Origin of the sequence: Brevibacillus sp. NPDC003359 (assembly GCF_042878995.1) — a bacterium.
Taxonomy (GTDB): Bacteria; Bacillota; Bacilli; order Brevibacillales; family Brevibacillaceae; genus Brevibacillus.
On record NZ_JBIAOR010000002.1, the window covers coordinates 374,871 to 432,541 of the forward strand.

The window sequence follows — 57,671 nt, forward strand, 5'->3', positions numbered from 1 at the left end:
AGACCTAAATGCACGGGAACAGGGCCTTCTCGGTCTCGAACAAGAGCTTGAGACGAAAGAACAAGACCTAACAATCCTCGAACAAGGGCTTAAAGTGCGAGGGCAAGACCTTCTCTCTCAGACGCAATACCTTCAAGCGCGAGAGCAGGACCTTTACTCTCTTGAGCAAGAGTTGCAAGCGCGAGTGCAAGAACTCCTCTCACAAAATCATAACCTCCAGACGAAAGAACAGGATCTGCTCGCTTTCGAGAAAGGGCTACAGGCGCGAGATCAAGTACTTCTCTCGCAGACACGAGAGCTACAAGCACGGGAAGAAGAACTTAACGATTATGACCAAGATCTGCAGGCGCAAGGAAAAGAGCTACAGGCTCACACGCAGTCATTGCAGGTTCAAGAACAAGAGCTCAAGACCCAAGAACAGGAGCTTCGTGATTGGGAGCAAGCCAACCTCTTTCAGAAGGATGCGCTAATGGCTCAGAGCCAGGAGTTGCAGGTTCAAGAACAAGGACTTCAATCCCGAGAGCAAGCGCTACAGGTTCGCGGACAGGAGCTTCTCTCTCATGAGCAGGAAATCCACTCCCACGAGCAAGAGTTACTCACGATGAAGCAAGATATGAACGCGCGAGATCAAGAGCTACAGAACCAAGAACAGGAGCTGCAGGCTCAAGAGCATATCCTATACACTCGTGAACAGGAGTTGCTTACTCGGGAGCAAGAACTAAACACATTGGAACAGGCGCTACTCTCTCAGGAGCAAGAGATCCAGGTACAGAGCCAAGATTTGCAAGCCCGGGAGCAGGAGCTACAAGTGCAGAATCAAGATTTTTACACCCGAGAGCAAGAACTAGAAGCCACCCGCCATGAGATGTTGCAAAAAGCAACAGATCTCGATCAAAGCTGGACAGCAAAGCATGAAGAGATTTCTCACCAATTAACTGAAGCTCTTCTTGAGCTGGAAGCAGTACGGTTGACGAAAAATCAACTCATCGCTGACTATAAAAAGCTGGCCGAATCTCATTCACTGCATGAGCAAGAATTGCAGCAAAGCCTACAAAAACGCGACGAAGAAATACAACGAACACAAAGCACCGTTAAGAATCTCCAGTCGGAGTTAAAAGAAACACTACAGCAAGTAGCGAAGGAGCAGGATCGTAATAAAGCTGTTCAGCAACAGCTTAAGGAAGCCGATGAAAAGCTCGCGAACCTCTCTCTCCAAAAAAATAAATGGAACGAAGTCCTGGAGAAAACAACCCAAAAATATGACATCTTGTTAACGGAAAAAGAAAAAGCCATTGAAGAGTTTACATCCCAGGAGCAAGTGTTGAAGAAGATGATAACTGGACTCAAAAACGTGGTGAAAGAACTCCAGAACAATGAAGAAAAATACAAGCAAATCATTAAAGAATTCACTCAAAAAGAAGCTCGAACGAATAAAGCATTCAGTCAATTCCAGCAAAATCCCCACTTTCAACCAAACACACGATTCCAGCCAAACACCCACTTCCAACCAAATACCCAATTCATGCCAAGCTCCGATCCCTCCAGTCAGCAATTATCTTCCACACCAGTAAAAATGCAGATGCCCTACCCCCCAAATGTCAACGCCTTCAACCCGTTTCGCTGAAAAAGTGAAAATGTGCGAGAGCCGTTACCATGTGAATCTATCCTGAATACAACATAATACAGTCCAGAAAGGGAGGAAAAACCATGACACCTGAACAAATGCGTGCACTGTATCAACAACGTCAGCAGCATCAAGTCCATCCAGCCCAGCGTCCATCGAGAATGCCGCCATCACCATTGCCAAAATCCGGTCCGGTTCACAGAGTCCAACCGTCCGTCCAGACTAGAACAAGTGGAGGTTGCTGCGGCAGGCGTTGGCAGGGCTAATCTTATAGAAACCCCCTTTTCCATGACCCGTGCAGTCTGGGATGAAATCATCCGAGATTCCTTGGGGAAGAGGCCAAATGAAACGTGCGGATTGCTTTCCGGTAGAAATGGGAGTGCACAGACGGTTTGGCGTATGGAAAATTTATTGAAAAGCCCGGTCGCCTTTGCTATGGACCCAAAGCAGATTCAACAGGTTTTCCACAAAATGGCGTTGCGCGGGGAGCATTTGGTCGGGATCTATCACTCCCATCCTACTGCACCCCCCATTCCGTCACTTGAAGATATTGCTTACTGTCATTACCCGGAGGCCGCGTATCTCATCGTATCGCTCGCGTCTCCCCAACCAGTTCTCGGCTGTTTTCGAATCGAGGGGGCTTATGCTCGGGTGCTTCCTTATTCAGTCCGTAACGAATAGTCGAATTCACCCAAAACAAAAGAACAGTGGGAATTTACTCCCGCTGTTCTTTCTGTTTTGAGGGATAGCCATGTTCCAATGGGCTGGTCAGTAACAACTCTCTTTTCTCCCAGCTGACAAAATCATCTTCCCACTTTACCTGGAAGCGGTCCTCCTCAATATGAACAACGACTCCCTTTGCGCCATCCTTTACGTATACGACCAGATCGCCTACTTGTATCACCGCTCATCGCCGCCCATTACCCGAGTCTGAAGATGATTCCGTGTCCACCCTTCGGATACACCCATTTGATATTTTCGTACGGACAACCAATGCGGCAGCTCCCACACTCGTGACACCCTTCGTAACCGACGTGCATCCGCACTTCTTCCCATTTGTATACTTCCGCAGGACAAAAGATCGTACAGAGCTTCTCAGGGCATTGCGTCGCACAAACATCTGCGGAGAGTACATGCAGATGTGACTCCGTATCCGCTTTGAAGCGCACAAGGTACTGTTTCTCCTCGATTGACTGACCCTTCGGTAGATCCTGCATCACTTCATCACCCTCCACGCATTCATCAAGTCACGCGCCATTTTCCACTTGTCCTTCGCAGAGCCGAGATCGTTCCAGATTTTTTTCTGCTTGCTCCATTTCGAGCTGCCATCAACCGTAAACATCTGACTCGCCGCTTTGTTCATCATCGGAATATACTGTTCGAAATACTGCGGGAATTTTTCAAAATGATGCGTTGCGTCCTTATACTTTTTCAAATCTTGACCGACAAAGCTGTTCAACAGATTGATTCGGTATCCGTCGAGCATTTTTTCGGAATAGTCCCCCACCTCTTTTGCCGCGAGGATCGTTTCCGCCGCCATGACACCAGATGCCATTGCCATATTCGATCCCTCTCGATGGATCGCATTGACGAGCTGGGCAGCATCGCCTACGACTAGTACACCATTGCCGACAACTTTTGGAATGGAACGATATCCACCCTCGGGAATCAGGTGCGCCAAGTATTCCTGCTGCTCACAGCCTTGGATATACGGTCGAATCATCGGGTGATTCTTCACATAGTCCAACAACTCATACGGCTTGATCTTGTTTTTGATCAGACCCGACAGCATTGTCCCTACGCCAATATTCAAGCTGTCCTTATTCGTATACAACCAAGCCGTCCCCAAAATCCCTTTGGTCGAATCCCCGAATATTTCAATCGTACACCCGTGATCGCCCTCCAAGTTAAAGCGATCCTCGATTATTTTGCGATCCAGCTTCAGTACTTCCATGACAGCGAGCGCTACTTCATCTGGGCGAAACTCTTTGTGGAAACCTAACGATTTTGCCAGCAAGGAGTTGACGCCGTCTGCTAGAACGACAACATCTGCGTATAGATCTCCATCCGGTCGATCTGTTTTTACACCGACTACCTTTCCATTTTCCACAATGCACTGCAAAGCAACTGTCTCATTGAGCAAAAGCGCTCCCTGCTGCACGGCTTTATCTGCAAACCACTGGTCAAATTTTGCCCGCAGCACCGTGAAATTGTTATAGGGTTCCTGGGCCCACTCCATGCCCTTATAGCTGAAATTAATGGCTGATTCCTTATCGAGCATCATGAACCGCTGCTCGACTATCGGCCGTTCAACAGGCGCCTCTTTGTAAAATTCGGGGATGATGTCTTCCAACGTTTTGCGATACAAAACACCTCCCATGACATTTTTGGAACCCGGATATTCTCCGCGCTCCATCAACAGTACATTTACACCCGCTTTGGCAAGCGTATAAGCACAAGCGGTTCCAGCCGGACCTGCTCCGACAATAATCACATCAAATTTCTCAGCCATACGTTACCTCCTTGTCCGGCTCCTTTTGGAATGCTTCAATGAGCAATGGCACAATTTCAAAAGCATCACCGACAATACCGTAGTGACAAGACTGGAAGATGAGTGCATTCGGGTCTTTATTGATGGCAATGATCAATCCCGAGTTGCGCATGCCGACCAAATGCTGGATAGCTCCCGATATGCCGATAGCAAAGTAAATTTTGGGCGTGACAGTCACTCCCGTCTGTCCTACCTGATGTTCATGATCGATCCATCCTGCTTCCACCGCATCTCTGCTGGCCCCGACGGTTGCCCCTATTCGCTCTGCGAAGCGATGAATGAGCGCAAAGCCGTCCTTGTTTCCGAGTCCCTTTCCACCAGCGACGATCACATCAGCCTCATCCAGCCGCACCTTTTCCTTCGTCTCCCGGACGATTTTCAGTACTTTTGTGCGAATGTCTTCTTCACGCAGCTCCATGATTTCTTCGATGATCTCTCCTGTACGTGACTCCTCTGGCTCAAGAGCTTTCATGACTTTTGGGCGCACGGTCGCCATTTGCGGTCGATGTTTTTTGCACAAAATAGTCGCCATGATGTTGCCGCCAAACGCCGGACGGCTTGCCTCCAATAAACCTGTCTCCGCGTTCACATCGAGCATGGTAGTATCCGCGGTCAGGCCTGTCTCCAAGTCCGTCGCGACAGCGCTCGCCAAATCTTTTCCGGTTGAAGTTGCCCCGTACAAGATGATTTCGGGCTTGTGCTTTTGGACACATTCGATGACTGCCCGCATGTAGGACTCCGTTCGGTAATTATGAAAAATCTTGTGATCGTATACATACACTTGGTCCGCACCGTATGGAAACACAGCGTGGGCCAACTCCCTGACTCCATCTCCGATTAACAAGCCAGCAAGCGGCACGCCTCGCTTGTCAGCCATTTGTCTTCCCGCCCCCAGCAGCTCGAGTGATACAGGCGCGATACGGCCGTCACTCACCTCTACATACACCCAGATGCCACGAAAATCATCTAGATTCATATCTGCTCCTCCTTCACCCGAAACATTCGCTGTTTATCGTGCAAAATTTCCATCAAGCGTGCGATCTGCTCGCTGGCACTACCTTCGAGCATTTCGCCACCCTTTGGCTTCTCTGGGGGCCAAACTTTTGCGACGATGGTAGGAGAGCCCTTCAGTCCTAACTGCGTTCGATCGATATCCCTCAAGTCATCGACGGACCAGACGACGGGATTATATCTTGCAGCTCGAAGCATGTTGGGCAGCGGAGAATAGGGCACCTCGTTAATCTCCTTCTCCACGGAAAACAAACAAGGCAAGGTCGACTGTATGACTTCATAACCATCCTCCAGCTTTCGATGCACGATGGCGTAACCTTGCTCTTTGTTTATCTCCACTACTTTTTTCACACACGTAAGCGGCGGAATATCCAATCGTCTGGCGACACCCGGTCCGACTTGTCCCGTATCACCGTCGATGGTCATCTTCCCACAAATGACAAGGTCTACTGGCTGGCTTTCTGCAATCTTCTCAATGGCTTTGGTAATCGCATAGCTGGTCGCCAATGTGTCTGCTCCGGCAAATGCACGATCCGTTACCAGATAGCCGGCGTCAGCTCCGATCTCGATACATTTCCGAATGGCCTTCACCGCTGGTGGCGGTCCCATCGTAACGACCGAGACCACACCCCCATATCGATTTTTCAACCGAACGGCTTCTTCCACCGCATGTGCGTCATACGGATTGAGAATGGCTGGCGCACTGGCGCGGTCCATCGTATTTGTCTTCGGATTCATCTTGATGATTTTGGTGTCCGGCACTTGCTTAATGCAAGCGACAATATGCAGCATGATTAATCCCCCCTTGCTGCCGGGCGCGATTCCTATGCCTGTACAAAAGGTAGTCTTTCTTACGCGCAATTACCTCAGGCAGCTTGTCGTTCATTGTTATAGCCTATTGCGATTTAGCCGAGCTTAGACCACTAATCATAGAAACGAAAAAGACGCCAAACATCAGCTTGGCGCTGTGTGGCGTCTTTTGGCTTATGGATTAATCTTTGTCAATGGAGAACTCAACCGAAGCCTCCGTGAACTTTTTGTCTACTTTTTTCAGCTTGATTTGCAAGCCGATTTGCTGCAGGATTTTTCCGACTTCCGGTACTTCCGGCATCGAGTAGTCCTCACTGTCGTCAAACTCCTTAACGCCTTTTAACGGCTCGTATTGCATCGTTCCAAAAATGTAATCCAGATCCATTCCAGATGTTTTGTTAGGACTAAACGCAGCATCGTTCACCTGATAACGGGAGTCTGCAATTGCCTTTTTGTTACCCTCATCATTGTTCCAGTAACGTACTTCCTGATGGGCATCTACTACACCGAGCAAGCCGTAGCCTGGATGCTGGCTCGTATTGTTGTCACGGGTTCTTTCGAAGCGACCATCAAAGTACCAGATCACCATACCTGGATCATACGTGAAGAAGGAGTCGTTGCGGCGGAAGTACTTCAGTCCAGCGTCAATTCCTTCGTGAGAGCGCAGCTCAACCAGGTAGTACGCATCGTACATTTTACCTTTTCCATCGAAGTGGACGAAGCCATCCAATTTGAACTTCTTCTCACCCTCTGCATCATCCGCGAAGATGACTTGTCCATCTGCCTCTACTTCAAAGTTATCGAGATAGAAGCCGTCCAACACGTAAGCAGTGTCAGTCACATAGTTAAACTCGACTTGCACTTTTTTACCGACAAACTCATTCAGGCTGATTTCTTCTTTGTCCCAGCCTTTTGTTACATCATCGAATTTCTGCACTTCTTTTTTCTCACCTGTATCCGCATCGATCACATTGACGTTCAGGTAGTCATAACCTTCCTCAATGCTTCTCCACGAATCGAATTTCATCGTTGCGGAGCTAACCCCAGTCAAATCGATCACATCGGAAGTCATTTTGGTGTTCAGTTTGTTGCCTTCATCCGAGAAGTATGCGTATCCACCATCTTTTGGCTCAACCGGCGGTTTCTTTTCAACTTTCGGCATATTCAGCTTAACGACTTTTCCGCTTTTCTCGGTGCTGCTCGCATCAATGAGCGGAACTGTTCTCTTGCGTTTTTCTACATCCTTGTAGTCCAGAACAGTCGGAGCAATCCAGTTGCCGCCAAACATTTGTTGCAGAACCATTTTGGACCAAGGATCAAGGCCTGTCGGTTCCGTTTGGAAGACTTTACCTGTATGGCTACCGGACGACATGAGGGACCAAGCGCCTACTGGCGAATCTTTTCCGGCTCTTGACGTGTCATACAAGTCTGGCAAACCGAGATTGTGTCCGTATTCGTGAGTGAATACACCTGGTGCGCCATCTTCAGGTTGGATCATGTAATCAAACGCTTTGAGGCTTGTGCCTGGAATATCCACTGGTTTTTTCAAGGTCCAACGGTGAGACCAGATCGCATCTGGATCTTCCCCTGTCTCTTCTCCAATCCCTGCATGAACGAGCATGAGGTTGTCCAGATTGCCATCCGGCTCCATCAGGTCACCATCGCCATCAAAGTCATAGGGATCGCGTTGATCGTACAATTCCTCTTTCCCAGCAATGGATTCCCCAACTGCCGCAAGCGTCTCGATTACCAGATCGCGCGGATTGGAATCGTCACCGGCCTTGGAGTTTTCTCCATAATACTTGTAGCCATTCTCTGCCATTTGCCACGGCGTTACCACACCATCAACTGTCCACGATCTTCCCGATTGCAGATAGAAGTATTTCGACATTGTTGTCATGCTGATTCCTTCAGGAGTTTCGTACCCCTTCTGATCAAACAGCATCTCTTTATAATGCTTTTCGTTGAAGTCTTCCGTCCAAAGCGAGTCACTCACTTTTGGTAATTGGTTATGCTCCCGATCTGGAAACTCAATAAGAGCAACAACGATGTTATCGGTATGTAGACGTTTGGAAGAACGCAATTCATCGCCGTCCTCCATCTCAGCCACTTTTTGCACAGCCTCAGCCAAAGCTGCCTGCTGACCTCTGCTCGCTTCCTTACCGTAAGAACTGGATTCGTCAATGCCGTGCGGTACTTTTTTGTCTTCCAAGTACTCGAGCAGCGCCTCGTCAATCTCTTCCTGATCAGCGTCTTCATCAATGATTCCCTGCTCGATTAACCCTTTAATCAGTCGCTCCAGGTTAACAGTGGACAAGTCTACATGCAGATCATGCTTGTCCTCTTTTGATTTGGCCAAACCAGCTGTAGGTGCAGCCACGAAAGTACTGAGCACGAGTGAGGAGGAAAATAAAACGGATAAGAGCTTCTTGCCTTTCTTCACTACGGTTCACCCTCTTTTTCTATCTATTTGTGATGCATCGGAATAATCAAACCCCCAGTTCCGACTATTCTTAATTATTACGCGATACGTAATCTTTGCCAAATTTTTTCCTTCGACAAAAAAACCTTCCCGTTCAAAAGAAATTGCTCAATAAGGCTATCGACCTACTTGCAACAAGTGCCGAATTTTCGGCTGATCATTTATGCATAGGGTCTCTATTTGATATATGCTTGGTGTGTCTACCGTCTAAAGACCTACAAAAAATATTGCGAATTTTGTCGAAAAAACTCGATATTTTTCGGTAAATGATTCCTTTCGTCTCCTCCTCTTCCTTGCAAAACAACTCGATTATCGGTACGATCAAATAAAAATGCTCGTGTTTTCCCATGGAGGATTTTAATGCTGCAAACATTTGGTTTTTCTCTGTATGAGAGTAAAGTTTATGAAGCGTTGGCGTCTAGCGGTGAGCCTCTCGATGCGGCAATGGTCGTGAAGCATTCGGGGGTGCCGAAGGCGAAAATTTACGAAGTGTTGAATCGTCTGGTCGAGAAGGGGATGGTCCTTGACACCGTATCGGAAAAGAAAAAGCGGTATACAGCCCTTCCTCTGGACAGCCTGGTAGAAAAGCTGACCCGACAATTTCAAACGGACGTCAAAAACTTGACCAGCTCGCTTTCTCATAAAACCGTACGCGATGACAGGGTCTGGAGCTTGAAGGTTGACGAATCGATACGCGCGGAATGCAAACAATTGATCCAACGAGCAACACGGTCTATTCGCATCTCTGCCTGGTCCGATGATTTTTTGGAGTATGTACCTCTACTGGAGATGAAAGAAAAGGAAGGGGTGGAGATCGAAGCCTTGGTGATCGGGCAGATTAACACCAAGCTTTCCTGTGTTCATTCCTTTATCCCTGTGCAAGAGCATCAAGGATTGGAGCGCTATCAGCTAATCGTAGCAGATCAAGATGAAATGATTTTTGCAGGAGAGGAAGACACGGGCTGGCATGCGATCAAGACACGCGGTCAACCGTTCGTCAAATTTTTTGCCGATTCTTTTTACCATGATGTCGCGCTGACAAAAATCACCCAAAAATATGTGGATCAACTTTTTGACGATGAAGAAATCCGCAAGATGATCATCCGTCTCCGTTACTGACAATACCTGGACTTTGGCTTTTGGCCAGAGTCTTTTCTATTTATATGGAGAAATTTCTAGTTGCACACGACAAAAAAGGTTACTATTATGGTAGTAACCTTTTCACTTGAGAGGAGCTATTGTTTTGAATCCACGTGTCTTCATCCTAGCGATTGCTACCTTTGTCGTAGGTACGGTGGAATTGATTATCGGTGGTACCCTCGATCTGATTGCTCGTGATCTTCAGGTATCGATTAGCGCTGCCGGACAATTAATCACCATTTTCTCGCTTGCATTTGCTGTTGCCGCTCCTCTACTCCTGCATGTTACGCGGCGTGTTGAGCGCAAAAAGCTATACTTGTATGCCTTAGCCGCCTTTTTCTTGAGTAATGTGCTCGCAGCACTTAGTCCGAGCTACGCTGTATTAATGACGGCGCGCATCTTGAGCGCAGCAAGCAGTTCCATCCTGATTGTAATGTCGATTACCATTGCGACGAATCTTGTGGAACCTGCCTATCGCGGTCGTGCCATCGGCGTTATTTTCATGGGGATTAGCGGTTCACTCGTTCTCGGCGTCCCTGTCGGACTGGCTCTGGGCAATGCCTTCGGATGGCGTGCCCCGTTTTGGCTGATTGCGGCTCTTAGTGTCGTTGCGATGATTTTTATCTTCATGTTTTTGCCAAAAGTTCAAACTGCACCGCCGATTCCGTTGCGTGATCAAATCACTACCCTCCGTAGCGGCAAGCTATTCAGCGCATTGTTTATCGTCTTGTTAATGCTGACAGGTCACTTGACGCTGTATGCATACTTTACTCCTTATCTGCAAACGACGATGAATGTGGCCGGAACGACATTGAGCTGGATTTATCTCTTGTTCGGGATTGCTGCCGTTGCAGGCGGTGGTATTGGCGGTTGGATTTCAGACAAATGGGGAGCAACCAAGAGCATCCTGTTCATTATTCCGGTGTTTGGCTTGATCATGTGTATCTTGCCGTTTTTTACAGGTTCGCTGTATTTGTTCTTGCCCATCATGGTCATTTGGAGTGCGCTTAGCTGGGCTATCTCGCCAGCACAGCAAAACTATTTGATCTCCTGCTCACCTGCTACCGCAGACATTCAATTAAGCTTGAACACTTCTGCCCAGCATTTAGGTATCGCCCTTGGTTCTCTGGCTGGCGGTCTCGTCGTCGAACGGTCATCCGTTATCTACACGCCTTGGGTTGGAGCAGTGTTCGTCCTGCTTTCGTTCGGTTTTGCTTTCTACTCGATCTCACGTCCATTTCAAGCTCAGGATAGCCAAATCGCACAGCCAGTGCCAGGCAAAAATGCATAGCGAATTGCAAAAGCAAAAAGCCGTCAATGAATTGACGGCTTTTCTTTTCTTCCTAGAATGTTTTCGTTACTAGCCTATTTCACAGGCAACCGGACGGTAAATCTCGTGATTCCCCGCTCGGACCAAACCTCAATTTTCCCCTTGTACTTGTGAACGACTGCGTCTACGATCGTCAGACCCGTTCCGCGCGCGCCGCATTTTTTCTCTGTTTTCGTTGTAAATCCATTCTCGAAAATGCGCGCACGTTGTTCTGGCGTTATTTCCGGTCCTGTATTTTCAACGCGGAAAACAACCTGTTCTTCATCACAGCAAAAATAAATGCTGATTCGCTTTTCCCCATCCGCTAGATCAGCCGCTTCAATCGCATTATCAATAAGATTCGATAAAATTTTGATCAGATCAATGGATGGAATGCTATCGAGTGGATCAGAACATTCTTCAAATTGCATCACGATTTGTTTGGATTTAGCCTGCTCCCATTTGGTGTGAAGCAATACCATTAAGGCAGGGTTCGCAAACCTCACGGTGAGGTCCAGAAGCTTGGTTTCTTTCAGCAACGACTGCACGTAATCCCGTGCTTTTGGATAATATCCGCATTCGATCAAACCATAGAGCACTTGCATGTGATTGACGAAATCATGGCGTATGGAGCGCATCGAACAAATGACGGAGCGCAATTCATCCTGATAGGTTTCTTCCGTTTCGCCAACTGCTGCCTTGATAGCGCGTTGGTACCAGCGTTCCATGCAAAGAACCAGGAAGATCAGTACGACGACAAACAAACCTTGAATCGCAAAAACAGGAATGCTACTACGAACGACATCATTTCCAATGTCCTCGATGATGGCTACGTCCGTATCTACTCCGATGATTCCGATGATTCTTCCTTCTCTATCTCTAAGCGGCGCGCCAGCAGACATGTAGACCCCGTAATCTGGATCCCTGATAATCTCTGAGTAGTACGTTGATGATCCTTCGTAAATCATTTGAATGTGCTTAGAAGATAGAACAATAGGCATACCGATATCAAAATTTTGCTTCGCATTTGGAGGCCTTGCGACGATCATCGCGCGACCACTCTGCCTGTCTTCATTGACTTGAATCGTGTATAAATACAGCAGACCGAACTGCTCACGCGCTTGATTCAATTGCTGTTCGATTCGTTTATAGGCGGGCGTCTCTTTTACCGGATTTCGTAAAAACTCCTGATACGCGTCAACATCTAGACTGTCTGCTACTGTAGAAGCAGCTTTCATGCTTTGATTCGCAATGGAGAGTCGGACGGATTGAATCGTATTGAAATAGGAAATCGCGATGCTTACACAAGTCAAGATCAAAACAAGGATGCCAGAAATGAGCATAATGAGTAGTACTCTAGGATTTTTTGGTTGTGTTGGACTCGTCATAATCTCCTCAATCCATCTGTTCAAAAAGTAGTCTTTTGATTACGCAGTTGTACTAAAAACACGACTTTTTGAACATGTCTCTCTAATATTCTAGAGATTTCTACTGGAAATGTCTACATAATATGAATTTAGCTTCATTATAGTTCTCGAAATCATACATTGAATTATGATTCGGAATATTTTTATAATAAGACGAATACGAAATACCAATCTCTTTCCCTAGGAAAAAGGAGTGGGTTCGATGGAAGAAAAATGGTTTGCCCGACTGCAGGAGATTTATCCAGAGCTTGTTTCATTCAGACGTGATTTGCATATGTATCCCGAGCTTTCCTTTCAGGAGGAAAACACAGCGAAGAAAGTTGCGGACAAGCTGGCTTCTTTTGGTATAGAAGTACAAACCGGTGTCGGCGGCATGGGAGTTGTCGGTCTCTTGAGGGGTGGAAAGCCAGGAAAAACAGTGGCGTTGCGTGCTGACTTCGATGCCTTGCCCATTCAAGATGAAAAAGAAGTACCGTATAAGTCTCGCATTCCTGGCGTCATGCACGCGTGCGGTCACGATATACATACCTCCGGACTTTTGGGAGTCGCGCAAGTGTTGAGTGAGTTTCGCGACGAGCTCCCAGGAAATGTGGTATTCCTACATCAATTCGCGGAAGAACTGCCACCTGGTGGCGCCAAAGCCATGGTGGAGGCGGGTTGCCTCGAGGGAGTCGATGTTGTGTATGGCGCGCACGTCGCCTCAGAGCTTCCCGTAGGCACTGTCGGGATCGGTCATGGCTACATTACGGCAGCAGCAGACAGCTTCGAGATCGTTCTGTACGGAAAAGGCGGTCACGGCGCTTATCCTCATACCTCTATTGATCCAATCGTATTGGGTAGTCAGGTTGTCATGAATTTGCAGCAGATTGCCAGCCGTCAGGTAGATCCGCTGAAACAAGTTGTCCTGTCTGTTTGCTCCTTCGTGGGCGGGGGCGAAGCGTTCAACGTCATTCCTGATCTAGTGAGGCTCAAAGGGACGGTCCGCACGTATGACGAGGAAGTAAGAGTCGCTGTCGAGCAATCTCTGAACCGTATCGTGGAAGCCAGCTGCCAGGCAGTCGGCGCTACTTGCGAAATCATGTACCAACGCGGCTACCCAGCTACTTGGAACGATGAGACAGAGACTCCGCTACTTGCAGTAGAAGCCAAACGTATTTTTGGTGAGGAGCGCGTACTAAAAATCCCACCAGGCATGGGCGGAGAGGATTTTGCTTACTTTGCCCAAGAGCGCCCCGCTACCTTCTTCATGGTCGGTGGACGCAACCCGGAGATCCAGGCGACGTATCCGCATCATCATCCCAAATTCGATGTCGATGAGCGCTCTATGATTCAAACTGGTCAGTTATTCATTGCAGCATTACTTGCCTATCAGGCACGTCATCAATAAGCGATCGATGTTAAAAGGCAAGGGCCTCATGCTCCTTGCCTTTTTTTGCAGCCGCCGTACTCACACCTCGTGACCGACAATCCAGTCCAGTCTTCTACTCTGGATACGGGCAGGGATCGTTTTTAGCATGAAATGACGTGCCGCGACGGCCAGTGGATTTTCCCATTGGGTAACTGCTCCCATCAAGCGGGAACCTTTCACAATCGCATTCGCCCGCTTCTTCCGTAGCTCTTCATACATACGCAAAGCATGAGCCGAGTCCTTGTCGTTTTCTGCCAAGCATCTGGCCAGCACGAGTGCGTCTTCCATTCCCTGACCCGCCCCTTGACCTAGGTTCGGCAGCATCGGATGTGCTGCATCGCCTACTAATGTAACCCGGCCCTCACTCCATCTCTTGAGTGGTGTACGGTCGTAAATATCATGCCGCAAGATGGCTGCATCCTCTGTTGCCTCAATCACCGCACGTACTGGCTCATACCAGCCGTCCAATCGGTGCAAAGTCTCTCGCTTCCGGCCCAGCGGCCCATCTTTTTCTCCCTCAGGTGCATTGATGGCGGCAAACCAATGAATTCGATTGTTGCCGATATGGGAAAACCCGAAGCGAATCCCCCTGCCCCATGCTTCAAAGCCTCCTCCTGATTCCAGTGGATAACGAGGGTCTTGGTAAGTAGCAATCCCGCGAATCGCCGTGTACCCAGAGTATCTCATCGACTCTTCACCGAACAGCTTCTTCCGAACACGAGAGTGTATGCCGTCCGCTCCGATCAGAATCGCCCCATGTGCACTTGACCCATCTGCAAAAACGGCTTGAACCCCTTCCTCTTCTTGCGAAAAAGAAATGAGCTGCTTGCCCAAAACAAATTCCAGCGTCGAGACTTTTGCCAATAGTGCCTGCTGTAAATCCGCGCGATGAATCAAGTAGCTGTCAGCCCCGTACCGTTCTGCTTGTTCCGCAACAGGCAGCTCGACTAACAAATTGCCCTTCCAGTCGCGAATTCGTGCGGAGCGGACAGCTGCCCCAAGCTCGCGTACTTCCTGTCCAACTCCCAGCTTATCCAATGCCTTCATGGCATTGGCAGCCAAAACGATTCCAGCACCGATGCCTTTATGCTCTTTTGCCTGCTCATAAAGCGTCACTTGCCAGCCCATTTGCTTCAAGGCAAGCGCTGATGCGAGCCCGCTCAACCCAGCCCCGATGATCACCGCGTGTTTTTCGTTGCTCATCGCCTTTTCTCCTATTAGAAAAGATTCATACTCAAATACCGCTCCCCTGTATCAGGCGCAATGCAAACGACCCGCTTTCCCACTCCCAGCCTTTTTGCAATCGTGATGGCAGCAAAGACCGCGGCACCCGATGAAGGTCCGACGAGAATCCCTTCCAACGCTGCAAGCTGCCGCATGCTTTGCAGGGCGTCTTCGTCTGCGATTTGAATGATTTCATTATAGATGCTTGTATTGAGGATTTGTGGGACAAAACCAGGGCTCGTGCCTACCAGTTTATGTGGACCAGGCTTTCCGCCTGACAGAACCGGGGAGCCTTTTGGTTCGACGACAGCGATATACAGCTCCGGGAGCTTTTCGCGCAACGCTTCGCCTGTTCCGGTAATCGTCCCACCCGTCCCAGCTGTGGCGACAAACGCATCCAGTCGACCATTCGTTTGCGAATAAATTTCCTCAGCCGTCGTCGTTCGATGAATGTCCGGGTTGGCCTGATTCTCAAATTGCTGAGGAATAAAGCTGCGTGGAATCTCTTTTTGCAGCTCCTGCGCTTTGGCAATCGCCCCCGGCATCCTCAGCTCGCTCGGTGTCAAAACAACCTCTGCCCCATACGCTTTCAAAATATTGATCCGTTCCTTCGACATATTGTCAGGCATGACCAAAATCGCCCGATAGCCTTTTGCTGCGGCATTCATCGCCAAGCCGATTCCGGTATTGCCGCTCGTCGGCTCTATGATCGTATCCCCCGGTTGGATCAGTCCCGCTTGCTCAGCCGTCAAAATCAGATTGTAGGCAGCGCGGTCCTTCACACTCCCGGACGGATTGAATTTCTCCAGCTTCACAAAAACTTCTGCTGCTCCTTCAGGAACCATGCGCCTCAGTCGAACAATCGGCGTATTTCCAATCAATTCGGTAATGTTCTGGTAGACGCTCATCGTACTCCTCCTGGAAAATTTGCCTTAATGAATATTTCTTAGTAATACTATAAGAATAATATAATTTTTCCGACCTGAAAACGATAAGGGTGCTCAAATGGGAAAAAGCTCCCGAATGAGAGCCTTGTTCCTGTCTAAAAACCATACTTTGCTTTTGTCTGATTCAGTACATCCGCTGCTTGTTGATACAGACTGTTCGCCGATGCTTTCACTTTTGCTTGCCCGCTTTTGTCCACCGAGCCTTGGCGCTGTTTCGCCTGCGCGATGGAATCAGTCGCCGTCCTTACTGCCGCATTGATCGCTTTTTCCCGCTTCTCGGCATCCTGCACGCTCGCTTTGACTTCCGCCCATATCGTTTGGATATCCTTCATGTCGGTCTCCATGATAGCGATCATTTCCTGCATGTTTTTATTTTTATCCTGGATCGAGCCATCCATCGTGTTCATCCCATCGACCAACACCTTCATACTGCCCAGCGTTCCTTGCATGACCTCATATTCCATTTTGCTTAAGCCTGGCTGCTTCGAATAAGTACGAATCTCCTCCAAAAGCCTTTGCAGCTCCGCTATTTGATCGTTTGAAAACTGCGCTTCATCCGTAAATTGCAGCTCGTCCAAATACTTTGCCGTTTCAATCAGGTCAGCCTCTAGCTTCCCTGTCTGTTCGACTTTTTTGGCGAAGTCGACACGCGCTGCTTCTTTGACTCTTTGTTCTGCTACTTCTTTCTTTTTGACTTCCGCTTCCTCGTTGGTCCGCTTGGTTAATGTCGCCAATTTACTTTCATACGCGCTTTTGTTTGTGGCAACCAGACTTGTCGATCCCTTATTCTCTTCCATAAGCAGCCCGTCAAATTGGAGCTCATCACCCTTCACTGTGCCCATGATATCCTGACCAGTTGCCGGATTTTTGAGGATCAGCTGCTGACCATCCAGCGTTCCCTCTAGTAAGATCGACTCGGTTTTCAGAACAGGGATGCTGTCTTCTGCTTCGACGATGGAATCCGTCATTTCAACGTTTACTTTCTCGTTATTCACCGTGACACTCGTGTAGAGCATGCGTGTATCGTCTTCGTACAAATACCCTTCCGCCAGTGTCACAGGACCAAAGAAACGATAGCCTGCGTATCCCAGCAATGCGACGATGACCAGAGCCATGACGATCATGATGCTTTTGTTTTTTCCCTTCATGCTGCGACCCCTTTACCCACAAATTCTATTACGTTTGACCTGTTTTTCCTGCCAAAACGTGCCATAGTTTAATGATACATGAATCGCGGGGGAAAACCCTATGAGTCTAAAGGCCAAAACACTCATTAAAAGTACGTGTTCCCAAAATCGTGACTTAAATCGAGTGTTTGACCTTCTTCGATTGTAATGGTAGAGACCTGATATTTCTTATCCATTAGACTCATCGATAAAAATGCATCCCATTTTTGTATGTATGGTTTCAATTTTGTTATGGGATATTCATCCACAGGCAGGTCAATGTTGCGAGTAGTTTGTGCGGATACGACCAAGACGTGGTATTCTCCAACCGGCAAGTTACCAAGCTCGTAGTTTCCATACCCATTTGCTTTTGCTGCAAATAATCCCGAGTTTTTTGGAGCTAAACCTATTGCAAATACCCCCTCCTCTACATCGGTAATCGTATTTTTATCAAAATCTGTACGAATGAGCAGAATCTTTGCATTCACTTCTGGCTTCGTTCCAACAAAATCATTGTACTGCCACGTAATCGTCCCCTTGAGCGCTCCCTTTTGAGTCGGAAGTGCTGGTTGTCCCACTTGTCCCTCACCATTGCTTTGTTGGCCTACCGTTTCAACAGGATAAGCCGCTGGCATCGCCACGTCCGTTGCACTATTTCCCTCCGACGAAACAGGTACAGCATTCGACTGCTGATTTGTGCCCGCTTCCTGACCTGTAGACACCGGACTTACTGGTGCAGGCTGATTCGTTTCCTTTTTCGCTACGGGTCGCGCCCCTAGTAGATCATCAAGGTTTTTCCCAGATAAATAAAAAATAGCACCGCTGGCAATTCCGAGGATGATGGCAACTACCAATAAAAAAGTAAGGAGTTCTTTGAAAAATCCGGGCTTCTTCGCTGCTTTTGCTGTTTTGGCATCTGCCATGGTACCCCTCCGTCAATCTCTCTATCAAGTTATGTGAAGATTTTCCAATCAATATTTTACCAATAGATAGAATCTAGGTCTAGGCTCCTATGACTCGCACTGTACACGAAACAGGAAAAGCCGATGTCTACCAAACATCGGCTTCTAGCACTTTCATTCTTGTTATACCTCAACCATTTCACGCTCGGACGGATAATACATGCCTGCTGCACCGAGCACGCCTGCTTCCGCTCCAATCGTAGTCAACTGGATGTTCACTTGGTTTGCCATCCGAGAGATAGAGCGCTCGCGAATGACATTCTTCGCTTCGGCTAGCAGCAGCTGTCCGTTCTTCATCACACCGCCACCAATGACGATCACCTGCGGATTGAACAGATGGATCAGATTGGTCAGCCCGACCCCGAGATAATAACCAGCTTCCTTCATCAAGGTCATGCTGAGCAAATCTCCCCGAACCGCTGCCTCTCCGACCTCTCTAGCCGTTATCCTACTCAGATCATTCCCATTTTCAACGAGCAACGAGCTTGTGACGCCCTGTAGAAGCTGCTCTCTTGCTCTACTTGCCAAAGCCAGTCCAGACGTGTAATTTTCCAGGCATCCTCTATTCCCGCACACGCACAGCGGACCTTCCGGATCAATCGAAATATGCCCGAATTCCCCGGCACTATCGCCAACACCAGTAATCAGCCGTCCTCCACTAATAATGCCAGCACCAACACCCGTACTGACCGTTACATAGATCAAGTCTTTCGTGCCTCGTGCACTTCCAAACGCCCATTCTGCTACCGCTGCTGCATTGGCATCATTGATCAATTGCACGGCTACGCCGAATCGCTCCTGAAGTATCGCGCCGATCGGCACATCGCTCCAGTTTAGATTGCTCGCAAAAATTACCATTTGGCGCTGCGTATCAATAATTCCCGCAGTTGCAATCCCGATTCCGCGAATGCGAGAGAGATGGATGCCGCTATCGTCTAGGACAGTCTGCACCAAATCACCAATACGATCGATGACTGCCTGTGCTGCCTCTTCTGTTTGAGTCGCTGCGTTCGCCTGACTGAGGATGTTGCCATGCTGGTCGACGATCGCGGCTATGATCTTTGTACCACCCAAATCAATCCCGATGGCATATGGTTTGTCTTGATTCATCTTACGCTTCACATCCTTGCTGTCCATTCACGATTGAAAAATGGCGTCCAACGCTTGGGACGTATGCGCGATCAATTGCTCTGGTAACTGGCTGTAAGGCGAGATTTCCGGGATGATGTAGCCGTCGTACCCGATCTCACGTAACGCTTCCACCACACGGTTCCATGGAATATCGCCAGCGAGCAGCGGCACGAAACCTGTGATGTTTCCTGTTGACGTCTTGAAATCTTTGACGTGAATAGCTTGGATTCTCTTGCCCAAAATACGAATCCATTGCTCAGGAAAACCGAATTGCAGTACGTTGCCCACATCAAAATAAGCGCCTACCCAAGGACTGTCTACTTCATCGATCAAGCGGGCCATCTCCAGCGGACTGAGCAAAAACTTGTTCCATACGTTTTCTACCCCGATGTATACCTGATGCTGCTCCGCCTTTTTCGCCAAGCGCTGCAATGCTTCACGCGCCCGCTCATAGGCGGTATCATACGACACCTCAGCCGTTACGAGACCTGGGACGACAAGAACAGTCCGTGAGCCAAAAATGCTTGCCGCCTCTATCATTTTCTCGACAACACGAATGCCTTTCTCGCGGATCGCTTCCTCATTGTGTGTCAACGGATATTTCCACAAAAGGGCAGTAGAGACGCTTGGCAGCTCCAATCCTAGTCCGCGAGCCTCGTCCGCCAAGCCTTTCAATTCCTGCTCTGTCATCTCTAAATGAAAGGGAGCATCTCCCTCGTCCAAATTCAGTTCTACCCCTTGATAGCCATGTGCTTTCGCCTGGCGAAACATTTCTTGCACGCTCGTTTCCTTTGGGAAGCACCACGCATTGATCCCCTTTTGAAAAGCCATGTTGCTCACTCCCCTTTTCTCAAAATAGTGACAGGCTTCCCTTCTTGTGCCGATTGATTCGCTGCCAACGTTACTTCTAGCGTCTTTCTCGCTGATTCATACGGCGACAGAATCAAGCTACGATCCCCTGTTACAATCGCTGTGATAAACGCCCGATCTTGCTCCACGTACATATCCACCGTGCTCTCTGAAGTACGTGTTCCCCGTTCATCCATGATTGCTAATTGCTTTCCATCAATCATGACGCGAAAGTCTTTGCCCAAGATTTCTACATTTGTACGGTGATCCGGCTGGATGAAGCACGTATCCAGATGTCCTAGCGCTCCTGACTGAAACACCATACTGATGGAAGACACGTCTGGAATATCGATGCTTGGGATGTCACATGAGACGAGCAAGGCCATCTGCGCATAAACCTTCTCGATATCTCCCGCCAAAAAACGCATCAAGTCCAAAGTATGCGTCGCCTGCTCGACAAGCTGTCCGCCTGACTTGCCCATTTCTCTCCACCAAGGTGTCGTGACGAACTTGGTCAAATAATGGCCGCGCACGAGGGCAATCGACTTGCCTTCCAAGTATGCTTTCGCTTCCTGCACGATATCGAGATAGCGCAGGCAATAGCCAGTCGCGGTGATAATCCCTGCCTTTTCAATCGCTGTCTGCTTTTCGCTCACTTTCTGCATGTCCAACCCAATTGGCTTTTCCACAAACAGATGAATCCCTTTCGCAGCTGCCGTTTCCTCAATCTCTTCATGTGCAAAAGGAGGGACGCACACAAACAAAGCATCCAGCTTTTCTGCCTCTAATAGCTCGCGCCAAGAGGTGTAGCCATGCGCACCAATGCGCTCAGCAGTCTCTGCAGCCGCCTCTTGGTTCACGTCGCACACTGCAACGACCTGTACCCTTTCGTCCGCTAGCAAGCCTTTTAGATGATGCTGCCCGATTCCACCTACGCCGATCATGCCTACACGTACACTCATGCGTTATTCACCGTCCTAGCGTAATACAACTGGTTGCTTTTGTTCAGCGGATTGATAAGCTGCGAGTGCTACTTCCACAGCTCGCAAGCCGTCTTCACCCGTAATCGACGGCGCTTTCTTTTCACGCACGCTGGTGACGAAATCTTTGACCAATTGACTGTCCATGTCATCGCCCCAATTGACCCACTTCAAGCCTTTTTCATTGGAATAGACGTCCAGCTTCTGGGAAAAAGCGTCGAGCGAAATCGTGCCTTCTGTCCCGATAATTTCCATCGTCACGTCTCCCCAAGTTGGGAAGGCCTTGTTGCGAGACCAGCTGCAATCGAGTGTGGCAAATACACCGTTCTCAAATTCCATGGTCAAAATACCGCAATCGTCAATCGGCGTATCGGAAAACTTGCTGTCTACCTCCGCGTAAACCTCACGTACCTCGGAGTCCATGAACCAACGCATCAGATCCACAACGTGAACCGTATGATCAATCACTGCACCGCCGCCGGATTTTGCCGGATCGACGAACCAACCACCAGGATTTTGTCCACGGTTCGTGCCCCGGATCGCCATGATACGACCTACCTTGCCTTGCTCCACTAATTGCTTTGCTCGAACGACAGCCGGATGGAATCGGACAGGGAATGCCGTCTGCAAGATGACACCCTGCTCTCGGCAAATGTCGATCATCTCTTGAGCTGCCTCTGCTGTAGTTGCCAGCGGTTTTTCGCACAAGATGTGCTTGCCTGCCTTCGCTGCCGCTAATGTATGCTCCTGGTGCTTGGCGTTTTCCGAAGTGACGATAACCGCATCCAGATCGGTTGCAAGGAGCTCATGATAATCTGCGAAAAACGGAACACCAAACTTTTCAGCCGCCGTCTTTCCACGTACTTCATCCTCGTCTGCTACCCCGACCAACTGAACCCCATCTAATTTCGCAACCGCATTTGCGTAGCTGTATGCATGCATATGTGCAACACTCATGATTCCGAGTTTCATGTCCAGTCCCCTCCTACACCAAAGTTACGGGTTTGCCCGTTTCGATTGACACAAGCGCAGCACGAGCGATTTCTACCGCTTTCACGGCGTCTTCTGCCGTCACGATTGGCTCCAGATCACGGTCGATGCATTCGATGAAATGCTTCAGCTCTCTGAAATACGGGTTTTCACGCAACGGACTCTCCGGAACTGCGACTCCGCTCATGCCTGCTTGCTTTGAACGATTGACGGCCACTAGCGGTTTTTCCTTCGAGCTGTCGTATTGAATGACGCCTTCCTTGCCTGCCAACTCCATTTTCATCGCGAAGCCTTCATGTGCCCACGAGCCTTCCACATGTGCAATCATGCCGTTCTTGAAGCGAAGCGTAACCAGTGCGTAATCCATCCGGGAAAAGCCTCGACCAAGCAAGCCTTTCGCGTACACACGTTCCACATCCCCGAAGCACCAGCGCAAAAAGTCAAAATCGTGAATGATCATATCTAATACAAGGCTGCCACTGTTTTTGTAATCCGCGTACCAGTCGTTCCACGCTGTCGGGAAGATACCACCGCGGAACGTACGCGCCACACCGACATTGCCAATCGCACCATCATTGACCAACTGACGGGACTTTTCGTATTCAGGGAAAAAGCGCAGGACGTGTCCGACGAACAGCTTGACGTTCTTCTCCCGGCAATAATCGACGATAAAACGAGCTTCTTCCTTATCACGAGCCAACGGCTTTTCGCAAATGACATGCTTGCCTGCGTCCGCAGCCTTTTTCACATAGGTTTTATGCAGGTACGTAGGCAAACACACGTCTACGATGTCGACCTGCTCCAGTTTTTCCATGGCCTCTTCATAGCTCTCGAACCACGCCGTTTTTGTTTCGGCTGCCAGCTCTTTTCCACGCTCGCTGCGGATATCGACGATTCCAACCAGCTTGACACCTTCCATGGCAGCATACGATTTCGCGTGAACAGTCCCCATGGTTCCTGCTCCGATTACCAGAACATGATGCATAATGGTTTCACTCCTTTTTTCGAAAATGACTATTTGCGGTTGTTCAAAAAGCCAACTTTTGATCACGAAGTAGTCCTGAAAGTTAATTCGACTTTTTGAACTTGGACTATTTGGACCCAGTTAGGGTAATTCCCTCAACAAAATGCTTCTGCAAGAAAATAAAGACGATGATCATCGGCCAAATGGCAAGAACAGAGCCCGCCATCAAAATCGGGTAGTTCGTCAAGTTTGTGTGCTCGCCCGTCAAGTACGCCAAGCCAGCGGAGAGCGGCATTTTATCAGGCGTGCTGTTGACGATCAGCGGCCACATCAGATCGTTCCAAGACCACAACGCCACGAAAATGGCGAGTGCGATCAAGCCAGGCTTCGCCAGCGGCATCATAATTCTCCAGTAAATCTGAAAATGATTGCAGCCATCGAGCTTCGCCGCTTCTTCCAGTTCTTTTGGCAACGACATGAAAAACTGGCGCAGAAGAAATGTACCGAATGCACTGAACAATCCCGGTACAATCAATGCTGTCAAGGTATTCAGCCAGCCAAGCTCTTTCATGATCATAAATTGCGGGAGCAGAAACACCTGACCTGGAACCATCAAAACGGTCAAGAACAGGATGAACAAGGCGTTTCGCCCTGGAAACTCAATTCGCGCGAATGCGTACGCCGCAAGTGAGCAGAGGAATACTTGTCCGATTACCTTCGCCACAGTTGTGATCACGGTGTTCCAATAAAAGTCCAAGAAGGGCAGCATCTCAAAAATATGGGTGTAATTCTCCCATTGATACTTGGTGGGCAAAATGACCGGAGGCACCTGCGTCGATTCGCCCAGTGACTTGAGAGAAGTGAGAACCATCCAGACGAACGGTGCAACCATCACGAGAGCACCCACAATCAACATCAGATGAATCAGCAAATTCTTGGCCGTTTTATTCCGACTCGTATAAGCACTCATTTCATATCCCTCCCATCTGTCCAGTATCGATTAATCATAGTGAACCCATTTTTTCTGCAATTTCATTTGAATAGCAGTGACGATCAGAATCATCACCAGAAGCACGACGGCAACTGCGGCCGCATAGCCACCGTTCCCCGATTCGAATCCATTCGTAAAGAACAAGTACGCCATCGTTTGTGTCTGCTCTGTTGCCGGGTTGCCCATTTTGCTTCCGAGCATCAGATAAATCAGGTCAAATACTTGAAACGCCCCGATCAAGGAAGTGATACTGACGAAAAAGATCGAAGGGGTCAACAGTGGCAGGGTAATCTTGAAAAACATGCGAATCGGACCCGCTCCGTCAATTTCTGCTGCTTCGTAATAGCTTCTCGGGATGCCTTGGAGTCCAGCCAGAAAAATCACCATGTTGTATCCGATAGAACTCCAAACGGCTACGATAATTACCGCGTACAAAGCAATGGCGGGATCAGATATCCAGCGTGGGCCCTCAATGCCTACCAAGCCCAGTAAATAATTGATCAGACCGTAATCAGCGTTGTACAACCATCTCCACACCATCGCCACCGCTGCTGCCATCGTCACAACGGGCAGGAAGAACAGCGTGCGATAAATCGCAATGCCCTTAATTTTCTGATTAAGCAGCACAGCGATAAAAATGGAGATGGCGATACCTACTGGAACTGCGACCACTGTATAAATCAGCGTGTTTTTCAGCGCGATCCACAGGTAAGGGTCCTTGAACAACAACTCGTAATTATGTAAGCCAGCCCACTTGTACTTGCCGAATCCTCCCCATTTGGTAAAGCTCAAATATATGGTTTGTACGATCGGCCATAAGTAGAAGACACCCAACCCGATCAATGTGGGAGCAATCATGAGATAGGCCCAGAACCAATCACTTCTCTTCATGTGATTTAACGATTTTTTCGTTTTTGGCTGGACGGCGGCGTGCATTTCAGGCTGCAACTGGCTGCTCATCGCATTCATTCCCTCCTTACATCAGCTTTTCAATAAAGGATGGCCTCGTCCATGATACGAAGCCATCCATCATGGACCTTTTATTCTTGACTTAGCATTTCGTTCATTTTTTGCGCGAGCTCTTTGGAAGCATCCTCTACGCTCATTTGACCAGCCCAAGCCTTGGTCATGAGCTCTGTTTCCAGCTTGGCCCACTTCGCCGTGTCTTTCGAAATTGGATACGATTTCGCCAAAGCTGCCTGATCAATAAAAATTTTCAGATTAAAGTTCGGCATGGATTGTATCCATGTATCTTGTGTTCCGTTAAACGCCGGAATCGCAGCACCCGATTTTGCCAGGATTTCTGCCCCTTCTTTAGAGCCCAAGAATTTCACGAATTCCCATGCTTCCTTTGGATGCTTGGTATTGGCCGCAATCACGTTGCCCAGGCCGTGGATAACGCTCGTGTTCTCTTTTCCTTTTGGAAGATACGTCACGTCCACTTTGTCCTTTGTATACTCATTCTTATTAAAAGCGGATGCCATCCATGATCCGTTGTACATCATCGCGATCTTCCCTGATTCAAACAACTGTGTTGCCTCTGTTTCGGACAATTGCGCTGCGGTGGGCGATGCTTTTTCGTTGATCAGGTCTGTCCAAAACTTGAGACCTTCGATCGTTTCCGGTTTGTCATAGCCGGACGTTTTCTTGTCTTCCGAAATGATATAGCCACCATTTTGATAGATGGTGTTATAGAAGCCGTCCTGTCCATAAGGAGGTGCTGCAATTCCCCAAACGCCTTTTTTCTCATCAGTCAGTTGCTTCGCTACTTCCTTCAGCTTGTTCCAATCCCAGGTTTCGTCTGGATAAGGTACTTTTGCGTCGTCAAACAGTTTCTTGTTGTACCAAAGGCCAATGGTGTCGAAATCTTTCGGTAGCGCGTAGTTTTGTCCATCGTAGGTGTAGAGATCTATGAGAGCTTTTGGATAATTGTTCAAATCGATGCCATCTGCCTTGATTTGATCTGTAATCGGCAAAAGCATGTCATTTGCTGCGTATTTAATGATGCGCGGACCATTAATCCAAAATATGTCCGGCAAGGTGCCACCCGTTGCGGCTGCCTCCATCTTTGTCCAGTATTGCTTGTTAGGCGTTAGCTCGATCTTGATGTCCACGTTCGGGTTCTTTTCGTTAAACTTTTTCGCCATTTCCTCTATCGCAGGCACTTGGTTTTTGTCCCATAGCGCGTACGTGAGCGTTACCTTTTCGCCTGAAGCAGCAGGCTGGCCCGTCGTTCCGGAAGACTCTGTGCTTTGTCCTCCGCCCGAACATCCTGCTACTGCTACCAAGAGAGCAGCCATTGCAATCGAAACCAACTTCTTCATCAGAAATCCCTCCTCGATTTACGTTCTCCTCTTTTACCCCCAGAATATAGCCAAACGCGACACGCTTCCCTTTTCGACTCGCCCCCTTTCAACGATTTTTGATGGTTAAACTTTCTTTTTCCAGTGACCAAATAAAGTATGTAAAAAAGATGTTACAAGCTGAAGTGAAAAACATCTTGTAACAAAACAGCAGCGGCAGCCTTGACCTCGAAATCAGCCCCCAATACAGTTGGACGGAATTCCAGACCTTCTACCATCGTCCCCATCGCTTGAACCATCACTTGTTTTTGGATACGCTCAAACAACACTTGGTTGTCCCGTATCATTTCTCCACCGAGAATAATCAAGCTCGGGTTGAACAAATTCACCAGGTTCACAATGCCAATCGACAAGTAAGAAGCGATCTCGTCGACGATATCTTGGCATACTTGATCCCCTTGATGCAGGGCTTGGCGGAAGACATCAAAAGTGATTCTTGTCATATCTCCGTCAGCCAAATCCATGACGAGCGTTTCTTTTCCGCGTGTAACGGCGGACAGTAAGCCTGAGTAAATAGCTGGCCACGCCACGTAGTTTTCCAAACAACCGACGTTGCCGCAATCACAGCGCATCCCACTTCGATCGACCGTCGTATGCCCGAATTCACCTGCTCCACCACGGCTTCCTCGGAAGATGGAACCGTTTACAACTAGCCCTGAACCAACCCCTTCTCCTACAGTAACAAACAGGAGATTGTCAGCATTCAGTCCACCACCGAAGTTTTTTTCAGCCAACGCGATTGCATTGGCATCATTGTCGAGCCATGTTTTTAGCCCAAAACGCTCTTCTGCCATGTCCTTTAACGGAACATCATGCAAACGCAGCTTGGAGTTGAAGCGGATGACCCCACTCGCTGCATCGACAATCCCTGGTGCGATGATGGAAATACCTAGACAACGACCAACATAATCCATTGACTGGAGAAAGTCCTCGATCGAATCCAGCACATACTGGATGATCAGGTCGCTCACTAGACCAGCTTTCACCGGATAGATTTTCTTTTGCTTTGTAGCCGCTTCCAAATTCATTTCGGCAATCGTAATCGCTGTATTCGTAATGGAGACGCCAATCAAAAACTTCCCGTCTGGACAGAAGCGAACCATAATCGGCTTGCGGCCACCCTTTGACTCACCTGTTCCATCTTCTGCAACCATGCCGTCACGGATCAGTTCATTGACTGCCGAGGTGACCGTAGTTGGACTGATGCCCTGCTTTTTGGCAATATCACTCCGCGAGATGGGCCCAAACTGGCGAATAGTGTCGAGTATAATAAAGCGATTAAGCTCTTGGATTAGTTTCAGATCTCCAGTTCTGCGCATCGTATTCGTTCACCCTTTGTTTTTCCAATGACTTTATAAAGTGATCATACTGAAATTTTTATTTTGTGTCAATTTCGTTTTTTCTTATATTTCAATCAATTTTTTCTGATCGAGCTTACATAGAAAAAGCCGATTTCCTATACGCTAAGGAAAAATCGGCTTTTTCATTTACTTACAAGCAGGGATTACATATTTAGCAAATAAATCTAAGGATGAAAGCACTTTACGATGTTCGAATCCACCAAAATTCATCACGGCCATAAAGTTCGTTACACCTATTTCACGGTAGGACTGAACATGCTTAATGACATCCTCTGGACTTCCGATTACTGGATTAAAATTCTGTTTAAGGACTTCATAAGGGATATCTTTTCCATGTGGAGTATTCATAAATAATTGATAAGGAGCTTTTGCATTTGATTCAGCTTCTGCAAAAGTTTCACCAACATGAACATGAAACGCAACGGGGATTTCTAAATGATCTGGATTACCGTGTCCTGCTTTCTGATACGTATTTTTGTACGTATCAATCAATTTGGCTAATTCATCTCGGGATTTGCTAAATCCTAGCCCCATGAAATTGCCTCCCATACTGGCAACATGAGCAGCACCTATTTCACTAAAGGTGGCAATCCAGTGAGGGGGAAACGGAGCTTGTATCGGCTGGACGTTAAGCCTAATGTCTTTGTATTGAAAAAAGTTCCCTTGATGAGAAAATGGGTTGCCTGACCATGCTTTACGCAACACTTCTAGGGACTCGTTAAATCGTTGAGCTTTATCCTCCAAGGAAATATTATATCCTCCGAATTCCTTCTGATCATATCCACTACCTAAGCCTAAGTCTAACCTTCCATTTGATAAAAGATCGACAACTGCATAATCCTCAGCAATTCGCAATGGATTATGTAACGGAAGTACAGAAACACCAACACCAAGACGAATTCTTTGTGTCCTTTGAGATATTGCAGCGAGCATCACAGCCGGAGAGGGACTAATACCAAAATCCGTGAAATGGTGCTCGGTAAGCCATACCCCGTCAAAATTCATTTCTTCAGCCCAAACCGCTTGTTCCAATACCTCGTTGTAGAATTGTCTAGGTGTTCGGGTTGATTGATTTGGGTAATGGTCAAAAATCGTCAATGTACTAAATTTCAATTCATCTCAACTCCAAGTCATTTATTTATCTTTTTCTGAATCAATCCACCGATGACTTGCTTCTAAACCATCATTCATATCGTAAACCTCTCGAATCGCTTTTATCTTTTCAAGACTCTCCTGATTAAACACAGGTTGATTCTCAAAAGCACGCAGAACAATTCTCTCAAGAAGATCGCCTAGTGAAATATCATGATACTCTGCCATTGCTTTCAAAACTTTCACCATGCGTTTCTCCATCCTAACGCCTGTCTGCACACGCTCAACTTTTATTTTTTGCGCTTCTCCACTCGTTTTATCGTTTTGTTGTTCCATCATTACCACCCTTTTTTCACTATACATTATCCATATAGATATATACCTGTGTACCAAGGTAACAATATAACACATAGTGTTGTTTAAGTAATCTTTTTTTTTTCTGGTTATCGACAAAGACTATCAAGGAGGGATTTTATGGAAACATTATCCATCTGGTTCTGGATACTTTTCCTTTGCAGCATTGCTACTTTCTATCATCACTCCTGTTTCGAGCTTATTGTTCTCGATTGGTAGACCCTCTGGCAACGAGTTCGCCTTTATGTTTCAGCAAGCTTTTTCGGGTAGTACCTGGGCTCTCTTATACTGGCTGGTCATCTAGTCATGATTCTATGGTGGATTAAGAAGCTATTTACACGATGATACGAATACATGAGTCAAGTTAAGCTCCTATCCAACTGGGCTTTTCTTTTTGTTGATACTGCCCTAATTAGCGATGGAACTTACGCCCTACTGGCTTCAAGTATGCGAAAATGGATTGTGGATAGTCTGGTGAAAGTGACAATCCAGGATAAAGTTACCGGCTGCACTTATATCGCTATAGGTGTATTCGCTGCCTTTGCGAGTTCATCACAGAAATGATGTGGAGCTGATGCTCCCCCTTTGCTTTTCATCTAACTCCCAAGCTGAGCCTTATGGCTTGGCTTTATTCTTATGTATGTTAAAATTTACAAAAAAGGGAAATGGGGCGTTAGTATGAGTGAGCAGCCCTTTTGGTTTAAAGCGACTGCAACTGTTGTTGTTGTCATTGGAATTTTAGCACTACTGACAAGTGTCGCTTTCTTTCAGCTATTAGCATTAGTAGGCCTTGTCGTTATTTGTGCCTCGAAAGGCGTACTAGAATGGAAAAAGAACAGAGACTGGGCTGTTATTATTTTTGTACTGGTTGCATTACAAATCGTTATTTTTTTCAAGGCACTCTATCACTTTTTTACATAAGCCACTTTGTCAATGCGACATATGTGGAAAATATTTCTTGATTACTATTATGAACATTAATATAATAATAGTGAATTTGGAATTTTAAGGAGGGGCTTCTATGAATACTGCAATTGCGATTCTTACTTTTATTGGAGATCTCATTCCATTAGTCCTCCAACTGTTAAAAGCTTTTGCTTAATTTCCAAACGAACAAATAGGGGCTGTTCCTCCGTCATTTTCATGACTGGAGGGACAGCCCCTTCCCTACTTATTGGGTATCTGCATTTCCTTCTGTTTCTGGTGTTTGTTCTGTTTCTTCAGTACCTTCAGCACCTTCTGTTCCTTCTGTTTCCTCCACAACTGGCTCATCTACATAACCCTCGACGCCTTCAACTGCTGCTTGCTGCTGAGCTTGCCAGAGAGTCGCTACGTTTGTTGGCTCCCATCCCACGAGGGAAGTGTGTGGTTGCAAACATTTGTATACCTTGCCTTGATAGCTGACTAGGTCACCAGGCACGTAGCTTACATTTGGTGCCCATGCTGGAGTTCCCGGATTTGAAGCATCTGTCACGCCTACGACCTCGACGCTCTTCTGTGAAGAATTACCTGCTGCATCCTTCGCTACCACAGAGAAGGTATAAGAAGTGTTAGGCGTGAGTCCTGTGACAGTTGCAGTTGTAGTCGCTACATCCGCAGCTAATGCTGTCCCGTTGTAAACCTCGTAATTCGTCACCGCGATATTGTCCGTAGAAGCAACCCAGCTCAGACTGATACTCGTGCCTGTTTTCCCTGTTACAACTAGATTGGTAGGTGTGCTTGGAGGTTGATTATCTGGCTGAATCGTATCCGTCGTAACCGTCACCTCGTTGCTTGCTACTGAGGAATTACCTGTTGCATCCTTCGCCTTCACAGTGAATTGGTACGTAGTTCCTGCTGTAAGCCCGCTAATCGTCGTATTGGTACCGGTTACCGTTTTTGCAAGCTGAGTGCCATTGTATACCTCATAGCCAGTAACCCCTACATTATCGGTAGCAGCTCCCCAACTCAGGCTAACGCTTGTAGCTGTTTTTGCAGTCGATTGGAGCGTGGCTGGTGCTGTCGGCGGTACGTTGTCGACTGGAGCTGTCCCGCCCAGAAGATCACCATATACTTTATCTAGCAGTGCTTTGTTACGGTCTCCGCTAAATTCCCAGAACATCGCGCCTGCCAGACCTTTGGATGTAATATAAGAAGTTTTGTGTCCTGTTGAAGTCACGTCGTCATAGCTAATATATGTTTTCGAAGCCGGGTTGAAGAGATAGGGTACTTTTGCAGCGTCGTTCCAGTGGCGTATGAAGCCATTTTTGTTCAAGTAATTATTTTGGATATCCGTGAAGTCAAGCATACCAGGTTCCCATGTTCCTGTTGAAGGCCCTGTGCAATTTTGATATTCCCCATTGTTAGCCGTTGCGCAACCCGACCAGCCTCTCCCGTAAAACGGAAGCCCGAGCACGAGCTTGCTGGCAGGAACACCATCACGAAGATGACCCTCTACTGCCGTTTGAACATTATAGGTTTGAGCATTTGGCAAACCAGCTGCTCCTGCTGCCGGATCATAGGCCAACGGGGCGTTATGGCCAGTCTGATTTTGGAAGGCGCCATAGAAATCATAGGTCATAATATTGATCCAATCCACAACCTGGGCAATATTTCCAAGCTCTGTATTAGCAGCATAGCTAGGGCTGGCACCAGAGGCAATCGTCAAAAAGTACTCTTTGCCATCTGTTACCTCAGCCGCATCGAGTTTATCTCTGACTGCCTGTAGCAACAACGTATAATTTTGTTTATCTTCTGGACGTTTGCTATTTCCAGGCAATCCTCCACTAACCGGGTACTCCCAATCGAGATCGACTCCATCCATCTGATACTTCCGGATAAAATCTACCGAGGACTGTGCAAATGCTTGGCGTGCAGCCGGATCCGCAGCTACATCCGAGAAACGATTCGACCACGTCCAGCCCCCGATCGATATTAATGTCTTCAATTGAGGGTTTTTTTGCTTTAATTTTGCCAATTGATTCAGATTTCCGCGGATTGGCTGATCCCATTTATCTCCTGGAAAGGATTTTTGCACATCAATCCATGGATCTCCGAGAACGACTGTACCATTCGGAGCGTTAATATTGCCTACTTCATCCTGGCAAGCCCAAGTTTGTGGATTGGGTCCCGTCGGATCTGGGTTGCCGTGTCTGCCATTCCAGCAAATATCAGCAAAAGCGTAGTTAATATGGGTTACTTTATTTGGATCGATATCCATTACATTGTAGTTTCGTCCATAAGCTGCCCATGAGGGATAGTAGCCAATAATTTTGTAATTGGATACCGCTGCCGCCTCCGTTTGATTTTCCTCTGCTTGCGCCGCCTGTGCCGCCATGGGCAGTACAGAAGTAACAAGCAGAGCACCTACCATAAGCACATTCCTAACACATTTCGTAAATTTCATAGTATCCCTCTCGATCTTCATGGATTATCTTACAAATCCATCTTATTGCGACTTATATCACGATATGCTAATGCATTTACATAAATGGGAATAAAAGGGTGCTCAAGCACAAATGAACATAAAAAAACCCTCCCTTCCGACCAAGGGAAGAAAAGGGAGGCTGGGTGGACTGGGTTCAAATCTCTAGTTCACCAAGTCGAACGAGTTCGACTACTGCCTGAGATCGACCTTTGACACCTAATTTTTGCATGACGTTACTAATGTGATTGCGCACAGTCTTTTCGCTGATGAAGAGTTGTCCGGCAATCTCTTTGGTTGTCTTATCTTGGACCAAGAGTTCAAACACTTCTCTTTCGCGATTCGTTAACAACGGCTTGGTTTGGTCGCTACCCTTCAATCGTGCCACCCCTCCTTGTGGGCTCTACAGGAACAAGGTTGAGGGATTACAGAGTCACCTTATCCTATGATGGGGGGTGGGTGATGGTGCCGGAATTTCAAGGATTTTAGGCTTTTGCCTTACATCCTATTCAGAAAATGGGCAATGGGTTCCGAACACCGCTGAGAAACCTTCGACATCCGCCGTGAATTTTTCCTTTCGAGACGACGATGGCCACCAGTTGTCCCCCGTTCAGATCGCGACGAGTTCGCCTCGCCTGCTGAGATTGCCGTCGAAACCCAAGGCCAACACCGCCCCCGACACTCCAGTCTATTCACCTAACACACATACTGCTCCCTTCTTTTCGACTTCCTTTCCCTTGTTTTTAACTGGATCGACCAAAAAAGGCCCTTGATCCGAAAAAAATCAAGGGCACCTGCTCAAATGAACGGTGTACGATTATACGTTTGCTCGAACTTATCACGCAATCCTTTGGCCAACAAGCTAAACGATCCAATGGCAATCATGAATGCTCCCAGTGGTACGAGAAAAATCCACGTATAGTTACTGTAAATAAAGCCTCGGTAAGACCCGAGCAGCCCTGCCCATTCATGTGTGATTGAATGATACAGAAGGGGATCAAAGGTCATTTTCGTCCCACCTACAAACAGGTCAAATATGCCGAGAAGGCCCATCAATGTCATGACAGCGATCATTTCGGTCACCATCATGATGATGAGTTGCTCCTTCAAATGTGGCAAGATGTGGCGAAAAACGATTTGGTTTCGGCCAGCTCCCAGTGCAATGGTAGCCAAAACATATTGGGATTCTTTAATTTGTTCGGCCTTTTGACGTACAGAAGAGGCTACGGAAGGCGTTCCAAGTACAGAGACAAGCCCAATAAAAAGCAGCACGAGCGTGAATGTCGGCAGCTCGGAATTTATATTGATTCCTTGCAAAAGAAAATACACGGGAATAAATACAGGCATATAGCTCCATGCATTTTCAATTGCCAGCCACCAACGCTGCTCTTTATCTTGGATGCCGATATAGAGCCCAATCCATGTACCAAATAGCAGGCGAATAAATGCGACCGCAAGAGTAATAAAAACAGTGTATGGCGCTCCATGTAGCAAGAGGGTCAGTAAATCATAGCCCCATTTGTCGGTGCCGAGCAAATGATCCTCTGACGGTGGAAATGGCGGTGAGACCATGCTTAGTTTGCCATTTACCTCCTCATGACGCAGCTTCGCTTGATATTCCAAGTCATAAGGAGCCAAATAAGGCCCCGCCACAGCGATCACGATCAGAAGAAACACAAAAATACTCCCTAGCCATAAAGACAAATTGAATCGTTTCTTCATCCAAAAACCTCACTTATTGCCATCGAAGTCACAAGCCCTCATGTTGCCTAGACTAGTTCTTAAATGAATGGCGTCCGACTATAAGTCTGTTCAAACTTCTCACGCAATCCCTTGGCCAAAAGACTAAAGGAACCAATTGCAATCATATAAGCAGCAAGTGGAATCAGGAAAATCCACGTGTAATTCGTGTAGACAAAGTTTCGGTAAGTCCCGAGCAGTCCTGCCCATTCATGCGTAATCGAGTGATACTCAACAGGGTCGTAGTACATCGTTGTGCCACCTACAAAAAGTCCAAATATCCCGAGAAGACCCATCAACGTCATGACAGCGATCATCTCTGTCACCAAGACAATAACCAAATGCTCCTTCAAATGCGGCAGGATGTGGCGAAAAATAATCTGATCCCGCCCAGCACCCAGCGATGTCGCAGCTAAAACGTACTGGGATTCCTTGATTTGCTCCGTTTTTTGACGAATGGACGCAGCTACCGAAGGCGTCCCTAGCACTGCCACAACCACTATAAAAAACAACACGAGCGTAAACGTTGGCAATTCGGGATTGATATTGATTCCTTTCAATATAAAATAGACAGGAATAAATATGGGCATGTACCCCCAGGCGTTCTCAATCGCAATCCACCAACGCTGCTGCTTGTCCAATATTCCAATATACAGTCCGATCCATGCTCCAATCAATAATCGCAATAACGCAATCATGAGCGTAATAAAAATGGTGTAGGGTGCCCCGTGAAGCAGCACGGTAAGCAAATCATAGCCCCATTTATCCGTACCTAACAGGTGCTCGCCTGACGGTGCCAAAGGCGGCGAAATGATCACTTGCTTCCCGTTCACCATCTCATTGCGCACTTTCACTTGGTAATCGATGTCATAGGGGGCCAAATAAGGTCCGGCTACCCCAATAATCATTAGAAATAACACCAGGATACAGCCTAGCCATAAAGCCCAATTGAACCTCTTCCTCATACCATAACCTCACTCAATCCAAAAGAAGTCTGCGTTATTTATACACAACCGCGCGTTCAATCACATACAGAATGAGACGAATCAGTAAATAGACCAAAATGGATAGCAAAATAATACCTAACAGCCCCATGACAGCAGCATTGAATTCGTAACCGCCATCTTTGCTGAAAATAAAGCGGGTCAATCCTACGACGTTTAATAAGTACTCGACAATAAACAAGTTGGCTACCGTAATCGCAATCGTCTTCTTTAAATCAGCAATGAGAAACGGCTTGATATTTTTATAGACATGATGAATGAGAACATGCCAAATCCCCATCCCCTTGGCAAGTGCTGTTTTAATGTAGTCTTCGCCGCCGATTTGTACATACTTCAGGCTGACTACCTTCATGAGGAAGATCGTTGGTCCAATCGCCAGCAGCGTGATCGGAAACCAGGTACTCTCAGAGTCACTTACGGGTGACAAGGTGATAATTCGAATGTTCGTCAGCTTGTAAAATCCGACCGCACCCACAATAGAAACGACGATCAGGATAAAATCAGGAATCGTGGCAAGTAGATTCAAAACCTTTTGAAATTGACGTACGATCCGAAATCGTTGCAAGAGCAATCCAAAAATAATACTCGCAACGACTGCGACACTAACACTTGCGAACAGTAGTTCAAAGGAGCTAATTGCAAATGGGAGGATATCCTCTGCGATACTCCTTTCCGTTTGCCCCGAATAATAGGTTCCGAGGGAGCCCTCTGCAATCTGCTGAATCAAATATACCGTATGAACGATGATATTTCCCGGCTCGAACACAATTTCTTCCTTTTGCGTATATAGCATGAACGGCCCACCGCAAACGACGATAACTAGGAAAAACATCCCAAGTAATTGTTTCACATAGGTCAATCTCTCATACCCCCTTACTATTTCCAACAATACACTATCTATTAAAAATCATCCAGACAATAGAAAATATTTTATTTTTTTATTCTATTCAAACAGAATGGAAGTAAATAAAAAAGTGGCTGAACAGGATAGCCTGTCAACCACTGATGATAGCTTGTCGACTACTTCGCAGTAGAAGTAGCTACACGCAGCTGATCAGATCGAGAAGTAATGATCCATCTCTTTACATCCCTCCTTGGAATGATGCGTATCCTTCACCAAAAAAGACGGCCATTAGCCGCCTCTATCTTATCACAATAATTTGAATATCCAGTCTGCCCATGTCGTGAAGATCGAGTGGTGCTATCAATGCTGTTCCTGCCATGTCTTTCAAATCATGCTGGTGTAAAAATAAGGGCGGGGTTATGTCTACAATAACACCTCGATTGGACAAAAGCGTACTCGCATTCCCGGAAATCATATTCCCCAACTCGGAAATGGCACTTTTTCCGAGCTCATCCATCTCTTGTACAGGATAGCCGCCCATCATGGCCGAGACAATACGCAAAGCCAATTCCTCTTGCAGACCGAAAAAGACCTCACCTTGTAATTGACCTGTCATTCCGATTCGAATCCATGTATGGCCTTCTACATGGCTCCATTCTCTTTCAGCTAACTCTCCACGCGAAATGTCGACATTGCATACTTGTTGAATCACGGACGAAGCTGATTCAAGAAATGGATCAAGATATTGGACTATCATCTGCGTTCTCTTCCTTTCCCGGGCAATTCCTCTCATATAGGACTATCATAATGTCGATTTTTGGCAGATGCAATAGGATTACGAAAACTTCATAGGCATAAGGTCACGAAAACAAGGCGTATTGGGGAAACAATCCTCTACTTTTGTCTCATGACGAATGGTATAGATGGCCGTGCACGTTCGCAAGTCTAATATTTCTACACCAATCTCATGCTTACTCAATTGCCACATCGGAAGCTGGATTCTATCAAAGGCAAAAACAGTATCTCCAAATGCCAAGCATTCCTGTATACAGCGCTCAGCATCGTAATGCTCATCAGCCTCGAGCAAATGAACTGGCTCCAAACCGAATTGTTCGATCAGATGTATGCGATCCCATAATTTCTCTGCCCCACGCTTCCTCTTGGCGGTCCTTCTCGGTGATAGCACAGGGTACTCTCTCGTAACATATTCCCACATGATCCCGTGATAAAACATGAAATGCAATCCTCCCACAAAAATTTGGCCCGGCACTAGCCTTTTAGCTGCTAATGCCGAGCCCGCTCGCCTATTTTTTCGTTCCGACGACGTTCACCTCAGCTCGGGCTTCCCTCCCCAGTGCATCAGTGGCGACAACCGTCAGTTTTTGCTTGCCTTCCTCTACCTCATGAAGCACCAAGCGAAATAGCCCACGATCATTCGCGTTGGTCTGAAAGCTCTTTGAACCATAGTTGATTTGGAGGTTAACAGCACCAGCACCTGTCACTTTCCCTTCGATGGGCAGTGCTTCACCTTCCTGCCCTTCTAGCTGTTTGTTCGGTAGCTGTATCGTCGGAGCTGGCACTGTTCGCGCCTTGTAGGATACACGCTGCTCCCCATTGCTTATGACGACCGACCCTGCATTGGCATCGACGTACGCATAAACCAGCAACATGCTTTGATTGTCTGCACCGTCTTTCCCTTCAAGCAAAATGCGATTTTCTCCCTGCTTCATACTCAGAATTTGCGTTACGTATTTTTGCGCAGGGATTTCCAATTGCTCTTCTTCAAAGGAGGACACGATTTGCCCATTGATACTTACCTGACCTTTATAGGTTTGATCTCTGTACATGAAGCGGACCGGAACCAGCATATTCTTTGTTGCTGGATCGAACTGTACGTCTTCGCTGCCATCGTTTAGCAGTTGCAGTGTCGGAGGACTCGTATCGACGATGACCCGCTGCGTGAATTGGCGCTTGTTTCCATACATATCCATTGCACTGTACATCACATAGTTGAGGCCTTCCGTTAATCGCAGGATGGTTTCAAATGATCCATCCGTCGCCAGCTTTACAGGCGTTTTGTTAATCGACAAGCGGACTCTGTCCATCATATCCTCGCCTGTTACTTTGCCCCTGAAGGCCACATCCGGCTGCTTGGATATTTTCAGATAAGGAAACAAATCATCCGGGAACTCCACAAATGGCGGAGTGCTATCGCTTTTCCCGTTAATATGCGCCACACTGATATTCCCTGCGTAATCATGCCCTACTACACTCATTTTTTTATCCGGCTGATTAATAAGTGTGCTGGACACTTTTGGAGAATAGGGGCCACCTACCCTTTTGCCGTTTACATAGAGAAAATAGGCCTGGATATCTTTATCGCGGCTGCTCCACTGAACCCGGTTTCCTGACACAGATGCTGTAATAACAGGAGCTTTTGTATCCACGCGGATGGGGAGAGTCATCGATTGCCAATTTGCATTGCGTCTGTCTATTTTGGCCTTAATGGAGAATTGGTACTGTCCATCAGGCGCCTGTATATAGGCGCCTTTTTGCGGAGAAAAGATCTTTCCGTCCCAGCTCCATGCTTCCTTTTCCGTATAATAGTATGGTGTCCCCAGCTTGGATTGGTCGTACTTGCTCACCTTTTCATCGCGCACAAGCGTGCGAACTGGCTTGCCTGACTGGTCTAATACTTCGACGATAATATGACGGGCATTGCGCAAAAACGTAATCGAAGGAGCAGCGACATCGTAATGCCCATCCCCGTTTGGCGAGAAGGCAATTTCATTGGGATCAATTTTCTCACCGCCATCGGTTTTGACACCCGTAACACCTAGATAATCCCGATAGCGCCACTTATCGTTGCGTTTATCGTGATACCAGCTCGTCTTGACACCCGTTCGTTTTTCCTGGCTTTCTGCCTCCCATACGGGCTGATCCATAATCCTTGGTTCATCCCAATCGCCGTAGAAGCCATAAAACGGAGTTCGCAACGTAGGCAACTCCTTATCATCTGGTTGAAAGGAAATAAAGCCTTCTGCAAATTGATTGCGTGCGGATCCTGTCGGAATCGTGAGCGTTATCTTCACTTCCTCTAACTTCCCTGGCGCAACTGTAACCTTAGGAGCGGAAAATTGCAGTTCTGCCCCCTCGAAAAGGGTATTTGTCAGCATGTTGATCCCATTCTTGCGCAAGTCAGTCATGACGCCAAACTCATTTTGCAGCTGGTACGTAATCGGCTTTTTGCCAAACTTGTTATTAATAAACAGAGAAAAGGTCGTTGAATTCCCGATCTCTCCTAACGAGACGCCTGCTTTTCCTTTTGCATTCACAACGATGGCTGGCGTCTTGATCGCCTTAGCGATTTGCATTAGACCTGCCCCTTGAACCCGTGGACTGTAAGGTACTTTTTTTGCCTTCTCTTTATCCGTTGCCGGGACGCTGATTTGCGGATCGATAATCGGTTCTGCTGTATTCATCGCCGCAGCCTTTAACGTATCGACAAGCGATCTGCCTTGCAGATTTCGCCCTTGCTTGAGATAGCCTTGCTTCAGTAAAGCCATTCCGCCTGCCACATGTGGCGTCGCCATGGACGTACCACTTTTCACGGCATATTCAGACTCTCGGGTGAGCGACAAGATGCCCCCACCTGGAGCCGCAATCTCCGGCTTGAATTGCATATCGGGTGTTGGTCCCCATGATGAAAAAGCCGAGATCGTTCCTCCGTCTGGATAAGGCATTGAATTTTGGCCATATTCACCGTTAAATGAGATCGTCACTTTCTTGCCTTTTTTAATCGCTTGCGCCATTTGCTCGCCCATGTGTTTCAAGACAGAAACAGCCGGGATTTGTTTGGCATGCTCCGCACTGATAATGAGTGGTCCCATTTCATTGTTGTAGATGACAGCGCCAACTGCTCCTGCTTCTTTGGCGAGGCGCAGCTTTTCGTCGAATGAAATGTCACCTCGCTCGAGCAATACCACTTTATCTTTTACGGAAACATTGTAGTCTTCCTTCTTCCCTTTCCCCATATAGACAAGCGGGTACGGCTTCATCAGCGTCATGACCGGGTTTATCGCTCCCCCGCCTTCCACATATCCGGATAAATACACGACTTTCTCCATACCGGGTACCCCTTGCACTGTGAAGCTATAGCCAGCCAGTGCAGTAGCGTTGACAGAGGCAACGGAAAAAGCATCAGGACTCAAGCCTGGAGAACCGATCATGGCGATATCCGGATTCTGTGCTCGTACCTTATTACTGCCGAAATACGCATCATTGCCCGCCGCTGCCACTACTATGATCCCATTGTCTACTGCTTTCTTTACAGCCATTTGCTCCACATTTGTTTCATCCACATAGCCCGCAGAGGAGCCGAGACTCAAATTGATGACATCTGCTTTTTTCGTAATGGAATCATTAATCGCAAATAAAATCGATTCACCCAGCCCAGGAACCTCGCTTTGATAATTAGAGAATACTTTTTGACTGATGAGCTGGGCTTCGGGAGCTACCCCTTTTACTTTTCCGTTCGCTCCAATTATTCCCGCCACATGGATACCATGCTGAGATTCCGATACGTCTTCGGTTGTTTGCGTACGGTCAGCCCAGTTAAAGCCAGGGATCACCTTCTGGGAAGAGCCTGACTTTTGCATGGCTGAACGCTTATCATGCGGGACAGGCAAATCAGGGTGACTCGGATTGACTCCCGTATCGATCACGGAAACGAGCATGCCTTCCCCTTTTACCCCTGCTTCCTCCCAAGCCCGAATCGCCTCAATCATTTCCAGCGAATTGACAGGGGCAGATTTTAATTGCTCGCCTCGTAGCTGCAATTCTTGTGGCTGCCATTCATCTGCCTTCGTTCTACTTAGCCCATCACTGTGTTTTTCGATCGCCTTGCCTGTATGTAATGGCTGTTGCATTTCCGAAAGATCCTGCAAAATCTGTGTACGAATGGTCGCTGATCCTTCAAACGCTGTTGTGTTGACAGTCGTTGCGGGAAGCAAAGCCAATATCAATCCAATGCTGCATACCTTTTTCTTCATCGTTTGCCCCCTTGCTGGAAGTCATTCCATTATGTTTTCAGTTTTCACTAGGAATCGCTTAGGTATTCCCTTCTTTTCATGAAGGTTGACAAACGAAGTATTTTCAGCCTATATTTAAGTGCGTTAAATATTACATATCAAATATTCCCAATAACGAAAGAATAGATCAAATAAGGAGATGATACGAGCATGCCCTCCCCCTCAACAGATACGCTTGAGCGCCTGCAGGAGGCGTTTCGTACCATTATGCGCACGATGGGAACGCAATTGGCCGAACCTGTCTCTGGTTTAACTGGCCCGCAATTCTACATTCTTCATCAGTTGGAGCAGAAGGAAAAATGCACCGTTGGAGAATTGGCTGAATCAATGGGGGTCAAACCAAGTGCAATCACAGCAATGGTCGACCGTTTGGATAAACACGGTTTCGTCGCCCGTGATCGTGATGAGGAAGATCGCCGAGTGGTTTACATCAGCTTGCGTGATTCTGGCAAACATATTTTGAAAGTAGCCAAGCAGAATCGAAGAGAAAAGCTAAATAAAATGTTCTCTCACCTCAGCGAAGATGAACTCCAGCACTTCGTCAGCATTTTTGAAAAGCTGGCCGTGGCGGCGGTCATCGAGGCGAATTGAAAAAACTCCTTGTATGTTGCTGGTGTGGTGGGGAGGAAACAGGAGAAAACGCTCAGCTTCTAGGGCCACCCCCTGGAGGAATTGACTGCACGACTCCATGCAAAAAGCGAAACCGCGTCCAAAGTGGTCCATTCAGGATGTTTTTCAGAGGTGGACGCTTAAGAGCGTGTTTCGCTTTTTGCATTCCGTCTCGGTCGGTGTCCCTAAGATCTTCGCTTTTTTCTCCTGTTTCCTCTACGAGCATTCAGTGTGATCCGTTTTTTAAAAGCTTTAATAGATTGAAGAACGTAATCAGTTACGACAGAGAAGAATATTTCCAGACGTAGCGACTTGTGGAGTCCTACCGAGCAGAGAAGGGATTCGCGGGCAACAGAAACGCAACGTGCCCTCGCTACGAAGCGGCTACCACTTTTGCGTTTCCCCGCGAATCCCTTCGGAGCGGACAGTGCATGCTCCCCCGTGGGACGGAGCCTCGAGCCTAGACTGGAAATATTCTTCTCTCCACTACAGCCACATGTTCCCCTCATGCAGTAAGCACTTAAACTAACTTCCCTATAAGTTCAAAAAAGGCGTGCATTCCGGATAACCGGCGCACGCCTTTTCTATTGCAAACAATTAGGAGAAGAAGAACTTCTTCACTGCATGTTTGGTTGTTTCTTTGTTCATGTGAGCGATCGAAGTTGTCAGCGGAATGCCTTTTGGACATGCTTGTACGCAGTTTTGCGAGTTACCGCAATCACCGATACCGCCATCTTCCATCAAAGCTTCCAGACGCTCATGCTTGTTCATCATACCCGTTGGATGCTGGTTGAACAGACGAACCTGCGAAATTGCGAACGGACCGATAAAGTCAGCCTTCGCATTCACGTTCGGGCAAGCTTCCAAGCAAACACCGCACGTCATGCACTTCGAAAGCTCGTATGCCCATTGACGCTCCACTTCTGGCATACGAGGACCTGGTCCCAGATCATGCGTACCATCGATTGGAACCCATGCTTTTACGCGTTTCAGAGCATCGAACATGCGGCTGCGGTCAATCGACAAGTCACGCTGTACAGGGAAGGTGCTCATTGGCTCAAGACGAATCGGCTGTTCCAGTTTATCTACCAGTGCCGAGCAAGCTTGGCGTGGTCTTCCGTTAATAACCATCGAGCACGCACCGCATACTTCTTCCAAGCAGTTCGATTCCCAGTTTACTGGAGACGTTTTTTGACCTTGTGCGTTGAGTGGATTACGTTGAATCTCCATCAAAGCACTGATCACGTTCATACCAGGACGATAAGGGATTTTGAACTCTTCCTTGTACGGAGTGCTGTCAGGGCTATCTTGACGAGTGATAATCAAATGGATCAATTTTTCTGCCATGATCAGTTTCCTCCTCTCTTATTTCTTGTCAGACGTATAGTCACGTTTACGTGGTGCGATCAGGGATACATCGATATCTTCATAGTAGATTTCTGGCGCAGTTGTTTCTGCATTGAACTTCGCCATTGTCGTCTTCATGAAGTTTTCGTCATCACGCTCAGGGAAATCAGGCTTGTAGTGAGCACCGCGGCTCTCGTCACGCTTGAGGGCACCGATCGTGATCGCACGGGACAATACGAGCATGTTCCACAGATGACGGGTAAACGCAGCACCCGAGTTGCTCCATTTATTCGTATCGTTGATATTGATCTTTTTGTAGCGTTCCATCAGTTCAACGATCTTATCATCCGTTCTTTGCAGACGGTCATTGTAACGAACTACCGTTACGTTGTCAGTCATCCACTCACCCAGTTCCTTGTGGATCAGGTAAGCATTTTCTGTTCCGTCCATTTTCACGATGCTGTCGTATTTCGCTTGCTCTTGGCTAGCAAAGCCGTCAAAGAGCGTGGAAGACAGGTCATCAGAGGATTTGTTCAAGCCTTTGATGTACTCGATCGCTTTTGGACCTGCAACCATACCGCCATAGATCGCGGACAGGAGGGAGTTCGCACCCAAACGGTTTGCACCGTGCTGAGAGTAATCGCACTCACCTGCTGCAAACAGACCAGGAATGTTGGTCATTTGGTTGTAGTCTACCCACATACCGCCCATGGAGTAGTGAACCGCAGGGAAAATCTTCATTGGAACTTTACGTGGGTCATCCCCAACGAATTTTTCGTAAATCTCGATAATACCGCCCAGTTTAACATCCAGTTCTTTTGGATCTTTATGGGACAGGTCGAGGTATACCATGTTTTCGCCGTTGATACCCAGTTTCATATCTACGCAAACAGAGAAGATTTCGCGAGTCGCGATGTCACGCGGAACCAGGTTTCCGTATGCAGGGTATTTATCTTCAAGGAAGTACCATGGCTTACCGTCTCTGTATGTCCATACACGGCCACCCTCACCACGAGCAGACTCGGACATCAGACGCAGCTTGTCGTCGCCAGGGATCGCAGTTGGGTGAATTTGGATCATCTCACCATTGGAGTAGATAACCCCTTGTTGATACGCCGCAGATGCTGCTGTACCCGTATTGATAATCGAGTTCGTCGATTTACCGAAGATGATACCAGGTCCGCCTGTTGCCAAAATAACGGCATCTGCACGGAAGGATTGAATTTCACCGGAACGCATGTTTTGCGCAGTAATCCCGCGACAGGTTCCTACATCGTCCAAAACGGCTCCGAGGAAATCCCAATATTCGTACTTGGTTACCAGACCTTCAGCTTCATAACGGCGCACTTGCTCGTCCAATGCGTACAGGAGCTGTTGTCCAGTTGTCGCACCTGCAAAAGCGGTACGGTGATGCTTGGTTCCCCCGAAACGACGGAAGTCCAACAGACCTTCTGGTGTACGGTTAAACATTACACCCATGCGGTCCAGCATGTAGATGATGCCTGGTGCTGCATCAGTCATTGCTTTTACTGGCGGTTGGTTAGCCAAGAAGTCTCCGCCATATACTGTATCGTCGAAGTGCTCCCATGTGGAGTCGCCTTCCCCTTTGGTATTTACCGCACCGTTAATACCGCCCTGCGCACAGACAGAGTGGGAACGTTTTACCGGAACCAGGGAGAACAGCTGGACGGGAACGCCTTTTTCTGCTGCTTTGATGGTAGCCATCAAGCCGGCCAAACCTCCACCGACAATGATCAGTTTACCTTTTGCCATGAGTTTTGTCCCCCTATCCCTACAGAATGAAAGCCGACATCGCACGCAAGCCGATGAAGGTTACAACTACGAATACGCCCAAAGTCAGGAATGTTGCAATGCGCTGGGAACGCGGCCCAACTGTAATTCCCCAGTGAACCAGAAACGACCACAGTCCGTTGGAGAAGTGGAAAGTCGTGCTAATAATCCCGATTGTGTAGAATACGATCATTGCAGGACTGCTCAAAATGTTTGCCATCATGTCATAATCCACGTGTGTACCCAGTGCTTTTTGGATACGAGTTTCCCAAACATGCCAAACAATAAAAATGAGGGTAATGACTCCTGTAACGCGTTGCCACAAGAACATTTGATTTCGGAAGTAACCGAAGTTCCCTACGTTATGCTTCGCTTGGAACGCAATGTAGAGACCGTAAACAGCGTGAAACAGGATCGGGAGGTAGATCAATGCAAATTCAAGTACTAACAGAAATGGAAGGCTTTCAATGAAGCCTACGGCCTGGTTGAAAGCTTCAGGCCCACGAGTCGCTTGATAGTTGGCTGTCAAGTGGAACACGAGGAAGAGCCCGATCGGAAACAAACCAAGAAGTGAGTGTAGCTTGTGACTGAGAAAGCTATGGCCTTTCGCCATACAATGGTCCCCCTTTCAATGTATGTAACTCTCAATTCTGTGAAAAACGTCAAGCGTCACCGCAAGCGGTCCAAAACGGTTTTCGGCCGTTTTGATAGACCTTCCCCCAATATCCTAACCCATTGCCTCACCCATTAGACATAGCAAAACCGCCACGATCATTTTATGAACAGCATCTTGAAGCTGTTCACAAAAAGACTGCGTTCACTAGATCAACTGAATTTGTCGGAATGTGTCAAAATACGAGAAAAAGTTGGGCAAAACTTTGACCAAATCCAATTGTACTCTTGTCGACACAGAGCGTCAAGACAATCAATGTACTAAATACATTGATAGAATAACTTTGTTTAGTCCAGCTATTTTTTCTATTACGATGTCATGAATGCGGGTCCCTTCTCATAATCTAGTACAGACAGGAGGGAAGCACATATGAAAGAGAAGGATCAGCTTGCAGCACTGTTACCGCCGCAAACCATTCCCTATGCGGAAAGAATAAATATGCCCTATCTTGGCTATCATCTTCTACGCGAAACGCTGACCAGCACCCTGCTAGGCGATAGTGAGAACCATATTCTCTATTGGATAGGAAAAAATATGGGTCGCCAAATCCCCATTCAATCTGCAACAGGCCCAATTATGCCTTTTATTCGGCTCGGATTAGGCCAGCTAGACGTCGTGGAGGAGACCGGGCAAACTATCGTCTATTCACTCACTCATTCTATTTTTAGTTATCAGTCTATAGAGAGACTAGAATGCAGTCTTTCTTTTGAGGCCGGAATCATCGCAGGTATGATTGAGCAGTGGAAAGAAAGAGAAGCGTTCAGCAAAATCGAAATGGAAAGCCCTTCAGACATACGTATATCTGTACAAGTGGCGTCATGAATAAAATGCCCCCTCTACCTATAACGAAGGGAGAGGGAGCATCCATCTTTTATACTCCGTGCACGACCGCGGTTTCCTCGACATCCAGACCGTATGCCGAATGAAGACTGCGAACAGCCAGCTCCGTCAAGGCTGCTGGAATGACGCAAGAAACCTTGATATCTGACGTAGATACCATTTTAATAGAAATTTCTTTTTCTGCCAGGACGCGGAACATTTCGGCAGCTACCCCTGGATTGTTAATCATACCAGAGCCAACAATGGATACTTTGGTCAAGCTTTCCTCGAAGTCAACTTTTTCAAAGCCAAGCTCCGTTTTGTTCCTGTCAAGTGTATCCAGTGCTTTTTTCAGATCATCCGCTGCAACTGTAAACGAAATGTTCGTAACAGAGGCATCATAGGAGCTTTGGATAATGATATCGACATTCACCTGATTGTCCGCCAGCGTATTGAACAGACGGGAGAGTGTCCCGACCTTGGCAGGCATACCGACAACCGTGATTTTTGCTACATCTTCATCGTGTGCAACTCCACTTACTACTCTTCCTGTTTCCATGTTGGCAACCTCCTCAACGTACGTACCATCTTCGGCAGTAAAGCTGGAGCGGACGACCAGCCTTACCTTATATTTTTTCGCAGCCTCTACTGACCTTGGATGAAGAACCCCTGCACCGAGGTTCGCCAGCTCCAGCATCTCGTCATACGAGATCGTATCCAGCTTGCTCGCAGCTGGAACGACTCGCGGATCAGCTGTATACACCCCAGACACGTCCGTAAAGATTTCGCATTTCTCAGCGTTCAGGCTCGCTGCGAGAGTAACCGCAGATGTATCCGATCCACCGCGGCCGAGCGTCGTAATTTCACCTTCGTCACTGATCCCTTGGAATCCTGCCACGATCACCACACGACCACGGCCGAGCTCGGATTGAATCCTCTCTGGATCAATCTGCTTGATCCGTGCTCTTCCGTGAATCGCCTCCGTGGTGATTCCAGCTTGCCAACCCGTCAGGGAAATGGCATCGTAGCCTTTTGTATGCAAGGCCATCGACAAAAGCGCGATCGATACCTGCTCCCCCGTGGTCAGCAGCATATCCATTTCACGCTCGGATGGGTATGCGCTAATCTGCTTGGCCATGTCTACCAACACGTCAGTAGATTTCCCCATTGCAGAAACAACGACTACCACATCATGTCCTTCCTCTTTGTAGCTGATAATTCGATCCGCAACTCGTAAAATTCGCTCAATGGTACCTACAGAGGTGCCTCCGTATTTCTGCACGATCAACCCCATGCGGCTTCTCTCCCTTTTTCTCATATCCAATGTTGGTATTTATCTCGGATCGTATGGTTTTTCACTATTCTCTCTATATGGAAAAGTCTTGCATTTTTATTTTACAAAAAAGGCACCGACAAGGAATAAGACCTGCCGCTGCCTATTATTTCGACATACCGGTTCCTCCCTCCCAATACACGCGGACAATGAAGATTGACAGTAATCACCATCAAAACTCACATTGACACACCGTGAGATAGCTCTCCATCTGACAATTGGTCATTGTGCAGATGACAGTCCTGCATTTATTCAACGCAGACCCAGCATGGAGAAAAGCGGGTTTCCCTCCACACTTCGGCGAATTCCCCTTTCCCGTCCCCTTCACAGATACCCGATCTCAGGGTGGTACTCTTGGTTTTCGCACCTCTACCTCACTCCATAATGGAAGTGAGGCTAACTATTCTGTTTGAATCGGATTATATCATGAGTCTAAAAATGGATCAATTCCTTTTTAGAGGTTGTTCAAAAAGCCGACTTTTTGATCACGTATTTTTGTTTTCTATGCGTCCAGCTTACGCAGATGAGCGATGATTTCTTTCGCCAGCTTGTCGCCGATCCCTAATTGGCGGAAGTCTTCGACGGTCGCCTCGCGCATTTTTTTCAACGAACCAAAATGAGAGAACAACAGCTTGCGTCGCTTCTCACCGATACCTGGGATCTCATCTAGCTGCGAGGAGAGCATCGTTTTTGTCCGAGATTGTCTATGGAACGTAATAACAAAACGGTGGACTTCATCTTGGATGCGCTGCAACAAATAGAACTCATAGCTATCACGTCTAAGATTCACAGGCTCTGGCGGATCTCCGTACATGAGCTGAGCCGTACGGTGCTTCTCATCCTTCGCGAGTCCACAGACGGGAATATAGAGGCCCAGCTCGTTTTCCAGGACGTCCATAGCCGCGCTGATTTGGCCTTTTCCACCATCGATCACAATCAGGTCGGGCATCGGCTGGTTTTCTTTCAGCAGGCGAGAGTAGCGACGGCGAACCACTTCGCGCATGGAGCCGTAGTCATCTGGTCCCTCGACGGTTTTGATCTTGAATTTGCGGTATTCCTTTTTGTCAGGGCGTCCGTCTGTAAACACAATCATCGCAGACACAGGCTCTGTTCCCTGAATGTTGGAGTTGTCAAACGCTTCAATTCGATGAGGAACCGGAATCCCTAATATGTGACCAAGATTGTGTACCGCTTGGACCGTACGAGCATCGTCCTTGGACATCAACGCAAACTTCTCCTGCAAAGCAATCCGGGCGTTCTCGGAGGCCATCTTCACGAGCTCATCCTTTTTGCCTCGTTTTGGTGCATGGACTTTGATGCCCAACCACTCACTCAAAAGCTCAGGTTCACTCTCTTGCGGGAGCAAAATTTCTTTGGGCAGCGCATTTTGCTTGTCGTAGTAAAACTGACTCACATAAGACATGAAGTCTTCCGTTTCGCTGCCGTAATATGGAAAGGAAGTCGTCTGACGCTCGATCATCTTCCCTTTTCGCATATAAAACACCTGAATGCACATCCAGCCTTTTTCTACAGCAAACCCGATAATGTCGCGGTCTACCGTATCGGTGAAAGTGATCTTCTGCTTCTCCATCACCGCTTCGATGCTCTTGATTTGATCGCGATATTCCTTTGCGCGTTCAAACTCCATGTTTTCTGCGGCTTGCAGCATTTTTTCCGTGAGAGTTTTCTTCATTTCCTCATGACCGCCATCGAGGAACCGGCTAATTTCATCCACCAAACGCTGATTTTCCTCAGCCGATACCTCGTACACACAGGGCGCAAGACATTGTCCCAAATGGTAGTAAAGACAAACCTGCTTGGGCATATTGCGGCATTTACGCAACGGATAGAGGCGATCCAGCAGCTTCTTCACCTCGGAGGCATCTCCGGCATTCGGATACGGACCGAAATACTTCGCTTTATCTTTTAATACCTTACGGGTAATCTCCAGACGTGGCTGTGCTTCATTCGTAATTTTGATGTACGGATACGTCTTATCGTCGCGGAGCATGACATTGTAGCGTGGGTCGTGCTCCTTGATCAGGTTGCACTCGAGGATGAGCGCCTCAATCGGGGAGGATACCACAATGTACTCAAAGTCCACGATCTCACTGACCAACAGCTGCGTCTTCCCGTTATGACTGCCTGTAAAATAAGAGCGGACGCGGTTTTTCAGCACCTTGGCTTTTCCTACGTAAATGATTTCCCCGCTCGCATTTTTCATCAGGTAGCAGCCCGGCTTATCTGGCAGGACCGCCAGTTTATCTTTTAAGGAGCTGTTCATGGCTGCTCCCTCCTCTTTACTCTATATCTGCCTTGCTTCTATTTGTTCTTGTTGAATGGCTTTTCCAATACATACAGTTCATCTTCTAATGAACTCATCCGTTCGAGCAGCAGCTTGCGGCTGTCTTGCACCCCTTGATTGTAATAGAAGGGGCCGAGCTCCTTCGAAAAAAAGGCAATCAACTCTTCCGTCTCCAAATTGCCGAGTGTCTCCGACCGTTCTTCTTTAAAATAGCGCTGTACTTGATGAACAAGATATTCCATTTGCTCTCTCGTCAATTTAGCTGGCATCGTATCCGGCTTCCTTCCCTTTTTCGCCTCATAAAGAGAATATACGTTCTATCCTTCATAGTACCATGGAATGATGACGAAAAAAACTGCCGCCTCATTCCATAGCGACAGTTTTTTATAGGCAGATCTAGTGCTTGCGACCACCCAAATATGCTTCTTTTACACGCTCGTCGTTTAACAACGCTTCTCCTGTGCCATCCAATACGATTTGACCTGCCTCCAGTACATACCCGTAATCAGCGATTTTGAGGGCCTGTTTGACATTTTGCTCTACGATGAGGACGGTCGTACCTTCCGTATTGATTTCTTTGATCACCTTGAAAATGTCTGACACCACAATAGGAGCCAAGCCCATCGACGGCTCGTCTAATAGCAGCAGCTTCGGGCGAGACATCAATGCGCGGGCAATGGCTAGCATTTGCTGCTGACCGCCAGACATCGTCCCTCCCAATTGAGAAAGCCGTTCCTTGAGGATAGGGAACCAGGCCATCATCTTTTCCATGTCGTCCTTGATGCCTTGTGCATCGTTGCGCTGGAATGCGCCCATCTCCAGATTTTCCAACACGGTCATCTTCCCGAGGATCGCACGCCCTTCTGGTACCAACGCCAGCCCAGCTTTTACGATCTGATGAGGCTTTGAACCCTCCATACGTTGACCGCAAAACGTAATCGTCCCTGCTTCAGGCTTCAGTTGACCTGCGATCGTACGCATGGTGGTGGTTTTACCCGCTCCGTTCGCCCCGATCAACGAGACGATTTTACCCTCAGGCACTTCCAGCGTTATACCCCGAATCGCCTTGATTTGACCGTAGGAGGTCGTCAAGTTTTGTATGTTCAGCATCCTATTCGTCCTCCTTGCCGAGGTAGGCTTCAATCACATCTGGATTGTTTTGTACCTCTGCCGGGGTGCCATCGGCAATTTTGACCCCAAAGTTGATACATACGACCTTTTCACACAGGTTCATGACCAATCCCATATCGTGTTCGACCAACAGAACAGTCGTCCCGTCATCGCGAATTTTTTTGACCAGCTCCATGAGCGCTTTCGTCTCGGTCTCAATCATACCAGCAGCAGGCTCGTCCAAAAGCAAGAGCTTTGGCTCAGTAGCCAGTGCCCGTGCAATCTCCAGACGACGTTGCTGACCGTAAGCCAATGTATCCGAGCGGACATCGGCAATGTCAGACAAGCCCACGAATTCGAGGAGCTCCTCCGCTTTTTTGGTAACAGCCTTTTCTTCCGCACGTTGTCCCGGTGTTTTCAAAAGGGAAGCCCAGAAGCCTGCCTGCATGCGCGAATGACAACCTACCTTCACGTTGTCCAACGCACTCATGTGACCGAACAGGCGAATATTTTGGAACGTCCTCGCAATTCCCATTTCGGTAATTTTGTTAGGTGCCATTCCATTAAGCTTTTGTCCGGCAAAAGTAAAGGTACCCGTCGTCGGTTCGAATATGCCCGTTGCCATATTGAAAATGGTCGTTTTCCCCGCACCATTGGGACCGATCAAGCCGACAATTTCGCCCTCTCCGACAGAAAAAGAGACGTCACGAAGCGCGGTGATGCCGCCAAAGCTTTTTCCTACGTTCGCAAGTTCCAGCAACATCTTATACTCCCCCCTTCGCGTCCTTGTCCGTTGACTTACCCCGCCTGCGCTTGAACAGCTTCTGGAATGTATCGGCACCGATCAAGCCATGCGGACGGAACGCCATCACACCGACCATGATCAAGCCATACATGAGCATTTTGTACTCGGCCAATCCACGCAGAACCTCCGGCAGGGCCGTGAGAATCAAGGCACCAAACAGCGGGCCCCATACCACCTCGCTGCCGCCGATCACTGCATATGACAGAATCTCTACGACTTTATGATAGTTAAAATCATCTGGCGTAATCGTCGTCGTAATGTGAGCGAATAATCCCCCACATACACCAGCCAAAATCGATCCGATGACAAACGCGAGCATTTTGTAATAGCCAACCTGCAATCCCATCGCTCGTGCCGCCGTTTCATCTGCTTTGATCGCTTCAAAAGCACGGCCCAGACGCGAACGGTTCAGACGCAGCGTCAGGAAAAGAACGAAGGCAAACAGGAGCAACATAAACACAAAGGTCGATAATGACTTCATTTGCATGACCGAAATGCCGAAGGTTTGCGCTTTTAACCCCAATGCTTTTTCAAAATCGTACAAGTAATTGCCAATCGATTGAAGTCCCGTTAGTCCGAGAGCGCCATTTGTAATCTCCATATTGAGAAAAATAACGCGAATCACTTCACCAAAGCCTAACGTTGCAATTGCCAGGTACAAGCCGTGGAGCTTCAATGTCGGAGCACCGATCAAGAGTGCAATCAGCCCTGCCGCCAGTCCTCCAATAATGATGGCGATAAGCAGCGGCATGTCCGCTTGCTTCGTTAAAATACTCGCCGTAAAAGCACCGATGCTCATAAAGCCCGCATGGCCCAAGGAAAGCTGACCTGTTGAGAGCGTAATGTAAATACTGATCGCCAATATACTGTTTAACAAGATAAAAGTCAGTACCTGTAAGTTATATGGATTGAGAATGTCCAATGTCTGCACCTCCCTTACGCTTTGCGTCCAAATAGCCCTTCCGGCTTCAAGAGCAAAATGAGAATGATCAAGCCGAAAGCAACCGCGTCCCGATACGACGAGTCTCCGTACGCCACGGTAAACACCTCGATAATCCCGAGCAGTACGCCACACACCATGGCCCCAGGAATGCTACCTACACCGCCTAAAATCAAAACGGCCAAACCTTTAAAACCAAGGGTCATCCCCATTGTCGGAATAAGAGCGGAATACGCCATCCCGATCAATATGCCGGCAACTCCTCCAAGTGCCGAAGCAAGCATGACGGTAACGACAATGACCATATTGGTGTTAATCCCCAAAATATTTGCTGTATCCGTATTTTCAGCCGTCGCGCGAATGGCTTTTCCCATTTTCGTTTTTTGAATCCAGAAATGCAGGACGAACATCAGCAATACAGAAATCCCCAAAATAACGAGATCGACGCTGCGAATTTGAACGAGCCCCAAGTCAAATGTGGTGTCCCCAAAGGATTGCGGAAATGCACGGGAGTCCGCACCGAAAAACTTATGCATGGCCTCTTCCATCAAAATGGCAAATCCGATTGTACTGATCAAAGATGCCAGATGGGGTACATTTTTTTTACGAAGGGGGCGAAGAGCTGTATACTCCAGCACAAGACCCAAAATCGCCGATATCGCGATCGCCACGATCAACGCTACCCCTAAAGGCATATTCAGGCTGGTCATCAATACCAAGCCAACCAGTGATCCAAAAATAAAGATTTGACCATGTGCCATATTAATGATTCCCAAGACACCAAAAATGAGCGTATAGCCCAATGCGATCAATGAATAAGTGCTTCCAACTGTCAAACCGTTGACTAATTGTTGCCAAAACAAATGCCTCACCTCACTGTTAAGTGGTTAACATCACACGACGAATGAGTTATTCTCGCTGGATCAGCAAGCGAAGAACGTGATCTGGTACTTTCTGATCCAGCGAGATAACGGATAGAAAAAGAAGCCCGGGCGACCCCCGGGCATGATCCTATTCAAACGGGACGAATTTGCCTTCTTTTGCGACAACGACAACCGCATCACCAATCGGATTGCGTTTCTCGTCAAAAGACAGTTTGCCGGATACACCTGTGAAGTCTTTCAGCTGAGCCAATTTTCCGCGCAACTCTTCGCGATCTGCTTTTCCTGCGGCAAGCAGTGACTGCGACATGATATACAGCGAGTCGTATGCTTGGGCAGCGAACTGGTCAGGCTTTTTGTTGTATTTGGCTTCGAATGCTTTTACGAAGGCTTGTACTTTATCATCTTTCTTTTCCGGGCTGAATGGGGTCGCAACGATCAAGCCTTCAGCAGCTGGACCTGCAATTTCAAAAACTTTTGGATTATTGAAACCATTCCCGCCGAGGATTGTCCCTTTATAGCCCAATTCACGTGCTTTTTTCACAACCATGGAGCCTTCTTTGTACAAGGCGGACACTAGCAAAGCGTCTGGGTTGGTTTGTTTCAGCTTGGTCAATTGTGCCGAGAAATCCACATCGCCATTTGCGAAAGTCGCTTCACTGGTAATCTCCAAGCCCAGCTTTTCAGCGGTTGCTTTCATGACCTTGTAGCCATTCACGGAGAAGTCATCGTTAGAAGCGTGGATAAGTGCTACTTTTTTCAATCCATTCTTCTCCACTGCTGCTTTCATCGCTGTCGGGATGGCAATGGATTCAGGCAAAGAGTTGCGGAACACGTATTCCCCGATATCATTGATTCCTTCTGATGTATTGGAGATACCAAAAATCGGAGTTTCCGCCTCGTTTGCAACTGGTCCTGCTGCAAACATTTCACCGGAAAGTGTCGGTCCGATAATCGCCACGACATTATCCTGATTAATCAGTTTATTTACCGCATTAATCGCGCCTTCTTTTTCTCCGGCGGAGTCTTCAAACTTCAGTTCGATCTTGAGCTTGCCTTTGTTCGTGTCATTCAGCTCGCCCAAAGCTAATTCCAACCCCGCTTTTTGTGCTTCTCCATAAGCTGCGCCAGATCCTGAAAGGAAACCAACCACACCGATTTTTGCTTGAATCTCTTGTCCATCGGTGCTAGCAGCTTGTCCAGAGCCACCCTCTCCTGCTGCAGGAGCACTTGTATTTCCTCCGCTCGAACATCCGACCATCAATACCGCCCCTAGCGAGATCGCCGCCAGCGAGCGCATCAAATGAAATCCCTTCATTCAGAAAAGCCCCCTTCTATTTTCGAAATAAATTGAATACATGAAGTTTAATCAAAGTATTCAAGAAAGGCAATTATTTTCGCTCAATTAAACTTAATTTTTTGACAAACGATCGCTCAGAATGCCGTATCAAAACATAATAAAAAGCGGCACATTGCTATGCCGCTTCATTCTTTGCTTTGCAATTACAGATGTTTGCCTACAGTTGCCATGAGCGCTTCTTTTGGTTGGAAGCCGATCACTTTGTCAACTGGTTGACCGTCTTTGAATACGATCAGGGTTGGGATGGACATTACGCCAAAACGACCAGCAGAATCTGGGTTGTCATCCACATTTACTTTGACGATTTTGAGCTTGGAGCCCACTTCACCGTCGATTTGCTCCAGTACAGGAGCGATCATTTTGCAAGGGCCGCACCATGGAGCCCAGAAGTCAACCAGGACTGTACCGCCTTGCTCTACTTCCTGGGAAAAGTTTTGATCGGTAGCATTTACAATTGCCATGAGAAGTTACCTCCTTGAATTTCAATTACTAAATAAAGGTTACTAACGGTTATCAGTATATCATTCAAATACCAAATTGACTACGCCGCTCCGCACTTTGCGATACACTTCCCGCTTTAGTTTGTCCAGTCTGACCGCACCTTATTGACCGACTTGTTTTAGCCGGTTGACCTCCCGTTCTTGATCGCTGACTTTCCGATGCAATAAATCGAGATCTGCATCGATGTGTTTGTTTTGGCGTTCCAGTCTGTCTAATCGTCGCGTAGTGTCATCGCGGAATTCGTACATCTCATCGCGAAACGCATACATCTCATCCCGAAAATCATAAATCTCTTTCTTAAACTCACGTAGCTCCTGCTGTGTCTCTTTTATAAGCCGATTATTCTCAGCCACCATGTGAATCAGTTGTTGCAAAAGCTCCTCGCTCATCCCGATCACCTCTCCTTACCCCCTATTATACCAAGCAAGGAAAGCATAAAGTAAGCCTTGCGGACAAAAAAAGCGCCCCAATAAGGAGCGCCTAATCATCGTCTTTCTGTTATACCAATACTTTTTTAAACTCAGCCGTCAGCAATGGCAGCACTTCGAACAGGTCTCCTACGATACCGTAATCAGCCACTTGGAAAATAGGTGCTTCCGGATCTTTGTTGATCGCCACGATGACTTTCGAGCTGGACATACCAGCCAAGTGCTGGATCGCTCCGGAAATCCCGCATGCGATATACAAGTCAGGTGTTACAACCTTACCTGTCTGTCCGATCTGCATGGAGTAATCGCAATAGTCAGCGTCGCAAGCGCCACGAGATGCACCAACAGCTGCTCCAAGCACTTCCGCCAGATCGTTCAACGGCTGGAAGCCTTCTGCACTCTTCACTCCACGCCCACCGGAAATCACGACTTTTGCTTCGGAAAGGTCTACTTTGCCGCTTGTTTTTCTTACGACTTCTTTTACGATCGTACGCAAATCTTTGATATCCAATTCAACTGGTACCACCACTGCCGTTTTCGAAGGGTCAGCAGCGCCGATGGTAATGTTGTTTGGACGAATCGTTATAAATGTTGTTCCATCAACGAATTTGCGTGTTTGCGTCGCTTTTCCTGCATAGATCGGGCGAACGAAGACAGGACCTGCTTCTACACTTGTTACATCCGAAACCAGACCATAACCGAGTCTCGCTGCTACGCGAGGTGCGATGTCACGACCGATCGCTGTATGGCCCAAAACAACTGCATCTGGAGAAGCCAGTTCAATCAACTGCGTGAGTGCCTGCACATACGCATCTGGCGTGTACTGTGCCAACGCTACGTGCTCAGCCGTATACACCGTGCTCGCACCATGCTGACCCAATGTCACTGCATGCGTTGCTGCATTTGCGCCGAATACACCTGCTACAATTTCGCCACCCTCAGCCAATGCTTGTGCTGCAGTCAATGCTTCCAGCGACACGTTGCGAAGTTGTCCGTCACGTACTTCTGCCAATACAAGTACTTTTTTCATGGATATCCTCTCCCTCTCGCTTAGATCACTTTCGCTTCATTGCGCAACAGTTGCACCAATTCCGACGTTTGAGCTGCCAATTCGCCAGAGAGAATGCGACCTGCCTGCTTTTTCGGAGGCAATGTCTGATCGACGATTTCTGTCTTCGCTTTTACCTCTTCCGCCGTGATACCCAAATCGTCTGCGCCGAGTCGATCCATTGGTTTTTTCTTCGCTTTCATGATCCCTGGGAGAGAAGGATAGCGCGGCTCATTAAGACCCTGCTGAGCCGTAATCAAAACAGGAAGGCTCGTCTCCACGACTTCCAGGTCACCTTCTACATCGCGCTCTACGCGTACGTTCGTTCCGTCCACCTCTAGCTTCACAGCAGTCGATACATGGTTAATTCCCAGTTCTTCTGCGAGACGAGGACCGCCTTGGCCAGCCCCGGAATCTACAGCCATTTGTCCACCAATGATGATATCGAAGCCGACCTTTTTCGCTACTGCAGCCAAAACCTTAGCGATCGTGAATTCGTCTCCG

General features: G+C 47.6%; 53 protein-coding genes, 1 pseudogene and 1 riboswitch (1 of these 55 only partly in view). Of the genes and pseudogenes, 9 read left to right on the forward strand and 45 right to left on the reverse strand.

The genetic code is table 11. The features are described from left to right. The 3 genes and pseudogenes from ACFYU8_RS11270 to ACFYU8_RS11280 form a co-directional block, all read left to right on the forward strand. Positions 1-1,624, forward strand: a pseudogene (locus ACFYU8_RS11270) (hypothetical protein); the annotation flags it as partial. 83 nt (positions 1,625-1,707) lie between these two features. Beyond that, positions 1,708-1,890, forward strand: coding sequence for a hypothetical protein (locus ACFYU8_RS11275; protein ID WP_390298304.1), 183 nt, complete (start codon positions 1,708-1,710; stop codon positions 1,888-1,890). 22 nt (positions 1,891-1,912) lie between these two features. Next, the gene (locus ACFYU8_RS11280; protein WP_390298307.1) at positions 1,913-2,305 is read left to right on the forward strand and encodes a M67 family metallopeptidase; all 393 of its coding nucleotides are present in this window, start codon (positions 1,913-1,915) and stop codon (positions 2,303-2,305) included. 34 nt (positions 2,306-2,339) lie between these two features. Here the strand turns inward: ACFYU8_RS11280 and ACFYU8_RS11285 are convergent, their stop codons facing one another. The 6 genes from ACFYU8_RS11285 to ACFYU8_RS11310 form a co-directional block, all read right to left on the reverse strand. Then, entirely contained in the window at positions 2,340-2,528 is a 189-nt protein-coding gene (locus tag ACFYU8_RS11285; RefSeq protein WP_390298310.1) for a hypothetical protein, read from the reverse strand. Positions 2,529-2,544: 16 nt separating this feature from the next. After that, positions 2,545-2,841, reverse strand: coding sequence for a ferredoxin family protein (locus ACFYU8_RS11290; protein ID WP_144619587.1), 297 nt, complete (start codon positions 2,839-2,841; stop codon positions 2,545-2,547). Then, entirely contained in the window at positions 2,841-4,136 is a 1,296-nt protein-coding gene (locus tag ACFYU8_RS11295) for an FAD-dependent oxidoreductase (protein ID WP_390298313.1), read from the reverse strand. The genes ACFYU8_RS11290 and ACFYU8_RS11295 overlap by 1 nt, the downstream gene beginning before the upstream one ends. Further along, positions 4,129-5,151: an electron transfer flavoprotein subunit alpha/FixB family protein gene (locus tag ACFYU8_RS11300; protein ID WP_390298316.1), complete on the reverse strand. Its 1,023-nt coding sequence runs from the start codon at positions 5,149-5,151 to the stop codon at positions 4,129-4,131. The genes ACFYU8_RS11295 and ACFYU8_RS11300 overlap by 8 nt, the downstream gene beginning before the upstream one ends. After that, positions 5,148-5,978 carry an electron transfer flavoprotein subunit beta/FixA family protein gene (locus tag ACFYU8_RS11305; protein WP_390298319.1) on the reverse strand — a complete coding sequence of 277 codons (831 nt, stop codon included), beginning with the start codon at positions 5,976-5,978 and terminating at the stop codon, positions 5,148-5,150. The genes ACFYU8_RS11300 and ACFYU8_RS11305 overlap by 4 nt, the downstream gene beginning before the upstream one ends. A 199-nt stretch (positions 5,979-6,177) precedes the next feature. Next, positions 6,178-8,439, reverse strand: a complete 2,262-nt coding sequence (locus ACFYU8_RS11310; RefSeq protein WP_390298322.1) for an immune inhibitor A domain-containing protein — start codon at positions 8,437-8,439, stop codon at positions 6,178-6,180. A gap of 399 nt (positions 8,440-8,838) precedes the next feature. Here ACFYU8_RS11310 and ACFYU8_RS11315 point away from each other — a divergent pair, with 399 nt between their 5' ends. Both ACFYU8_RS11315 and ACFYU8_RS11320 read left to right on the forward strand, forming a co-directional pair. Continuing rightward, positions 8,839-9,597: a TrmB family transcriptional regulator gene (locus tag ACFYU8_RS11315; protein ID WP_390298325.1), complete on the forward strand. Its 759-nt coding sequence runs from the start codon at positions 8,839-8,841 to the stop codon at positions 9,595-9,597. A 124-nt stretch (positions 9,598-9,721) separates the two neighbouring features. After that, positions 9,722-10,909, forward strand: a complete 1,188-nt coding sequence (locus tag ACFYU8_RS11320; RefSeq protein WP_390298328.1) for an MFS transporter — start codon at positions 9,722-9,724, stop codon at positions 10,907-10,909. A gap of 74 nt (positions 10,910-10,983) precedes the next feature. On the opposite strand, the gene ACFYU8_RS11325 is transcribed toward ACFYU8_RS11320, so the two are convergent. Then, complete coding sequence (locus ACFYU8_RS11325; protein ID WP_390298331.1) at positions 10,984-12,315, reverse strand: ATP-binding protein; 1,332 nt, start codon at positions 12,313-12,315, stop codon at positions 10,984-10,986. Between the two features lie 241 nt (positions 12,316-12,556). On the opposite strand from ACFYU8_RS11325, the gene ACFYU8_RS11330 reads away from it, so the two are divergent. Continuing rightward, on the forward strand, positions 12,557-13,741 hold the full coding sequence (locus ACFYU8_RS11330; protein WP_390298334.1) for an amidohydrolase: 1,185 nt from the start codon (positions 12,557-12,559) through the stop codon (positions 13,739-13,741). Between the two features lie 60 nt (positions 13,742-13,801). Here the strand turns inward: ACFYU8_RS11330 and ACFYU8_RS11335 are convergent, their stop codons facing one another. From ACFYU8_RS11335 to ACFYU8_RS11405, 15 genes are all read right to left on the reverse strand, one after another. Continuing rightward, positions 13,802-14,965, reverse strand: a complete 1,164-nt coding sequence (locus ACFYU8_RS11335; RefSeq protein WP_390298337.1) for an FAD-dependent monooxygenase — start codon at positions 14,963-14,965, stop codon at positions 13,802-13,804. Positions 14,966-14,979: 14 nt separating this feature from the next. Next, a complete protein-coding gene (gene cysK, locus ACFYU8_RS11340; protein WP_390298340.1) occupies positions 14,980-15,894 on the reverse strand; it encodes a cysteine synthase A in 915 nt (304 codons plus the stop codon). 134 nt (positions 15,895-16,028) lie between these two features. Then, positions 16,029-17,081, reverse strand: a complete 1,053-nt coding sequence (locus tag ACFYU8_RS11345; RefSeq protein ID WP_390298343.1) for a hypothetical protein — start codon at positions 17,079-17,081, stop codon at positions 16,029-16,031. A gap of 125 nt (positions 17,082-17,206) precedes the next feature. Next, positions 17,207-18,022, reverse strand: coding sequence for a hypothetical protein (locus ACFYU8_RS11350; RefSeq protein WP_390298346.1), 816 nt, complete (start codon positions 18,020-18,022; stop codon positions 17,207-17,209). 162 nt (positions 18,023-18,184) lie between these two features. Continuing rightward, positions 18,185-19,171 (reverse strand): ROK family protein, encoded by a 987-nt coding sequence (locus ACFYU8_RS11355; RefSeq protein ID WP_390298350.1) that lies wholly within the window; start codon positions 19,169-19,171, stop codon positions 18,185-18,187. Between the two features lie 27 nt (positions 19,172-19,198). Continuing rightward, the gene (locus ACFYU8_RS11360; RefSeq protein WP_390298352.1) at positions 19,199-20,023 is read right to left on the reverse strand and encodes a sugar phosphate isomerase/epimerase family protein; all 825 of its coding nucleotides are present in this window, start codon (positions 20,021-20,023) and stop codon (positions 19,199-19,201) included. A gap of 5 nt (positions 20,024-20,028) precedes the next feature. Then, positions 20,029-21,003, reverse strand: a complete 975-nt coding sequence (locus ACFYU8_RS11365) for a Gfo/Idh/MocA family protein (RefSeq protein ID WP_390298355.1) — start codon at positions 21,001-21,003, stop codon at positions 20,029-20,031. 15 nt (positions 21,004-21,018) lie between these two features. Continuing rightward, positions 21,019-21,993 carry a Gfo/Idh/MocA family protein gene (locus ACFYU8_RS11370; protein WP_390298358.1) on the reverse strand — a complete coding sequence of 325 codons (975 nt, stop codon included), beginning with the start codon at positions 21,991-21,993 and terminating at the stop codon, positions 21,019-21,021. 13 nt (positions 21,994-22,006) lie between these two features. Next, positions 22,007-22,996, reverse strand: coding sequence for a Gfo/Idh/MocA family protein (locus tag ACFYU8_RS11375; RefSeq protein WP_390298361.1), 990 nt, complete (start codon positions 22,994-22,996; stop codon positions 22,007-22,009). Between the two features lie 106 nt (positions 22,997-23,102). Beyond that, positions 23,103-23,945 (reverse strand): carbohydrate ABC transporter permease, encoded by an 843-nt coding sequence (locus ACFYU8_RS11380; RefSeq protein WP_390298365.1) that lies wholly within the window; start codon positions 23,943-23,945, stop codon positions 23,103-23,105. Between the two features lie 30 nt (positions 23,946-23,975). Beyond that, positions 23,976-24,935, reverse strand: coding sequence for a carbohydrate ABC transporter permease (locus ACFYU8_RS11385; RefSeq protein WP_390298368.1), 960 nt, complete (start codon positions 24,933-24,935; stop codon positions 23,976-23,978). 71 nt (positions 24,936-25,006) lie between these two features. Beyond that, positions 25,007-26,290 carry an ABC transporter substrate-binding protein gene (locus ACFYU8_RS11390; RefSeq protein ID WP_390298371.1) on the reverse strand — a complete coding sequence of 428 codons (1,284 nt, stop codon included), beginning with the start codon at positions 26,288-26,290 and terminating at the stop codon, positions 25,007-25,009. Between the two features lie 152 nt (positions 26,291-26,442). Then, a complete protein-coding gene (locus tag ACFYU8_RS11395) occupies positions 26,443-27,648 on the reverse strand; it encodes an ROK family transcriptional regulator (RefSeq protein ID WP_390298374.1) in 1,206 nt (401 codons plus the stop codon). A gap of 168 nt (positions 27,649-27,816) precedes the next feature. Beyond that, positions 27,817-28,803 carry an LLM class flavin-dependent oxidoreductase gene (locus ACFYU8_RS11400; protein WP_390298377.1) on the reverse strand — a complete coding sequence of 329 codons (987 nt, stop codon included), beginning with the start codon at positions 28,801-28,803 and terminating at the stop codon, positions 27,817-27,819. 21 nt (positions 28,804-28,824) lie between these two features. Further along, entirely contained in the window at positions 28,825-29,118 is a 294-nt protein-coding gene (locus ACFYU8_RS11405) for a hypothetical protein (RefSeq protein WP_390298634.1), read from the reverse strand. 696 nt (positions 29,119-29,814) lie between these two features. Between ACFYU8_RS11405 and ACFYU8_RS11410 the strand changes: the two genes are divergently transcribed. Beyond that, the gene (locus tag ACFYU8_RS11410; protein WP_390298380.1) at positions 29,815-30,057 is read left to right on the forward strand and encodes a hypothetical protein; all 243 of its coding nucleotides are present in this window, start codon (positions 29,815-29,817) and stop codon (positions 30,055-30,057) included. A 250-nt stretch (positions 30,058-30,307) separates the two neighbouring features. Here ACFYU8_RS11410 and ACFYU8_RS11415 read toward each other — a convergent pair whose 3' ends face one another. The 8 genes from ACFYU8_RS11415 to ACFYU8_RS11450 form a co-directional block, all read right to left on the reverse strand. Beyond that, positions 30,308-32,542 (reverse strand): glycosyl hydrolase family 18 protein, encoded by a 2,235-nt coding sequence (locus ACFYU8_RS11415; protein ID WP_390298383.1) that lies wholly within the window; start codon positions 32,540-32,542, stop codon positions 30,308-30,310. A 154-nt stretch (positions 32,543-32,696) separates the two neighbouring features. Next, entirely contained in the window at positions 32,697-32,918 is a 222-nt protein-coding gene (locus tag ACFYU8_RS11420) for a helix-turn-helix domain-containing protein (RefSeq protein WP_003387736.1), read from the reverse strand. 419 nt (positions 32,919-33,337) lie between these two features. Further along, complete coding sequence (locus tag ACFYU8_RS11425; RefSeq protein WP_390298386.1) at positions 33,338-34,261, reverse strand: ABC transporter permease; 924 nt, start codon at positions 34,259-34,261, stop codon at positions 33,338-33,340. A gap of 59 nt (positions 34,262-34,320) precedes the next feature. Further along, positions 34,321-35,244, reverse strand: a complete 924-nt coding sequence (locus tag ACFYU8_RS11430; RefSeq protein ID WP_390298388.1) for an ABC transporter permease — start codon at positions 35,242-35,244, stop codon at positions 34,321-34,323. A gap of 34 nt (positions 35,245-35,278) precedes the next feature. Continuing rightward, entirely contained in the window at positions 35,279-36,142 is an 864-nt protein-coding gene (locus ACFYU8_RS11435) for an ABC transporter permease subunit (protein WP_390298391.1), read from the reverse strand. Positions 36,143-36,425: 283 nt separating this feature from the next. Continuing rightward, positions 36,426-36,884 carry a chemotaxis protein CheX gene (locus ACFYU8_RS11440; RefSeq protein WP_012685410.1) on the reverse strand — a complete coding sequence of 153 codons (459 nt, stop codon included), beginning with the start codon at positions 36,882-36,884 and terminating at the stop codon, positions 36,426-36,428. A 78-nt stretch (positions 36,885-36,962) separates the two neighbouring features. After that, positions 36,963-37,361, reverse strand: coding sequence for a hypothetical protein (locus tag ACFYU8_RS11445; protein ID WP_390298395.1), 399 nt, complete (start codon positions 37,359-37,361; stop codon positions 36,963-36,965). 70 nt (positions 37,362-37,431) lie between these two features. Beyond that, complete coding sequence (locus ACFYU8_RS11450) at positions 37,432-41,178, reverse strand: S8 family serine peptidase (protein ID WP_390298398.1); 3,747 nt, start codon at positions 41,176-41,178, stop codon at positions 37,432-37,434. Between the two features lie 189 nt (positions 41,179-41,367). Between ACFYU8_RS11450 and ACFYU8_RS11455 the strand changes: the two genes are divergently transcribed. Continuing rightward, on the forward strand, positions 41,368-41,808 hold the full coding sequence (locus tag ACFYU8_RS11455; RefSeq protein ID WP_390298401.1) for a MarR family winged helix-turn-helix transcriptional regulator: 441 nt from the start codon (positions 41,368-41,370) through the stop codon (positions 41,806-41,808). Positions 41,809-42,423: 615 nt separating this feature from the next. Here the strand turns inward: ACFYU8_RS11455 and sdhB are convergent. Genes sdhB through ACFYU8_RS11470 form a run of 3 tightly spaced genes read right to left on the reverse strand, consistent with a single transcriptional unit; the run spans position 42,424 to position 45,577 of the window. After that, a complete protein-coding gene (gene sdhB / locus ACFYU8_RS11460; protein ID WP_106841616.1) occupies positions 42,424-43,173 on the reverse strand; it encodes a succinate dehydrogenase iron-sulfur subunit in 750 nt (249 codons plus the stop codon). A gap of 18 nt (positions 43,174-43,191) precedes the next feature. Further along, positions 43,192-44,946, reverse strand: a complete 1,755-nt coding sequence (gene sdhA / locus ACFYU8_RS11465) for a succinate dehydrogenase flavoprotein subunit (RefSeq protein WP_390298404.1) — start codon at positions 44,944-44,946, stop codon at positions 43,192-43,194. A 19-nt stretch (positions 44,947-44,965) separates the two neighbouring features. Continuing rightward, positions 44,966-45,577, reverse strand: a complete 612-nt coding sequence (locus ACFYU8_RS11470; protein ID WP_390298407.1) for a succinate dehydrogenase cytochrome b558 subunit — start codon at positions 45,575-45,577, stop codon at positions 44,966-44,968. 429 nt (positions 45,578-46,006) lie between these two features. On the opposite strand from ACFYU8_RS11470, the gene ACFYU8_RS11475 reads away from it, so the two are divergent. Further along, positions 46,007-46,459 (forward strand): YslB family protein, encoded by a 453-nt coding sequence (locus ACFYU8_RS11475; protein ID WP_390298410.1) that lies wholly within the window; start codon positions 46,007-46,009, stop codon positions 46,457-46,459. Positions 46,460-46,508: 49 nt separating this feature from the next. Here ACFYU8_RS11475 and ACFYU8_RS11480 read toward each other — a convergent pair whose 3' ends face one another. From ACFYU8_RS11480 to ACFYU8_RS11535, 12 genes are all read right to left on the reverse strand, one after another. Further along, entirely contained in the window at positions 46,509-47,750 is a 1,242-nt protein-coding gene (locus tag ACFYU8_RS11480; protein WP_390298413.1) for an aspartate kinase, read from the reverse strand. Between the two features lie 231 nt (positions 47,751-47,981). Further along, a riboswitch (Lysine riboswitch) is annotated at positions 47,982-48,169 on the reverse strand. 122 nt (positions 48,170-48,291) lie between these two features. Further along, positions 48,292-50,073, reverse strand: coding sequence for an excinuclease ABC subunit UvrC (gene uvrC, locus ACFYU8_RS11485; protein WP_390298416.1), 1,782 nt, complete (start codon positions 50,071-50,073; stop codon positions 48,292-48,294). A gap of 38 nt (positions 50,074-50,111) precedes the next feature. Next, a complete protein-coding gene (locus ACFYU8_RS11490) occupies positions 50,112-50,363 on the reverse strand; it encodes a DUF2164 domain-containing protein (protein ID WP_390298419.1) in 252 nt (83 codons plus the stop codon). Between the two features lie 127 nt (positions 50,364-50,490). Further along, positions 50,491-51,204, reverse strand: coding sequence for an ABC transporter ATP-binding protein (locus ACFYU8_RS11495; protein ID WP_390298422.1), 714 nt, complete (start codon positions 51,202-51,204; stop codon positions 50,491-50,493). 1 nt (position 51,205) lies between these two features. Further along, a complete protein-coding gene (locus tag ACFYU8_RS11500; RefSeq protein ID WP_390298426.1) occupies positions 51,206-51,967 on the reverse strand; it encodes an ABC transporter ATP-binding protein in 762 nt (253 codons plus the stop codon). Position 51,968: 1 nt separating this feature from the next. Then, the gene (locus ACFYU8_RS11505; protein WP_390298429.1) at positions 51,969-52,940 is read right to left on the reverse strand and encodes a branched-chain amino acid ABC transporter permease; all 972 of its coding nucleotides are present in this window, start codon (positions 52,938-52,940) and stop codon (positions 51,969-51,971) included. A gap of 5 nt (positions 52,941-52,945) precedes the next feature. Next, positions 52,946-53,812 (reverse strand): branched-chain amino acid ABC transporter permease, encoded by an 867-nt coding sequence (locus tag ACFYU8_RS11510; RefSeq protein ID WP_390298432.1) that lies wholly within the window; start codon positions 53,810-53,812, stop codon positions 52,946-52,948. A gap of 148 nt (positions 53,813-53,960) precedes the next feature. After that, complete coding sequence (locus tag ACFYU8_RS11515) at positions 53,961-55,148, reverse strand: ABC transporter substrate-binding protein (protein ID WP_390298435.1); 1,188 nt, start codon at positions 55,146-55,148, stop codon at positions 53,961-53,963. 185 nt (positions 55,149-55,333) lie between these two features. Then, entirely contained in the window at positions 55,334-55,651 is a 318-nt protein-coding gene (gene trxA, locus ACFYU8_RS11520) for a thioredoxin (RefSeq protein WP_063227198.1), read from the reverse strand. A 141-nt stretch (positions 55,652-55,792) separates the two neighbouring features. Further along, positions 55,793-56,080: a hypothetical protein gene (locus ACFYU8_RS11525; RefSeq protein WP_390298637.1), complete on the reverse strand. Its 288-nt coding sequence runs from the start codon at positions 56,078-56,080 to the stop codon at positions 55,793-55,795. Positions 56,081-56,189: 109 nt separating this feature from the next. Continuing rightward, positions 56,190-57,149, reverse strand: coding sequence for an electron transfer flavoprotein subunit alpha/FixB family protein (locus ACFYU8_RS11530; protein ID WP_390298439.1), 960 nt, complete (start codon positions 57,147-57,149; stop codon positions 56,190-56,192). A 20-nt stretch (positions 57,150-57,169) separates the two neighbouring features. Then, a protein-coding gene (locus ACFYU8_RS11535) for an electron transfer flavoprotein subunit beta/FixA family protein (protein WP_390298442.1) crosses the window boundary here: on the reverse strand, positions 57,170-57,671 show its 3' portion. 266 nt of this gene lie beyond the right edge of the window; 502 of the gene's 768 nt are visible here — the last part of the coding sequence; its start codon lies beyond the right edge, outside the window; its stop codon occupies positions 57,170-57,172.

Coding starts and splice junctions, on each gene's coding strand:
- ACFYU8_RS11330 (WP_390298334.1), top strand. CDS start 12,557: ATGGAAGAAAAATGGTTTGCCCGACTGCAGGAGATTTATCCAGAGCTT.
- ACFYU8_RS11490 (WP_390298419.1), bottom strand. CDS start 50,363: ATGCCAGCTAAATTGACGAGAGAGCAAATGGAATATCTTGTTCATCAA.
- ACFYU8_RS11430 (WP_390298388.1), bottom strand. CDS start 35,244: ATGAGGAAGAGGTTCAATTGGGCTTTATGGCTAGGCTGTATCCTGGTG.
- ACFYU8_RS11455 (WP_390298401.1), top strand. CDS start 41,368: ATGCCCTCCCCCTCAACAGATACGCTTGAGCGCCTGCAGGAGGCGTTT.
- ACFYU8_RS11325 (WP_390298331.1), bottom strand. CDS start 12,315: ATGACGAGTCCAACACAACCAAAAAATCCTAGAGTACTACTCATTATG.
- ACFYU8_RS11450 (WP_390298398.1), bottom strand. CDS start 41,178: ATGAAGAAAAAGGTATGCAGCATTGGATTGATATTGGCTTTGCTTCCC.
- ACFYU8_RS11405 (WP_390298634.1), bottom strand. CDS start 29,118: ATGGAACAACAAAACGATAAAACGAGTGGAGAAGCGCAAAAAATAAAA.
- ACFYU8_RS11530 (WP_390298439.1), bottom strand. CDS start 57,149: ATGAAAAAAGTACTTGTATTGGCAGAAGTACGTGACGGACAACTTCGC.
- ACFYU8_RS11315 (WP_390298325.1), top strand. CDS start 8,839: ATGCTGCAAACATTTGGTTTTTCTCTGTATGAGAGTAAAGTTTATGAA.
- ACFYU8_RS11295 (WP_390298313.1), bottom strand. CDS start 4,136: ATGGCTGAGAAATTTGATGTGATTATTGTCGGAGCAGGTCCGGCTGGA.
- ACFYU8_RS11390 (WP_390298371.1), bottom strand. CDS start 26,290: ATGAAGAAGTTGGTTTCGATTGCAATGGCTGCTCTCTTGGTAGCAGTA.
- ACFYU8_RS11445 (WP_390298395.1), bottom strand. CDS start 37,361: ATGTTTTATCACGGGATCATGTGGGAATATGTTACGAGAGAGTACCCT.
- ACFYU8_RS11385 (WP_390298368.1), bottom strand. CDS start 24,935: ATGAATGCGATGAGCAGCCAGTTGCAGCCTGAAATGCACGCCGCCGTC.
- cysK (WP_390298340.1), bottom strand. CDS start 15,894: ATGAGCGTCTACCAGAACATTACCGAATTGATTGGAAATACGCCGATT.
- ACFYU8_RS11500 (WP_390298426.1), bottom strand. CDS start 51,967: ATGTTGCTGGAACTTGCGAACGTAGGAAAAAGCTTTGGCGGCATCACC.
- ACFYU8_RS11415 (WP_390298383.1), bottom strand. CDS start 32,542: ATGAAGATCGAGAGGGATACTATGAAATTTACGAAATGTGTTAGGAAT.
- trxA (WP_063227198.1), bottom strand. CDS start 55,651: ATGGCAATTGTAAATGCTACCGATCAAAACTTTTCCCAGGAAGTAGAG.
- ACFYU8_RS11370 (WP_390298358.1), bottom strand. CDS start 21,993: ATGAAACTCGGAATCATGAGTGTTGCACATATGCATGCATACAGCTAC.
- sdhA (WP_390298404.1), bottom strand. CDS start 44,946: ATGGCAAAAGGTAAACTGATCATTGTCGGTGGAGGTTTGGCCGGCTTG.
- ACFYU8_RS11360 (WP_390298352.1), bottom strand. CDS start 20,023: ATGGCTTTTCAAAAGGGGATCAATGCGTGGTGCTTCCCAAAGGAAACG.
- ACFYU8_RS11480 (WP_390298413.1), bottom strand. CDS start 47,750: ATGGGGTTGATCGTGCAGAAATACGGAGGCACCTCTGTAGGTACCATT.
- sdhB (WP_106841616.1), bottom strand. CDS start 43,173: ATGGCAGAAAAATTGATCCATTTGATTATCACTCGTCAAGATAGCCCT.
- ACFYU8_RS11525 (WP_390298637.1), bottom strand. CDS start 56,080: ATGAGCGAGGAGCTTTTGCAACAACTGATTCACATGGTGGCTGAGAAT.
- ACFYU8_RS11495 (WP_390298422.1), bottom strand. CDS start 51,204: ATGCTGAACATACAAAACTTGACGACCTCCTACGGTCAAATCAAGGCG.
- ACFYU8_RS11425 (WP_390298386.1), bottom strand. CDS start 34,261: ATGAAGAAACGATTCAATTTGTCTTTATGGCTAGGGAGTATTTTTGTG.
- ACFYU8_RS11375 (WP_390298361.1), bottom strand. CDS start 22,996: ATGCATCATGTTCTGGTAATCGGAGCAGGAACCATGGGGACTGTTCAC.
- ACFYU8_RS11395 (WP_390298374.1), bottom strand. CDS start 27,648: ATGCGCAGAACTGGAGATCTGAAACTAATCCAAGAGCTTAATCGCTTT.
- ACFYU8_RS11410 (WP_390298380.1), top strand. CDS start 29,815: ATGAGTGAGCAGCCCTTTTGGTTTAAAGCGACTGCAACTGTTGTTGTT.
- ACFYU8_RS11275 (WP_390298304.1), top strand. CDS start 1,708: ATGACACCTGAACAAATGCGTGCACTGTATCAACAACGTCAGCAGCAT.
- ACFYU8_RS11305 (WP_390298319.1), bottom strand. CDS start 5,978: ATGCTGCATATTGTCGCTTGCATTAAGCAAGTGCCGGACACCAAAATC.
- ACFYU8_RS11350 (WP_390298346.1), bottom strand. CDS start 18,022: ATGGCAGATGCCAAAACAGCAAAAGCAGCGAAGAAGCCCGGATTTTTC.
- ACFYU8_RS11290 (WP_144619587.1), bottom strand. CDS start 2,841: ATGCAGGATCTACCGAAGGGTCAGTCAATCGAGGAGAAACAGTACCTT.
- ACFYU8_RS11440 (WP_012685410.1), bottom strand. CDS start 36,884: ATGATAGTCCAATATCTTGATCCATTTCTTGAATCAGCTTCGTCCGTG.
- uvrC (WP_390298416.1), bottom strand. CDS start 50,073: ATGAACAGCTCCTTAAAAGATAAACTGGCGGTCCTGCCAGATAAGCCG.
- ACFYU8_RS11335 (WP_390298337.1), bottom strand. CDS start 14,965: ATGAGCAACGAAAAACACGCGGTGATCATCGGGGCTGGGTTGAGCGGG.
- ACFYU8_RS11355 (WP_390298350.1), bottom strand. CDS start 19,171: ATGAATCAAGACAAACCATATGCCATCGGGATTGATTTGGGTGGTACA.
- ACFYU8_RS11475 (WP_390298410.1), top strand. CDS start 46,007: ATGAAAGAGAAGGATCAGCTTGCAGCACTGTTACCGCCGCAAACCATT.
- ACFYU8_RS11365 (WP_390298355.1), bottom strand. CDS start 21,003: ATGAGTGTACGTGTAGGCATGATCGGCGTAGGTGGAATCGGGCAGCAT.
- ACFYU8_RS11345 (WP_390298343.1), bottom strand. CDS start 17,081: ATGAAGGGAAAAAACAAAAGCATCATGATCGTCATGGCTCTGGTCATC.
- ACFYU8_RS11280 (WP_390298307.1), top strand. CDS start 1,913: ATGACCCGTGCAGTCTGGGATGAAATCATCCGAGATTCCTTGGGGAAG.
- ACFYU8_RS11515 (WP_390298435.1), bottom strand. CDS start 55,148: ATGAAGGGATTTCATTTGATGCGCTCGCTGGCGGCGATCTCGCTAGGG.
- ACFYU8_RS11300 (WP_390298316.1), bottom strand. CDS start 5,151: ATGAATCTAGATGATTTTCGTGGCATCTGGGTGTATGTAGAGGTGAGT.
- ACFYU8_RS11380 (WP_390298365.1), bottom strand. CDS start 23,945: ATGAGTGCTTATACGAGTCGGAATAAAACGGCCAAGAATTTGCTGATT.
- ACFYU8_RS11470 (WP_390298407.1), bottom strand. CDS start 45,577: ATGGCGAAAGGCCATAGCTTTCTCAGTCACAAGCTACACTCACTTCTT.